This is a genomic window from Novosphingobium guangzhouense, from assembly GCF_002896965.1.
Taxonomy (GTDB): domain Bacteria; phylum Pseudomonadota; class Alphaproteobacteria; order Sphingomonadales; family Sphingomonadaceae; genus Novosphingobium; species Novosphingobium guangzhouense.
This window is the reverse complement of record NZ_LYMM01000003.1, coordinates 1-55,091: the sequence shown is the minus strand read 5'-3', so window position 1 is coordinate 55,091 and position 55,091 is coordinate 1. Positions and strand designations below refer to the sequence as shown.

The following is a 55,091-nucleotide window of genomic DNA, read 5'->3' as shown; positions in this document are numbered from 1 at the left end:
GCGCAAGGTCGCCTTGAGGTCGACGGCGGCGTGATCGGATGCGATCGCGATACGCATGGGAGCGTGCTTCCTTCCTGCGAGGGATTCGTTTGCGGCTCCCTTAGTCGCGAGTCTGCAATATTGCCAGTGCGGCGGACACGTGGAAGAGATAGAAGGTGAAAGAGCGCTTGCAGAGGTATCGCGTGCGGCGAACTATCTATGTGCAGAAGCGTGTTTTTTTTCGGAAGGGTGCCAACCATGAAGCGACCTCTGCTTTCGGTGTTGAGTATGGTCGGGGTGCTCGCGTTGGCGGGTTGCCTGGAAACGATGCCCGCTCCTGATCGGCCTTCGCCGCCACAGCCGCCGTCGAAAAAGCCGGCCATGTGTACCCGCGAATACGCGCCGGTTTGCGGAGAGAAGCGGGAGCGCCGTCAGACATTCAGCAATGCGTGCATGGCTCGGGCAGATGGCTACCGGGTGATCGGGCAGGGCGAATGTCGGCGGTAACGCGCTTGGCCAGACTGAAGTTACAAAAAAGCCCCGCCGAAGCGGGGCTTTTCTTTGTCGCTCTTCCAAACCTTACTGGTCGAGGAACGAACGCATCTTGCGGCTGCGGCTCGGGTGCTTGAGCTTGCGTAGCGCCTTGGCTTCGATCTGGCGAATACGTTCGCGGGTGACCGAGAACTGCTGGCCGACTTCTTCCAGCGTGTGATCGGTATTCATGCCGATGCCGAAGCGCATGCGCAGCACGCGCTCCTCACGCGGGGTGAGCGAGGCAAGGACACGGGTGACCGTTTCCTTGAGGTTGGCCTGGATCGCCGCATCGACCGGGATGATTGCGTTCTTGTCCTCGATGAAATCACCCAGGTGCGAATCTTCCTCGTCGCCAATCGGCGTTTCAAGGGAGATAGGCTCCTTGGCGATCTTCATCACCTTGCGCACTTTTTCGAGCGGCATGGAAAGGCGTTCGGCCATTTCTTCCGGAGTGGGCTCACGGCCCTGCTCGTGGAGGAACTGACGGCTGGTGCGCACCAGCTTGTTGATCGTCTCGATCATGTGGACCGGGATACGGATCGTGCGGGCCTGATCCGCGATCGAGCGCGTGATCGCCTGCCTGATCCACCAGGTCGCGTAAGTCGAGAACTTGTAGCCGCGGCGATACTCGAACTTGTCGACCGCCTTCATCAAGCCGATGTTGCCTTCCTGAATGAGATCCAGGAACTGCAGGCCTCGGTTGGTGTACTTCTTGGCGATCGAGATCACCAAGCGCAGGTTCGCCTCGACCATTTCCTTCTTGGCGATGCGCGCTTCACGCTCTGCCTTCTGGACCATGTTGACGATGCGGCGGAATTCGGGAAGCGCCATGCCGGTGGCAGCCGCGATGTCCGAGACTTCGAGGCGGATACGTTCGACCGAATCGGCTTCATTCTCGGCGAACGCAGCCCACTTCTTGTCCTTCTTCGCGACGTCCGTGATCCACGTATCGTCCAGTTCGCGCCCGACATAGCTTTCAAGGAAGTCGGTGCGCTTCACCTTGTGACGCTCTGCCAGACGCAGCATCTGCCCGCCCAGCGTCGTCAGGCGGCGGTTGAAGGCGTAGAGGTTGTCGACAAGGTATTCGATCTTGGTCGCGTGGAACTTGACCGATTCGACCTGCGCGGTGAGGTCTTCGCGCAGCTGCTGATACTGGTCTTCCTTCGCGGCCGGGAAATCGATGCCCAGCGCAAGCGCTTCAAGGCGTTCGGACTGCAGGCGCTCAAAAGTCTGGAACAGCTCGGTGATGAGCATGAACTTCTCAAGCGCTTCGGGCTTGAGAGCCGCTTCCATCTGGGCGAGCGAAAGAGTGTTGTCCTCTTCCTCTTCCTCGGCCTGGCGCTTGGGGATCGGGTTGCCGTCCTCGTCGACTTCCTCGGAGTTGTCCTCATCGGAGTCGTCGTCGTCTTTGAACGAAGGGCCGGCGGTCTTTTCGCTGATTTCGCCGTCGTCCTCGCTCTCACCGTCTTCGTTGAGGCTTTCGGGAGCAGGTTCCTTTGAAAGCATCGCGTCGAGATCGAGAATCTCGCGCAGCTGCATTTCGCCGTTGTTGAGCGCTTCAGACCACTGGATGATGGCGTGGAATGTGATCGGGCTTTCGCAAAGACCCAAGATCATCATGTCACGACCGGCTTCGATGCGCTTGGCGATGGCGATTTCGCCCTCGCGGCTGAGCAGTTCGACCGCGCCCATTTCGCGCAGATACATGCGCACCGGGTCGTCGGTACGCTCGACCGTTTCCTTTTTCTTGACCGGGTCAACGTTCACCCGCGGCGACAGGTCATCACCATCATTGTCATCGGAATCATCCGAATCGCGATCGTCGTTTTCCTGGTTATCGGCGTCTTCGTCGCTCTCGACGATGTTGACGCCCATTTCCGAGATCGCGGCCATGATGTCCTCGATCTGGTCGGTGGACATCTGGTCCTGAGGCAGCGCCTCGTTCAGTTCGTCGACCGTGATGACGCCGCGACGTTTGGCACGCGCGATCAGCTTTTTGATCGAGGCTTCGTTCAGGTCGATCAGCGGCGCGTCCATGCCCTCGTTGTCCGCGCCGTTGGTGTCGTTCTTGCTCATCAGTTCGCCGTTATCCCGTGCCATCGTGCAGTCGTTGGACCTGGTATAATTATACAATCACGACGCATGTCTGGTTGCCATTTGCCTGAGGCGGCTGTCGAATTCCAGCTTTCTCTTCAACAGTCGCTGCTGTTCCGCGAATGCCGAGTCGGAAAGCTCTGATTCGAACCGCGCCGTTGCTTTCGCCAGGGCCGCTTCGAGCACCGGGCGCTCGATCAGGAGATCGATCGCCTGCGCCAGTTCGGCCGCCGCCTGTTCCTCGCTGGTATCGGGAATCAGGAAGCCGAACCGCAGGCCCGCGTACTCGGCAGCCGTGGGTTGCTCCAGGCCGTTATCGCGCAATATGGTAGTGAGAACGGCGGTTTCAAGCGTGTCGGCTGCACCGCAGCAATCGACCAGCGTTTCAAAGCGCTGGTCGAGACCCGGTGAACGCGCCAGCGCTTCTGCGTGACGGGCAAGCAGAGAGGGCCAGCGAATCAGTCCGGCAATGACCGCTGCCGAGAGAGCATCCCGCGTTCCACCCTGCGCGAATCGGTTATTCAGGCGGTTGATCGATTCGGGCGCCGAGGGGGCAGGGCTGGGCTTGCCGTTCCACTTGCCGCCGCCGCGGGCGTTGCTGCGGGGCTGGAAGTTTCCGCTGCCCTGCTGCTGCCAGCGATTCTCCCGGCGAGGGAATGCGAACTCGGAATAGCGATCCTGCAATTCGCGACGATAGAGCCCGGCGATGTCAGGATGCTGGATGGTTTCCACATGCGCCATCAGGCGCGCTTTGAGGCCCGCCTTGTCCTCGGGTGTGTTGAGCGGGATGGCATCGCGCTCTGCCTCCCACAGCACATCGACCAGGGATTTCGCTTCGCCAAGAAGGTCTTCCATTGCGCGTGGGCCGCGTTGCTTGATGAGATCGTCAGGGTCGAGCCCTTCGGGCAGCCGGACGATTCGCAAGGAATGGGCAGGGCGCAGCAGCGGCAGAGCGCGGGTTATCGCGCGCATGGCGGCACGTTGCCCGGCCGCGTCGCCATCGAAGCACAGCGTCGGCATTTCCACGTGGCGCCAGAGCATTTCGATCTGCTGTTCGGTCAGGGCGGTGCCGAGCGGGGCCACGGCATCCGCGATTCCCGCAGCCGCAAGAGCGATCACGTCCATGTAGCCCTCCACCACGACCATCCGACCGGACTGGCGCGCGGCGGGCGCGGCACGGTGCAGGTTGTAGAGGGTGCGCCCCTTATCGAAGAGCGGAGTGTCAGGCGAGTTCAGGTACTTCGGGGCATCCGACTTGCCCTTGGCCAATATACGTCCACCGAACGCGATGACCCGGCCGCGAGCATCCTCGATAGGCAGCATCAGGCGGCCGCGGAAACGGTCGTAAGGGTCGCGCTCTTCGACCGCGATGCGCAGTCCGGCTTCGACGAGCATGCTTTCCGGGAAACGGGACAGGGCTTCCTTCAGCGCCTGGCGCCCTTCAGGCGCATAGCCGAAACCGAATCGCTGGACGGTATGCGAGTCGAAGCAGCGCGTGGCGAGGTAGGCGCGTGCCGCAGTCCCTTCGGTGCCGGAGAGACTTGCCTTGAACCACTCCTGAGCGGCCGCCATCACGTCGTAAAGGCTGTCGCGCTTTTCTGCAGCCTTTGCCATTTTCGGGTCAGGGGCGGGAACGTCCATCCCGGCTTCTGCGGCCAGTTCCTTCACCGCGTCCATGAAAGCCAGGCCCTGGTGGTCGGTCATCCAGCGGATTGCGTCGCCATGAGCGCCGCAGCCGAAACAGTGATAGAAGGCTTTCTCGTCGTTGACGTAGAAGCTGGGGGAATTCTCGTTGTGGAAGGGGCAGCAGGCCCGATGCTCACGCCCCGCCTTCTGCAGCCGCACAGAGCGGCCAATCAGCGCGGAGAGTGTGACGCGGGACCGAAGCTGGTCGAGCCATTGAGGAGTGAGCACGGGCCCTGCCGCCTGCCAGCAGCGTTAAACCAGCGCTTCCTTCACCCAACCGCTGGCCTTCGTCATGTCGAGCACGGTGCCGTGGCGGGCCTTCAGTTCGCCCATGACCTTGCCCATGTCCTTCATGCCCGCCGCGCCGGTTTCGGCCTTGATCGCCTCGATGGCGGCCTTGGTTTCTTCCTCGGTCAGCTGGGCGGGGAGGAAGGTTTCGATGACTTCCAGTTCGGCCTGTTCCTCGGCGGCTTTCTCCGGGCGGCCGCCCTGTTCGAACAGGGTGATCGATTCGCGGCGCTGCTTCACCATTTTCTGCAGCACGTCGATCACCAGCGCGTCGTCGTCCGGCGTGGTGTCGGCGGTGCGCAGTTCGATGTCGCGGTCCTTGATCTTTGCGAGGATGAGGCGGACAGTGGCGAGGCGCTGCTTTTCACCGGCCTTCATGGCGGTGATCTGTGCGGCCTTGATCGAATCACGAAGCATGGGTTTCCTGCAATGTCTTGAGTGAACGGGGTGTCGCGTGCGTACGAAGCTAGCAACCTGCGCGCCGATTTGCACGTGTGCGCCCAAATTGCACCCCCGCACCTTGACGCGATGCACAACCGTGTCTAGCGGCCGCGTCTTAGCACACAACGTTAGAAACGCCGTCAACGGAGCGACCCACCATGGCCGACGCCGCATCTTTGCTTGCGCCCAAACCCGAAGGGGCAACGGGCGTTCTGGTTCTCAGCGACGGACACGTCGTTTGGGGACGTGGTTTCGGTCATGTCGGCGAGGCCGTGGGTGAAGTCTGCTTCAACACGTCCATGACCGGCTACCAGGAGGTCATGACCGACCCGTCCTACGCAGGCCAGATCGTCACTTTCACTTTCCCGCACATCGGCAATGTCGGCGTGAACGAGGAGGACCTCGAATCGCTGGTCGACGGTGCCGTCGGCTGCGTCGTCCGCGAAGACGTGACATTGCCGTCGAACTTCCGGTCTGCCGGTGGCTACAGCGAATGGCTGGCGAATAAGGGTAAGGTCGGTCTTTCGGGTGTCGATACCCGCGCATTGACCCGCCGCATCCGCACCGCCGGTGCACCCAACGCGGTCATCGCCCACAATCCCGAAGGCGAGTTCGACATCCCCGCGCTGATCAAGCGCGCGCAGGAATGGCCGGGCCTCGAAGGCATGGACCTTGCCAAGCTGGTCAGCCGCGAAATCCAGCAGGGGTGGGAAGGTTCGACCTGGACGCTGGGCGAGGGCTACGGCGCCGCTGAAGGCGAAACCCGTCCGCACGTCGTCGCGATCGACTACGGCGCCAAGGACAACATCTTCCGCAATCTCGTGAAGGCAGGCGCGCGGGTCACCGTGGTTCCGGCCGAAACCTCGCTGGAAACCATCCTGTCGCTTGAACCGGCTGGCGTGTTTCTTTCGAACGGCCCCGGCGATCCGGCAGCTACCGGCGCTTATGCGGTTCCCGTCATTGCGGCGCTGCTGGAGCGTGACATGCCGGTGTTCGGCATTTGCCTTGGCCACCAGATGCTGGGTATCGCGGCGGGCGCGAAGACCAGCAAGATGTTCCAGGGGCATCGCGGCGCCAACCACCCGGTCAAGCGCCATGCCGACGGCGTGGTCGAGATCACCTCGATGAACCATGGCTTTGCCGTGGATAACACCTGCTTGCCGGACAACGTCGAGGAAACCCACGTCTCGCTGTTCGACGGCACCAACTGCGGTATCGCGATCAAGGGCAAGCGCGCCTTCGGCGTCCAGTACCACCCCGAGGCAAGCCCCGGCCCGCAGGACAGCTTCTACCTGTTCGAGAAGTTCGTGGGCATGCTCGGCTGATGGTCGCAGCGGGTCAGGCTCCCTCGGCGGCGTTCGCGTCGTTCCACGCATCGGCGATGATTGCCGGTGCGCTCAAGGGAGCTTTCGACCCGGCACGGCGGATTGCTTATGCATCCAGGCACCTGAAAAAAATGAAAGGTGTCTGAAATGTCCGCTCTGATCGACCACATGATCGCCTATTACGTCGCCGGGCCGGCGTCCGAACTATCGGTCGCGCCGCGCTTCTATCCTTACGGTGAGCTGCAGCTCATATTCGAGGACAAGGTCTCTGTCGCTGTTCGCAAGTTCGGCCCGAAGGTGCGCAAGCACTCCAAGGAAGCCGGCAAGTCCTTCATCGATCGCATGATCGAAGCGGGCGCCTGGTCCACCAGCCAGGGCGAGTACGGCGGCTCGATGCATCAGTTCCAGGCTGATCGTTTCCGCGAAGTCATTCGCGCGGAGCAGGACGCCAATCCCATCATCCAGCACGCGAAAGCCGATCCCGAATATTGGGACAAGGCTTTTGGCGATCTGGTGGCAGCGGCCACCTGATCGCATTACAAGACACACAGGACACCCAGGAAAGCCCATGCCAAAGCGCACCGACATCTCCTCGATCCTCGTCATCGGCGCAGGCCCGATCATCATTGGTCAGGCCTGCGAGTTCGACTATTCGGGCACCCAGGCGATCAAGGCGCTGAAGGAGGACGGTTACCGGGTGATCCTGGTCAACTCGAACCCCGCCACGATCATGACCGACCCGGACATGGCCGATGCGACTTACGTTGAGCCGATCACTCCCGAGGTCGTCGCGCGCATCATCGAGAAGGAGCGCCCCGACGCGGTGCTCCCGACGATGGGCGGCCAGACCGCGCTGAACTGCGCGCTGGCGCTGTTCAACGACGGTACGCTGGAGAAGTTCGGCGTCCAGATGATCGGCGCCGATGCCGATGCTATCGACAAGGCCGAGGATCGCCAGCGTTTCCGCGACGCAATGGACAAGATCGGCCTCAACTCGGCGCGTTCGGGCGTGGCGCATACACTGGACGAAGCGTTCAAGGTGCTGGAAACCACCGGCCTTCCTTCGATCATCCGCCCCAGCTTCACCATGGGCGGCACCGGCGGCGGCATCGCCTACAACAAGGCCGAGTTCGAGGCGATCGTGCGTTCGGGCCTTGATGCTTCGCCGACCACCGAAGTCCTCATCGAGGAATCGCTGCTCGGCTGGAAGGAATACGAGATGGAGGTCGTGCGCGACCGCCATGACAACTGCATCATCATCTGCTCGATCGAGAACGTCGATCCGATGGGCGTCCATACGGGCGATTCGATCACTGTCGCTCCGGCGCTTACGCTGACCGACAAGGAATATCAGATCATGCGCAATGCCTCGATCGAGGTGCTGCGTGAGATCGGCGTCGAGACCGGCGGTTCGAACGTCCAGTTCGCGGTGAATCCCAAGGACGGCCGCCTGATCGTCATCGAGATGAACCCGCGCGTTTCGCGTTCGTCGGCGCTGGCGTCGAAGGCCACCGGCTTCCCGATCGCGCGCGTCGCCGCCAAGTTGGCGGTGGGCTACACGCTCGACGAGATCATGAACGAGATCACCGGCGCGACGCCTGCCGCGTTCGAGCCGACCATCGACTATGTCGTCACCAAAATCCCGCGCTTCGCCTTCGAGAAGTTCAAGGGCGCCAAGAACGACCTCACCACCGCGATGAAGTCGGTTGGCGAAGTGATGGCGATCGGCCGCAACATCAAGGAATCGATGCAGAAGGCATTGCGCGGCCTCGAAACCGGCCTTGACGGCTTCAACCGCGTGCCCGCGCTGGAAGGCGCCGGCCGCGACGTCATCACCGCTGCGCTCTCGAAGGCCACGCCGGAGCGTCTGCTGCATGCCGCGCAGGCCTTCCGCGAAGGCTTTACCGTGGATGAGATCCACGCCATCGCCCACTACGACAAGTGGTTCCTGCGCCACATCGAGGAGATCATCGCCGAGGAAACCAAGATCCTCGCCGAAGGCCTGCCCAACGATGCGGCGGGCATGCGCAAGCTGAAGGCGATGGGCTTCTCCGACAAGCGCCTCGCCACGCTGGCGGTGCGTTCGGTCGGCGTCGCGGGCGGTCTGGGCGAGACCCAGGCCAAGCGCTCGGGCCTGCTGCATGACGCCCTGCGCGCCATGGCGGGGGCTACCAGCGAGAAGGAAGTGCGCCAGCTTCGCCGCAAGCTGGGCGTGGTCCCCGTCTTTAAGCGCATCGACAGTTGCGCCGCTGAGTTCGAAGCGGTTACGCCGTATATGTATTCGACCTATGAGGCCCCGATCTTCGGCGAACCGGAGGACGAGGCGATGCCGTCGGATCGCAAGAAGATCGTGATCCTGGGCGGCGGTCCGAACCGCATCGGGCAGGGTATCGAGTTCGACTATTGCTGCGTCCACGCCTGTTTCGCGCTGGCGGAGGCGGGCTATGAGACCATCATGGTCAACTGCAATCCCGAGACGGTTTCGACCGACTACGACACCTCGGACCGTCTCTACTTCGAGCCGTTGACCGCTGAAGACGTGCTGGAAATCCTGCGCGTCGAACAGCAGAAGGGCGAACTTGTCGGCGTGCTGGTGCAGTTCGGCGGCCAGACCCCGCTCAAGCTGGCACAGGCGCTGGAAGACGAAGGTATTCCAATCCTCGGCACTTCGCCCGACGCGATCGACCTTGCCGAAGATCGTGAACGTTTCTCGGCCCTGGTCGACAAGCTGGGCCTCAAGCAGCCTGCCAACGGCATCGCCCGCAGCCGTGACGAGGCGGTGAACGTCGCCAACCGCATTGGCTATCCGGTGCTGATGCGCCCCAGCTACGTGCTCGGAGGCCGCGCGATGGAGATCGTCGACAGCGAGCAGCAGCTTGACGATTATATCACTACCGCCGTGCAGGTTTCGGGAGACAGTCCGGTGCTGATCGACCAGTATTTGCGCGACGCGATCGAATGTGACGTCGATGCCCTGTGTGACGGCGAGCGTGTGGTCGTTGCCGGCGTCATGCAGCACATCGAGGAAGCGGGCATTCACTCTGGCGACAGCGCCTGCTCGATCCCGCCTTACAGCCTGCCGCCCGAAATTATCGTCGAGATGGAGCGTCAGGCTGAAGCGCTGGCTTTCGGTCTGAACGTCAAGGGCCTGATGAACATCCAGTTCGCGGTGAAGGATGGCGAGGTTTACCTCATCGAGGTCAACCCGCGTGCGTCGCGTACCGTGCCGTTCGTGGCCAAGGCGCTGGGCCAGCCCGTCGCCAAGATCGCCGCGCGGGTCATGGCAGGCGAGAAGCTGGACACGTTCCCGCCGTTCAAGCGCGATCTGCCGTACATGGCGGTCAAGGAAGCGGTGTTCCCGTTCAACCGCTTCCCCGGTGTAGATCCGGTTCTCAGCCCGGAGATGAAGTCTACCGGCGAAGTTATGGGAATCGATGCCGATTTCGCCCGCGCCTTCGGCAAAGCCCAGCTAGGCGCCGGCATGAAGCTGCCAGTGGAAGGTACGGTGTTCGTCTCGGTAAAGGACAGTGACAAGCCGGTGATCCTGCCTGCAGTGAAGACTCTGATCGAGCAGGGCTTCCGTATCGTCGCAACCAGCGGCACGCAGAAATACCTTGCCGAAGCAGGACTGCAGGTCGATCTGGTCAATAAGGTGGCAGAGGGTCGCCCGCACATCGTCGACAAGATCGTCGATGGAGAGATCGCACTGATCTTCAATACCACCGAAGGCTGGCAGAGCTTGGTGGATTCGCAGTCGATCCGTGCTTCGGCGCTCACCGGCAAGGTTTCAATCTTCACCACGGCGGCGGCGAGCGTTGCGGCTGCGGAAGCGATTGCGACAATTCGCGGGAGCAAACTTGAAGTGCGATCGTTGCAGGACTACTATAGCTGAAATCGATTTGCCTTCCCCCACATCGCAGCAGATCGGCCCCCGCCCGTAAGGGTGGGGACAGCCGACTAGTCGCTGAACCGGGGTAGGCGCAGAAGGAAGTAGATAAGAATGGCAAGTGTCGAAAAGCTGCCGATGCTCGCGGAAGGCTACGAGCGGATGACCGCCGACCTCAAGGCGCTGCGTGATGAGCGTCCGCTCATCGTCGACGCCATCGAGGAAGCGCGCGCTCACGGCGACCTTTCGGAAAACGCCGAATATCATGCCGCAAAGGAGCGACAGGGCCAGGTCGAGGCGACCATTGCTGATCTGGAAGACAAGATCACCCGTGCGCAGATCATCGATCCTGCGACGCTTTCCGGCGACAAGGTTATTTTCGGCGCTACCGTCACCCTGCTAGACGATGACGACAAGCCTGTGAAATACCAGATTGTGGGCCCGTATGAAGCTGACGCCAAGGTTGGCCGCATCAGCTACAATTCGCCGCTCGGCAAGGCACTGATCGGCCGAAAGGTTGAGGACGAAGTTGAAGTGACTGTGCCTTCTGGCGACAAGTTCTATCTTGTGCAGCAGATTCAATTCATCTGATCGCACCTCGCAGCACAGCAAAGAAAAAGGCCGGCGGAAACGTCGGCCTTTTTCTTTGCTACGCGGGTGGGCTGCCCCGGAGCGCCCCGCGGAAGGCGATCCAATAACGTAGCGCCGGTGGGCGAGCGGGATTTGTATAACGACTGTGCTCTCGAGGTGTGCGCGCCCTTATCTACCTTGATCCTGCAAAAAAAGGCGACGCTTGCGGTGATGCAAGCGTCGCCTTTTTGATAACCTGCGACCCGAAACTTAGCCCCGGATCCGTGCAGCGTTATGCCTGTGGCAGTTCCGGTTCCAGCAAGCGGTGCAGGTGGACGATCACGTACTTCATTTCTGCGTCGTCGACCGTGCGCTGCGCAGCGGACTTCCAAGCGTTCTGCGCTTCTGCGAAATCGGGGAACACACCCACGAGATCGAGTTCCTTGAGGTCGGTGAATTCGAGGCTGCGCGGATCCTTGACCCGGCCGCCCATTACGAGGTGAAGCTTTTGCATGGGAGAGTGCCGCTTTCCTGCTGGTTGGGAGATAAGCGGCCCTATAATTTTGGAGAGGTCAAGGGGCAAGTGCACAAGACGCACCTTGCTCGCACAATAAGCGAAAAGGTGCGTCGTTCGCGAAAACTTACGCTTCGGCTACGATCTGACACGCTTCTTCAGGTCTTCCGCCATGTGAATCACCTTGGTTGAGCGCGATGCTGCGGCATCACCAAGGCGATTGGCGGTATCAGCAGCTGCATCCCCAAGCCGGCTCGCTTTTCGTGCAGTGGCTCGACCCAGCGCGCTCGCAGTGGCAACAGCCGCTAACCCGTACTTTTCCAGGTTGAGCACAGCGAGGTCACTTGCCTTTTCCGCCCGAGTCGCGAATTTCGACGCCTGACGACGTGCGTCGATCCCGATATCATGGGCACGGTCGCCAGCCTTTCGGCCCAGAACCATTCCGGCAGCGCCGGCTGCTTCGGCGAGGTCGAGAGACCGTGAAACGATGCGACGGCTTACCCGACGCGGGAGGAGCGCGCTTACCGCGACGCCTACAGCGATTCCGCCAGCGACGGTCAATACCGGATGCTTCTTTACGAAAGCGATAACCTTGTCCGAAGGCTTCTGTTCTTCGGGTAGCTTGGCGGGCAGGGCAACGACATTTGCGTTCGTGAGCGGGGTGGATGGATCGATCTTGGTCAACGGACGTTCCTTCCTTGGTCAAGATACCTGATTTCGCACGCCTGCGTAGAGGCGCTGCGCCAGGTCGATAAGGGGATTACGCAGGAACCAAAGCATTAAAGCCGCCAAGGTTCCGCCGATTGCGGCAGGGTGCTCCTCCACCATGGTCGCGGCTTCGTCAAACATGAGCTTTGCCTGATCCAGCGCATCGTCGGCGATGCGTCCGGCCAGCCCGCGCTCGTCGATATCAGCCTTGAAAGCATGATAATGTTCGTCGAGCTTCGCTTTTGCATCATCACGCGCGGCTCGGTCCGCCATAACCTGCGCAGCCAGTTTGCCCATTCGAGACCCCCGTTATTTAATTCAATCGTCTTGTGAGCCACCGGCAATCCGCATCATCCGCCGCAGTCGCGCTCGGGCGTTCAGTGCCCCGAATACGGCGAGCATCAACAGGACCAGCGTAACAGCCGCCATCGCGCCCCAAAGGCCAAGAACTGGGCCAAGCGCGATGACTGTGCCGACAACGAAGGCCATCGCGGCGAAGAAAACCAGGGTTGCAGCTACGATGAGCAGCAACACGATTGAACGTGTCTCGGCGCCGACGAAAGCCGCCCGGGATTTCTGGAACGTGATTTCCGCTTGCGCGAAAGCCTTCGCTTCATCTGCAAGTCGACGCAAATCCTGCGCCAGTGACAGATTCTCATGATCCTCCGCCGCCGGGGCGAGGCTGGGTGAGTTGTCCTGCATTCTGTCAGGTAGTCAGTTCAGGCGCGACGGCGCCCTCACTTGCCCCTGAACAGGCGGGCGAGAACGAAACCAGTGGCGGCGGCAATGCCGAGCGCCTGCCACGGGCTGTTGCGCACGAAGGTCTTCGCATCTTCGCCGATGTCTTCCAAAGATTTTTCGTCGAGCTTTGCGCCGGCACCAGCCAGAGACTTGGAAGCATTGCGCGCGTAGTCGCCGTATTTGATACCGACTTTTTCATCGATCAGTGCCACGTTGTCATCGATCAGCTTGGAGACACCGACGATGGCCTGGCTGGCCTTGGCCTTGCCTTCTTCGGCATAGCCGGCGGCCTTCACCTTGGCGTCGGCTGCGAAAGCGTTTGCCTTGTCCTTGGCTTCACCGCTGCGCGTCTTGCATTCGCTAGACAGTTCACCGGCAAAAGCCTGTGCACCGGCCTTGGCTTCTTCGACAGCCTTGGAAAAATGATTCTTGGCGCTTTCGGTGCCGTTTCCGGCGGAGATGGTGGGGTCGACCATGCGATTATCCTTCCTTTTCTATCCTTGGCGCGATTCTGCCGCACGAGTCACTCTCGTGCCCATGTGCGACAGAGTAACACAACTTATCGTTCCTTGCTGCAACGCAACTTGTCACGCGAAGTTCCCCTGCTAAGACCGCCTCCGGACGCAGGGCGCGTGACGCGCCCGCTTGAGGAGAACCGCAGACATGACCGCGATCATCGACATTCACGGCCGGGAAATCCTGGACAGCCGCGGCAACCCCACTGTGGAGGTGGACGTTCTGCTGGAAGATGGCAGCTTCGGTCGCGCTGCTGTACCGTCAGGAGCCTCGACTGGCGCGCACGAAGCGGTAGAGCTGCGTGATGGTGACAAGAGCCGCTATCTGGGCAAGGGCGTGCTCAAGGCAGTGGATTCGGTCAATGGCGAGATAGCCGAGGCGCTCGTCGGCCTCGATGCCGAAGACCAGCGTGACCTTGACCTTGCCATGATCGAACTAGACGGCACCGCCAACAAGGCGCGCCTGGGGGCCAACGCGATTCTCGGTGTGAGCATGGCTGCGGCAAAAGCTGCCGCCAACGCCCGCGGTCTGCCGCTCTATTCCTACGTCGGTGGTGTTTCCGCGCACGTCCTGCCGGTGCCCATGATGAACATCATCAACGGCGGTGAGCACGCGGACAATCCGATCGACTTCCAGGAATTCATGGTCATGCCAGTGGGCGCTTCGTCGCTGGCAGAGGCTGCGCGCTGGGGTGCAGAAATCTTCCACACGCTCAAGAAGGGGCTGCATGAAAAGGGTCTTGCCACCGCAGTTGGCGACGAGGGCGGTTTCGCGCCGAACCTTGCAAGCACCCGTGATGCGCTGGACTTCATCATGGCCTCGATCGAAAAGGCCGGTTTCAAGCCTGGCACAGACATCAAGCTCGCACTCGATTGCGCCTCGACCGAATTCTTCAAGAATGGCAAATATGAAATCAGTGGTGAGGGCCTGAGCCTGACGCCGGTGGCTTTTGCTGATTATCTTGCCGACCTTACTGAAGCCTATCCGATCATCTCGATCGAAGATGGCATGAGCGAGGATGATTTCGAGGGCTGGAAGGCGCTGACCGACAAGATTGGGCACAAGGTGCAGCTGGTTGGTGACGACCTGTTCGTGACCAACCCTGCACGTTTGACCATGGGCATCGAAAAGGGTCTGGCGAACTCGCTTCTGGTGAAAGTCAACCAGATCGGCACCCTGACCGAGACTCTGGAAGCCGTCTCCATCGCAAACAGGAACGGTTATACGGCAGTGATGTCGCACCGCTCGGGTGAAACCGAGGATGCGACCATCGCCGACCTCGCCGTTGCCACCAACTGTGGCCAGATCAAGACGGGCTCGCTTGCGCGTTCGGACCGGCTTGCCAAGTACAACCAGCTCATCCGTATTGAGGAAGAGCTGGGCAAGGCTGCACGTTATGCCGGCCTGGGCGCGTTTGGACGCCTGAGCGCCTGATTGTTCACAGGTGATCGGATGCCTGTCGGCGCCGATTACCTGCTGACGCTAGACCTGAACTCAGAGCCCCTTCGATAAGACGAAGGGGCCTGAATTCAGGTGTCAGCGTGCTGCGGTGGCGCCGTTTCTGGCATTTTCGTCGAGCAGCACCACAGAACGCGATGAAGATGCGAAATATTCCAGCATCGCCGCATATCCGCGCGCGCTGAGTTTCACGTAAACGCGGCGGGCATCGCCTGGGTCTGCTTCACGCATGAGCAGACCTTGTTTTTCAAGAATCGCGATCCATCGCAGCGCCGTGGTGGACGGCACGGCAGAGCCGATGCACGCGCTGGTAACCGAGACCCTGCGGCGTTCCTTGGCTGCAATGAAGAGGTCGAGCAGGATGTCCCAAGCGGGCTCACCAAACAGGTCTTCTGAACGGAATATCTTGGTGCGGCGGCGCCGGTCATCGTAAGTTTGCCGAGCAAGTTCTACCCATATCGGGTGGTCCTGGCTGGCGGTGGCCTTGGGTTCCCGAGCCTCACCAGCCAGCGTCAGGCTTTCAAGGATGGCTGTGGGGCTTTCTCCAATTTCCAGTTCCCGCGCCATCGCCAGCAATTCGTTGGCGATTCCTATCAGCCGGATGGCCTTCGCTCTGTTGCGCATCAACTGGTCCGTGTTCTCCATCGAATAGGATCGCCCGATGCAGGCCGCATGACTTCGTCTATGAAAGTCATGCGGCAATTGTGCCAAATGTTGCGAGAAAAGCTGCGGCTGTCAGGGGGTTAAGCCCTGTTAATGCCATTCTGCCGCTTGATCCGCCACGGGCAAATCATAGGCAAACATCCGAGTGCGCGTCTTGTGAAGCTTAATCCGTATCGGACGCATTACGCGGAATGCCGAATTCCCGGCATAGCGCATCAATGGCAGCGTCCAGATGAGCTGCGGCCAAAAGTGCACCAATGGCTTCCAGCTGACCGAGGCGGGCCTCCAGGTCAGCCGCCAGCGACTTCGCGATTGCGTCCTTGTTCACTCAAGAATTCTCCAGCGGGAGGAAGCGGTGCTTCCAGCCGGGCCCGATGCCACGGACCATGGTTTGCGACCCGCCGGTTTTGCCCGGCGTCAGTTGTTATAGGTTTTATCTCCGTTTTCGATCAAAATCGGAGCTACCTGATTTTCAACTACACGATGGCGAGCAATTGAAAACCGTCATTTCGGGCATGTCCTACAAGTGAACATTTCGAAATAGGCCGTTAGTCGCGGGAGAATTGCGCTTTGATGAACGGAATGGCGCAGTTTTACGTAGTTTTACGTAATAAAATAATGCCCAATGCCTTTGCGCTGCCCAAAGGCATTGGGCTGAACTCTGATTACGCTCCGAATCGCGTCTTGAGGTCGTGCAGGGCGATCGCAGCCTTGGCCGCTTCTCCGCCCTTGTCCTTCTGCCCGGCGTCAGCACGGACGAGGGCCTGCTCTTCGTTTTCGACGGTAAGAATGCCGTTGCCGATGGCGATGCCATCCATGGTCAAGGCCATGATGCCGCGGGCAGATTCCCCGGCGACGATCTCGAAATGGTAGGTTTCTCCACGAATGACGACGCCGATAGCGATGTAGCCGTCGTAATCGCCCGTGGAGTCGGCCAGCGAGATGGCCGCGGGGATTTCAAGGGCGCCAGGCACGGTGATGACGTCTGCCTTGTGTCCGGCAGCCTTGATGGCGGCCTTGGCGCCTTCGATAAGCATATCGTTGAGGTGGTCGTAGAAGCGCGCTTCTACGATAAGGAAACGGGCCATGTCAGTTCGATCCTTCGCTGGTCGGGGCGCTGATCGGGCGCTCGCCGACAATGTTAAGTCCATAGCCCTCCAAGGCGACGAGCGAATGGTGCGTGTTCGTCAGCAGGATCATGTCGTGGATGCCAAGTTCGGCCAGGATCTGCGCGCCCACGCCATAATCTCTCAGTTCTTCGAGGTCGGGGCTGCCGCCATTGCGGAACTCTTGCTTGATGTCCATCACGCGCGACATCAGCTTGTTCATCGGCCGGTTGATCACCACGATGACGCCCGAGCCCTCTTCGGCGATCATGTTCATCGACCGATGCAGCAGTTCGCCGCGATCGCCAGTGTCTTCGCCGAAAATGTCGGCGAAGAAGGACAGGGTGTGCATGCGCACCATGGTCGGCTTCGACGGATCGATCCGTCCTTTTACCAAGGCCACCGTTTCATCGCCGGTCGCACGATTGAAGTATGAGCGGGCGACCCAGGCGCCACCATGGCGTGAATGGAAGCTGATTTCGTTCCGCTTTTCGATCATGCGATCGTGCTTGCGGCGATAGGCGATCAGATCGCGGATGGTGCCGATCTTGAGGTCGTGCAGCCGTGCAAAGCCGATCAGGTCGTCCATGCGCGCCATCGTGCCGTCTTCCTTCATGATCTCGCAGATCACGCCGGAAGGATTGAGGCCGGCAAGGCGCGAGATATCAACGGCGGCCTCGGTGTGGCCGGTGCGGACGAGGACACCGCCATCACGTGCGCGCAGCGGGAACACGTGGCCGGGTGTCACGATGTCATCGCGGGTTTTGGTTCCGTCGATCGCAACCGAGATGGTGCGGGCGCGGTCACCTGCCGAAATGCCGGTAGTAACGCCCTCGCGCGCTTCGATCGAAATGGTGAAGGCCGTCTCATGGCGCGTACCGTTATGGCGGCTCATCAGGTTGAGGCCGAGTTCGTCGACGCGCTGCGTGGTAAGTGCGAGGCAGATCAGGCCGCGACCGTGCGTTGCCATGAAGTTGATCGCGGCCGGCGTCGCCATCTGCGCCGGGATGATGAGGTCGCCTTCGTTCTCGCGGTCTTCGTCATCGACGAGGATGAACATGCGGCCGTTGCGCGCCTCGTCGATGATTTCCTCGATCGGAACGAGGACTTCGCGTTCATCGTTCGAAAACAGGACGCGCTCCAGTTTTCCGAGCGTTTCGGCTGTGGGGTTCCAGTCATCCTCTGTGCAGTCGCGCAGGGTGTTTGCGTGAAGGCCTGCGGCGCGGGCCAGGCTGGACTTGCTCATTCCGCCCTCGGTGACGAGTTTGCGGACCTTGTCGATCACATCGGTAGCCATTGTAGTGTTCGATCTCACATTGCAGTGTGATCTAAATAAGCGCGGTTCACATCGAGATCAAGAGCCGTTGAATTCCGGTGGTCGCTTCGCGAGAAACGCGGCAACGGCTTCTTCATGGTCAGCCGTGGCATGCGCCGCCGCCTGCATCGCCGAGGCCATTTCCAGCAATGTTGGCAGATCCGCGCGGCGACCCTCCCACAACAGGCGCTTGGTCATCCGAACTGCATGGGGCGGATTGGCGGCGATGCGGCGGGCCAGGGCGCGGGCAGCTTGCAGAAGTTCCGCGTCCGGAACAACCCTGGAGACCAGCCCGCAGGCCAGTGCCTCTGCTGCATCTATGGTATCGCCGGTAAGAGCCATCTCGGCTGCTTTCGACCAGCCGATCACGCGGGGGAGCAGCCAGGATCCGCCGTCGCCTGCGATCAGCCCGAGTTTGACGAAGCTTTCGGCGAATTTCGCGCTTTCGCCCGCGATCCGCAGATCGCACATGCAGGTGAGATCGCACCCCGCACCGATGGCGGCACCGTTGACAGCCGCGATCACCGGCACTTCGAGTGCCGCGAAAGCGAGCGGCAGACGTTGGATGCCGCGCTTGTATGCCAGGCGCGTCGCCGCGGGCGAACCGGCATTGAGGGTGCCGCCCGGCTTCATTTCGTTGATGTTGCCGCCGGACGAAAAGGCTTTGCCGGCCCCGGTCAGGATTGCGACGCGTGCCCTTGGGTCGGCTTCAAGGCGGGTGAGAGCGGCAAGCAGGGCTTCGATGACTTCGGCGTCGGAAATGGGGTTGCGCAGTTCCGGGCGGTTCAGCGTTAGAAGGACGATGCCTTCATCGTCGATTTCATACAGCACCGCATCGTTCATCACCTTGCGCCCTTGTTACGCCCTGTTGGCCACGGGCTTGATCTAAAGACCGGCAGCGGCCCCGGATCAAGCCCGTGTCGGATGCCATCATGCGTCCTGCTTTTTCGCCATCATCCTGGTGATGTCGACCTGTCCCGTCGCAAGTCCGCCCATGAAGCCGCCGTCTACCGGCAGAACGACGCCGTTGACCACGCCCGCGAGGTCGGAGTTGATCAGGACAAGCGGGCCGGCCTGTTCTTCCGGGGTGGTGTAGCGGCCGAGCGGTTCTGCCGCGGCATCCACGACGTCCTTGCCCGACACGGCATGGAAGGTTGCCATCATCGGGGTCTGGGTGGGGGAGGGTAGCGAGCAATTGATGCGGATGCCCTGCTTGATCAAACGGGCACCCATGAACTGCGTCCAGACGATGACCGCTTCCTTGGAGAAGGCATACCCTTCGCCGACCTGGTCCATGTTCGCGTCACACCATTCAAGTCCGGCCTGAAAGCCCTGAGTGGCAAGAAGCTGCATGTGAACGGGGATGCGGCGGCTCCAGCCAAGGCCGCCGGTCGAGGCGATCGATACGATCGCGCCCTTCCCGTCCATGAGTGGAATGACCTGTTCGGTAAGGTGGCGGGTGCCAAGGAAATTGACCTTCATGGTGTCCATGGCCGGAAAGCCCCCTCCGCCCGGCATGCCGGCGCAGTTGAACAGGGCATCGATCTTGCCGCCGACGCCGCTGACGGCCGCTTCGAGGCTGGCCGGATCACGCAGGTCGATTTGCGTGAAGGAGGCCATCTCCACAGGGCTTTGCTTGAAGTCGAAGCCGTGGACTTCTGCGCCCAGGGAAACCAGCAGGCGTGCTGCCGCTTCGCCCATGCCCGAGAAGCACCCGCTGACGATCACGCGCTTGCCTTTGTAGCCCAGAACATCACTCATTGGTCGGTCCTTTATCTCTCAGGCGCAAGCTGGCCGGGGCCGCTGCCGTTTCGTTGGGCGGTAGCTATGCGCTCTCGCTGGCAAGGTTCAACCGTTCCCGCCGGTCATCGCGGCGACGATGCGCATATGGGCTTCCCCATGCCCTCGCCATGATGGCCCGGCCTTGCTACCCGTCCGGAAAGGATAGCGATTGGAAAAGGTGACACGAGTGGCATCGAAAGCGGTCAGAGGACGCAGACCCAGCCAGCCGGATAGGCGGGAAGTGATCCTGGCGGCCGCCGCGCGCCGCTTTGCAGAATTCGGGTTCGAAGCCACCACGGTTCGGCAGATCGCCGACGATGTGAACATCCTCTCGGGCAGCCTGTACCATCACTTCGCGACCAAGGAGGAGATGCTGGACTGCATCGTGCGCGATGCGGTCCTTGATCAGAGGGCGCGCGCCTTGCGCATTGCCGCGATCGACGCGGATGCCGAGGCGCGTTTCGTGACGCTGATTTCCGAAGAACTGGCCGCGCTGGCGGATCGTATCGAAGCTTATGCGATCATCTTCAACGAACGCAAATTCTTCCGTCGCAGCCCCGATTTCCTTTACCTCATGACAGCGCGCAAGGATGCCTTCGAGGCCTGGCGCGGCGTGCTCGACGATGGGGTGGCTTCAGGGCTGTTCCATACCGGCATAGACAGCTACCTGACGATCTCCACCATCATGCGCATGCTCAATTCGGGAGCAGACTGGTATCGCCATGAAGATGGTTCGCCACTGGATTCGATGGCGGACTATTCGCTGGAGGCGCTGACGCACTTCTATTGCGGATTCGCGTTGCGTTCGGTGCGGGCGGCTGGCCGGGGCGATCAGCCGCTGCCTGCCAGGCTTAGTCTTCCGGACTGATCCCGTCGGCGCGTTGCCGTTCCGCTTCGGCGCGGCGATGCTTGCGCTTTTCCAACTGCCTGACGGATGGCACGCCATCCTCGACCAGATCGGCAAGGACGGCGCCTCTTTCCCCGGCGGGGCGCGGCGGCCCGGTCGTCGTGTCGCAGAAGGTCTGCCGCTCGATCTCCGCATTCAGCAGCGCGCCCAGCAGCACGCCGTAGGCCGAAAGGAACAGCCACATCAGAAAGACCACGATGGCGGACAGTGATCCGTAAGTGGCGTTGTAGTCGCTGATGTAAGCCACATAGAGCGAGAACCCGAAAGAGATCGCCAGCCACAACAGCGTCGCCAGGAGCGAGCCGGGGGCAAGCCAGCGCCACTTCGCGGGGCGCCGGTCGGGGCCATAGCGCATGATGAGCGCGAACCCTGAGCTTCCCAGGGCTACGGCCGCAACCCAGGTCAGGATCTTGAAGGTCAACTGGGTGGCATCCCCCAGGTACACGCTTGTCTGCGTCTGCAACCAGGCGAATGCGCCGCCCGAAAGAACGCCGGTCAGCGCCAGAAGGATGGCGGCAAGAGTAAGCCCGCCGGTGCGCAGCGTGCGAGCGATCATGCCTCGCGTTTCGCGCTCCTCGTTGATGATGTTGAGCGCACTGACCATGCCTCCTGCCGCACGCATGCCCCCGTAGACCGCAAAGAAAAGCGCGATGACAAGAGCCAGCCCCGTGACGCCGGAATTGGTCGAGATGATCCGCATGAGCTGCTCTTCCAGCAGAATGGCCACATCGGGAGGAACGACGCCGACGATGCTGTCCATCTGCTTGCGAACCATGCCCACATCGGCGACGAGCCCGTAGACCATGACGGTTGCGGCGATCAGCGGTGTCAGGGCAAGGAAGGTGTAGAAAGCCAGGCCGGCCGACAGCAACCCCAGTTCGTGGAAGCCGATCATCACGTAGACGCGCTTGATCACCCGCCACCATGCGGCACGAGGCAGCGCCAGCGGCGACTGGGCGTCTGCGCCGGGGACGGTTTCATTTGCGGCGTTGTCAGCCCCGGTAACAGCGTTATTCATTAGAGCCCTGTGTGAAAGAGGGAACTTTCGTTGTTGCAATGCGATAGGCATTGTCAGGAGGGGCCGGGCAGACCGGTTCGGAAAAGGGGTAATTCTTAGCGGTGTCCATGCTCAGGCTAATCGATCATCGACCGGATCGTTCCCTGACCTTGCGCTGTGGCTGTGCCAGCGGTGCGGTCGCTCTGGTGCTGGCTCTTGGCGTGGCGCTTCCTGCTGATGTTGCGCTGGCGCAGACCAGGCCCGCACAAGAGGCTGCCGCAACCGGGTCTTCTTCCGATGCGCCTGTCCCCCAGTCCGCAGGCCAAAGTGCCGATCTTGAGGCGGGACAAGTCAAGGTGCCGGTGCCCCCCGCCGATGCCGGATTGCCGCAGGTTGAACCGATCATTCCAGACGGCGAATTCAATTCCTCCGTACCCGCCCTCGATGCTTCTGAAGATCCCGAACTGGACAAGCCGCTCGAATCGATTGACGCATTCGAACGCCGCGTTGCGCAGGAGCAAAGTGGTGCGAAGCCGGCCGAAGGCGCAAGTCCCCCGGCAGGAGATCCGGCATTGGCAGATGGCGATGCTACGGAAGAGATCGGCGACGCGCCGGTTCGCGATGCAGAACTGACCGCGCCGCTTCCTCCCATCGATCAGTTCGAGGTCACCCCGGTCCAGATCGCCGATGACGGTGCAGACGACAAGGAAGTGGAGGTCCGCTACCGCCTTGACGTCAAGGGGCTCGATCTTGCGGACAAGGAAACCGATGCGGATCTTGAAGGCCAGTTCAATTCGTTTTCCGCACTGAAGAAGGGGGACGGCAAGGCGGCGAATGCAGCCATGGTCGCAGCGCGCCTTACCGAAGACAGTCAGCTCATGCAGACGGTCCTTGCTTCCGAAGGCTGGTACAGTCCACAGGTGCGCACGCGCATGGACCCCGGCTCCGGATCCGACGCCGGATCCAACAAGGCCGATCCCGGACTTACCGCTGTAATTCAGGTCAATCCCGGCAAGCGTTACGTCTTTTCCGATGTGGTGGTTAACGCTGACCCGACCGTGCCGGCCAACCTTATCGCCGACAATTTCCCGCTCAAGGTTGGCGAACCTATCGTCGCCGAGCGGGTGCAGGGCGCAGAGGCGCGGGTCGCAGTGGCTTTGCCCGAGAACGGCTACCCCTTCGCAGAGGTTGGTCAGCGGGATATCCTGCTTGATCAGGATGACGGCAGCGGCGTCTATACCTTGCCGGTTACGGTCGGGCCGCGTGGCCGTTTTGGCGGTTTCACCACGGACGGCGACCTCGCGTTCGATGCCGACCACATCCAGGTTCTTGCCCGGTTCAAGCGGGGCGAACTTTATGACAGCCGCAAGGTGGACGATCTGCGCAAGGCGCTTGTCGCTACCAGCCTGTTCTCGACCGTGACGGTAGAACCGCAGAAGAGCGGCGAACAAGTCGGCGATGGCACCGAATACGTGACGCTCCACGTCAAACAGGATGCCGGACCGCCGCGCACCATCGCGGGATCGCTGGGCTACGCGGCTGGCGAAGGGATCACGGCACAGGCTACCTGGACGCATCGCAACATGTTCCCGCCCGAAGGCGCGCTGATCGCTCACGCCATTGCCGGTACGCGCCAGCAGGGCGCGGGCGTCACTTTCAGGCGTTCGAATGCAGGCAAGCGCGACCGTACTTTCGAACTGGTCGCCGAGGCGTTCCACAACGATTACGATGCCTATAGCGCTTATACCGGCCGCATCGCCGCGCGTATCGCGCGCGATTCGACGCCGATCTGGCAAAAGCGCTACACCTATGCCTTCGGTATCGAGATGCTGGGGACGGCGGAAACCGATTATGACGCCGCCAGTGGAACGCGAAAGCGGCGGACATACTACGTGGTAGGTCTCAACGGACAGGTTGGGTTTGATACCTCCGACGATCTTCTGAACCCCACCAAGGGCTATCGTGCCACCGCCCTTGTGCAGCCCGAAGCTACGGTACGTGGCGGGTTTGACCCTTACGTGCGTGCGCGTCTGGATGCATCGACGTATTATCCTGTCAGCGACAGTTTCGTCCTGGCAGGCAGGGTACGTCTGGGCACTATCCAGGGCGCCGGACTCTTCGATATCGCTCCGTCACGCAGGCTCTATGCCGGCGGCGGCGGTTCCGTGCGCGGCTTTGCCTATCAGGCGCTTGGCGAGCAGGCTGCGGATGGTAACCCGGTCGGTGGTCGCAGTCTCAACGAGGCTTCGTTCGAAGCCCGCTATCGTTTCGGCAATTACGGGGTGGTTGCATTCGTGGATGCAGGCCAAGCCTATCGCGAGACGATGCCGCAATTCAATGACCTGCGTTATGGCGTCGGCATTGGCGGCCGTTTCTACACCAACTTTGGTCCGATGAGACTGGATGTGGCGACCCCGATCAACAGGCGCCCCGGTGAATCCCGTTTCAATATCTACGTATCGATCGGGCAGGCATTCTGATGGCCGGTTCAGAGGAGAACACCGAAGGCATGTCGCCGCAGTCGGAAATCGAGACCACTGAACCTGTGGCAGACACGCCTTCGCGCTGGCATCGCGTCCGCATAAGGGCGCTCAAGACAGTGGCGTTCCTGGTGCTTGGCGTAGTCGCGTTCGTCGTTGCGGTCGTGCTGGGCATCAATACCGGTCCCGGACGGCGTTTCGTGGCTGACCAGATCGCCGCGCTTGAATTTGAAAACGGCATGAAGATCTCGGTCGCCCGGATCGACGGGTCGTTATACGGCAAGATGATATTGCGCGGGCTTTCGGTCCGCGATCCGCGCGGAGAGTTCCTGTACTCCCCCGAAATCCGGGTCGACTGGCGGCCGTTCGCCTATCTCGAAAACCATGTCGACGTGCGCAGCGCCACGGCACAGCGGGTGGTTCTGCGTCGCACCCCGCATTTCCGTGAGACACCGCCCAGTGATGCGCCCCTGTTGCCCGATCTCGATATCGACGTGGGCGAACTGCGCATCGATCGCTTCATCGCCGAGCCGCCGGTGTCGGGCCAGCGCCGGATAATGACTGTCGATGGGCAGGCCCATATCGCCGATGGGCGCGCGCAATTGAGGGCGAAGGGCGGCACCATCGCGGTTGAGGGCAAGGGCGGCGGTGACCGTTTCAATGCGGTGCTTGACGCGGTGCCGGAACGCAATCGTCTGGACCTTGATGTCGATCTCGACGCTCCGAAGGGAGGGCTCATCGCCGGCCTTGCCGGGTTCACAGAGCCGGTAACACTCAAGCTTGCGGGCAAGGGTGACTGGGCGGCGTGGAACGGCAACCTCAATGCCAACTTCGGCAGCGGGGAACTGGCACGGCTGGCACTGACGGCGCGCGACGGCACTTTCGTCGTCAAGGGGCCGACCCACATCGCCCGGATGTTCACCGGCCCCACTGCCAGCCTGCTTGGGCCGATCACCAATGTCGATTTGACTGCGGCGTTCGAAAAACGCCGGGCGAAACTGTCCGGCATGATTTCCAGCGACGCTTTCAACCTTACGCCGAACGGCCTTGTCGATCTGGGCGAAAACCGTTTCGAGGATCTCAAGCTGGCGTTTGTCCTGCTCAAGCCCTCAGCCATGGCCGAAAACCTGAGTGGCGCGGGCCTTACGGCAGACCTTGCGCTGGATGGTGCATTCACCACGCCATCCGTAAATTATGAACTGGCTGCCCGGCGGCTGGTCATGAAAGACATGGGGCTTGAAAACCTGACCGCCAAAGGCGCGGCCAAGGTCGATGCCGGCCATATCATGATCCCGGTATCCGCACGCGTCGGGCGCATCACCGGGCTCGATACCGTAGCAGGCGGCACGCTGGCGAACGTCACGCTGAATGGCGATCTGGCGATCGAGGGCACGCGTATCCTGTCAGATAACATGCGCTTGCGCTCCAGCCGCATCGATGCCGGACTGATCCTCGTCGCCGACATGAGCAAGGGCCTCTATACCGGCGCCATCGACGGCAAGGTCGACAATTACCGGCTCGACAGCGTCGGCATCTTCAACATCCGCACCAACATGGATCTCAAGTCCGAGGGCCAGGGCTTCGCGCTTCAGGGCACCGTTCGCGCGCGCTCGACCAAGCTCCTGAATGACAGTCTGCAGACGTATCTTGGCGGCAATTTCTCCGCTTCCTCGAACGTGAAGTACGGCTCGGACGGGGTGGTGCGTTTCTCTGCGGTGCGCATGAATGCACCGTTGCTTACCGTAACCGGAGGGCAGGGGAGCTGGTCGCCGGACGGCCGCGTTTCGCTGGCAGCGAACGGCACGTCCCGCCAGTATGGCGCCCTTGGCGTTCGCGTTACCGGCACTATCCGGAATCCCGACGCACATGTCACCGCAGAGCATCCCGGCCTCGGGATCGGCCTTGCCAACCTCGATGCGCGGATAAAGGGCGCACCGGGCGGCTATCGCCTCGATGCCAAGGCCGACACCGACTACGGACCGTTGCGCGCCGACGTGACGCTGGGGCTGGGCAAGGCCACTTCGGTCGAGATCAACAGCGCCAACCTTTCCGGCGTCGATTTCGCAGGACGGATCGTGCAGACGTCCGCCGGCCCCTTCGCCGGGCAATTGACCGCGACGGGTAACGGCATCGGCGGCCTCGTGCGGCTGGATGCAGAGGGCAAGTACCAGGCCGCAGACTTCAATCTGCGTGCAAAGAACGCCATCTTCGACGGACCGGCGCAGCTTTCCATCGGGTCTGCCATCATCGACGGGCGCGCTGTCCTGTACGACCAGCCTTACATGGTCGCCGACGCGCAGATTGCCGGGATGAGCCTGGGTGCGCTGGATCTGGCTGCGGCGCGTTTCATCGTCGACTACCGCGACGGGCGGGGCAAGGCGAAGGCGCTGATCGAAGGCGTCAGCGGCGTGCCGTTCCGTCTTGGCCTGAACGCGGACATGCAGCCGGAATTGTGGCGGGTGGCCTTGCAGGGCCGTGTGCGCGGCCTCGACGTCAAGACGACGACTCCTGCACGGATTGTCCTCAAGGATGGTTCCTATGAACTTATGCCGACGAACATCGCGTTCGGCGGTGGCAGCCTCAAGCTGGCGGGAACTTACGGCGAAGGCATGAAGGTGCAGAGCCGGATGGAGGGTGTGGACCTTGCCGTGCTCAACGCCTTCGCACCCGGCTACGGCATCGGCGGCAAGGTGAGCGGCAGCCTCGATTTCGAGCAGGCCAATGCGTCTGCATTCCCGCGCGGCGATGCCCGTCTGACGCTGAGCAACTTCACGCGGACCAGTTCGGCCGCGGTCAGCCAGGGCGTCGACGTCAATTTCGTCGGCAAGCTGTTGGCCGATGGCGGAGAGGGGCGCGCTGTTATCCGTCGCCGCGGAACCGTGATCGGCCGCATGGTCGCGAGCCTAAGGCCACTGCCTCCCGGCGAAGGTCCGTGGATGACGCGCCTGATGGACGCCCCGCTTGGCGGCGGCATCCGGTACAATGGACCGGCTGACACGCTGTTTTCGTTCGCGGGCCTTTCCGGGCAGTCTCTGAGTGGTTCAGTCGGGCTGGCTGCGGACTTCACCTGCCGCGTCTCCAGCCCGTGCATCAACGGTGTCGTGCAGGGCAGGGACATGGTCTACGACAATGTCGCGTATGGTACGCGGCTCAGCCGCATGGCCCTGTCCGGCAAGTTTACCGGCGATACGCTTGAACTGACTTCACTGACGGCCAAGGCCGGCGACGGTAACGTCAGTGCCAGCGGCAGGGTCAGCCTTGCTGCCGACGCAGGGTATCCCATGGACCTCAGCGTCAAGCTGGATCGTGCACGGCTTGCCCGCAGCGATGCGATGTCGGCCACTGCCACCGGCGACTTGCGGCTGACGAAGGCAGCGGGTGAGCCGGCGCTTCTGTCGGGTGAAATCCGCCTGCCGGAAACGCGATACCAGATTGTTCGCGAAGGCGCCGCGCAGGTGCCGCGTCTGACGGGCGTTCGTTTCAAGCCTCCGGTCGGGCCGCAGCGTATTACCGGCGACGAGCCTGCGCCGACGGCCGCCAGCGCCTTTGCCCTCATACGCCTCGATCTGCGTCTGAGAGCACCTGAGAAGCTTTACGTGTCGGGCATGGGCCTCGAATCGGAATGGAGCGCCAAGCTCAGCGTCACCGGCACCAGCGCTGCGCCATCGCTTTCCGGCGAGGTGCAACTGGTGCGCGGTACACTGGGCTTCGCGGGCCGCTCGTTCGACCTCAGCGATGGTCTGATCTCGTTCAACGGCGGCACGCCTATCGACCCCACGGTACAGATCACCGCGACGGACGACATCGAGGACGTGACCGTGAACGTGAACGTGACTGGCCGCGCAATGAACCCCCAGATCGATTTCTCGTCCGACCCCAGCCTGCCTGACGACGAAGTGCTTTCGCGCATCCTGTTCGGCAGTTCGATCGCAAACCTGTCGGCATTGCAGGCTGTGCAGCTGGCATCCTCGCTCAACTCGCTGCGCGGGACGGGCGGCGGTCTGAACCCGCTGGGCACACTGCGGTCGGCGGCAGGCATCGATCGTCTGCGCATTCTTGGCCCCGACGAGCAGAGCGGGCGTGGAACCGCCGTGGCAGCCGGCCAGTATCTTACCGATGACATCTACGTCGAGCTGATCACCGACGCGCGCGGCTTCACCGCCACGCAGCTGGAAGTCAGCGTGACCAAGTGGCTCTCGGTACTCAGCCAGGCGGGTGGGTCGGGCGTGAACAGCGTGAACGTGCGCATCAAGAAGGACTATTGATGCGCATCGCTCTGTTAGCGGCATTGGGTGCCGTGGTCCTGCTGTCCGCCTGCAAGCGCGAGCCGACGTTTGACGAGCGCTACGATACCGCGAACAAGGCGATCGTGGATCGGGCAAAGCAGATCGATGCGCAGATCGCAGGTACGGGTACGCCCCCCGCAGAATCCGCAGAGCCGTCCTCGGCGCCCTGAAACCTCGGGTTTACTTCTCGGCGCTAAGTCCGCGCCCTGAACCACCGAGGAAGGCGCGATGACGGACTCCGAAAACGATCGATTGGCGAGCCGGCATCCTGTTCTTCTTCAGGCGCGTTGCCGCAAGACGCGCTGGCACGTCTTTCCCGTCGAACTGGGAGATATTTCGCAGGGCGGTTGCAGTATCCTTGGCAGCCGCGAATCTTTCATGCCTGGCGAAGAAGTTCAGCTGCGAATCGCCAACTTCAAACCCATCGTGGCGCATGTGCGCTGGGTGGATGGCAACGTGGCCGGGGTTGAGTTCCGATCTGCGCTTTCCAAAGCCCTGATCGAAGAACTGGGGCGCACTTACGCCATGCCGACAGGGCTTTGAAGCCCACGGCATTCACCAGTGCAGCCGGCATGGTCTGACGATGTGGAGAGTATAAGGTGGTGGACGCACTTGGGCTCGAACCAAGGACCCGCTGATTAAGAGTCAGCTGCTCTACCAACTGAGCTATGCGTCCCCACGGGTGTCCGCAGGTTTGGTATATGGTGGACGCACTTGGGCTCGAACCAAGGACCCGCTGATTAAGAGTCAGCTGCTCTACCAACTGAGCTATGCGTCCCCACATGGTCTTCATGGGAACAGGATGGTGGACGCACTTGGGCTCGAACCAAGGACCCGCTGATTAAGAGTCAGCTGCTCTACCAACTGAGCTATGCGTCCACGCTACCTGTCCAAGAAGGGCCTTGCGGCCCCGCCTCTCGGCGGCGGAGAGGCCCCTATAACGGCAGATTTTTACATTGGAAGAGAAAATTTGAAAAAGTTTCAGGAGAATGACCCCCGGCCCTGATTCCAGCGGTTTACCGCCATGATCGTGCCAAGGCAGATCATGTTCGTCAGCATCGAAGTGCCGCCGTGGCTCATGAAAGGCAGGGGAATTCCGACGACCGGGGCAAGCCCCATCACCATCATCAGGTTGATCATGACGTAGAAGAACATCGTCGCCGTCATGCCTGCTGCCAGAAGGCCCGAGAAGCGATCCGGCGCGCGCCGGGCCACGCCCATGCCCCATCCGATGACAACCGTGAACACGAAGAGCACGAACAGGCCGCCCATCAGCCCCCATTCCTCGGACATCGTTGCAAAGACGAAGTCGGTGTGCGGTTCGGGAAGGTACTGCAGGTGACTCTGCGTGCCATTGCCGAAGCCCTTGCCGAAAATCCCGCCCGAGCCGATCGCGATCTTCGATTGCGTGATGTGGTATCCGGTGCCCAGCGGGTCGCCCTCAGGGTCGAGGAACACCAGCACGCGGTTGCGCTGGTAATCGTGAAGCAGCGTGAAGAACGCGATGGGGGCGAAGATGAGCAGGGCGCTGCCCGCGCTGACGAACCACCACAAGGGCAGGCCCGCCAGGAACATCGTCACCACGCCGCCGAAGCAAACGGCCGTTGCCGTGCCAAGGTCGGGCTGGATCAGCACGAATAGCGCCGGTACTCCGATCAGCACGCCGGCCGGAACGAGGCCCCGCCAGCTTGCGGTCATGGCATGAGGAAGCGTTTCGTAGAACCGCGCAAGCACGAGGACGATGGCCGGCTTCATCAGTTCGGAAGGCTGCAGCGACATGAAGCCCAGATTCAGCCAACGCTGACTGCCGCCACCCACTGCGCCGATCAGTTCCACCAGCACCAGCAGCACAAGGATGCCGCCATAGACGGGATAGGCGGCCATTCTGAACAGGTTGCGGCTCATGCGCGATATGACGATGGCCATCACCAGGAACACGCAGAAGCGGACCACGTGGCTGAGCGCATAAGGCTGAAGGCTGCCGCCGGCCGCCGAATAGAGCACTGCCGCGCCCAGGCCCACCAGGCCGCACAGAGGGATCAGCATCTGCCAGGGTTGGCGGGAAATCGCCTCCGGAACTATGGAGCGGCTCATTGCGGCGTTCCTCCGGTCGTGGGCGTCGGCGTCGGGGCGGGTGAGGGCGGCGGCGCCGGCCGATCGGTATCGTCTGCCGGTTCGGGGGCAGGGGATTGTGCTTCGTTGATAGGCTGGCGCGGCTCGTCAGGCTGCTCGGCGCCTTGCAGTTTGCGTCGCTCCTCTTCGGGCGATACCTTGGGCGCGCCCACACCGTACTGCGCGGAATAGGCCCGGAAGCGGGCGTCCAATCGTTCTTTCGCGGTACCGCCCCACTTCTTCTCAAGCTCGGTCAGGGCTTCCATGCCCTTTTCCTTGTCGAACATGTAGGTCAGCACATCGCGTGCGATCGGGTACGCCGCACCGGAACCGCCGCCGTGCTCGACGACGACAGAGCAGGCGTAGCGGGGGTTATCGGCAGGCGCGAAGCAGATGAAGTGCCCGTGGTCACGATGCTTCCACAATCCGCCCTTGCCGTTGCCCACATTGAGGCCGACGACCTGCGCGGTGCCGGTCTTGCCCGCCAGTTTGATGTCGGGGAAGGGCAGGCGTGAATGGGGCGCGGAGCCGGGACCATTGGCGACGTCCGACATGGCTTGCCGGATATAGGCCAGATGTTCTTCCGGCACACCGAGCGATGCCTGCGGTTCGTGCTCGTGCCCGTGGATCAGCTTGGGCATGATGATGCGCCCGCTGGCGATGCGTGAAGCCTGGATCGCCTGCTGCAGCGGATTTACAAGGAAATAGCCCTGACCGATGGTGGCGTTGACCGTGTCGAAGGTCTGCCATGGCTTGTCGTACTTTTTGAGCTTCCACGCCGGGCTGGGCACGGTTCCGTAGGATTGCCCGGCGACCGGCAGAGGAAAATCCTGCCCCAGACCCAGACGCTTTGCCATCGCGGCGATCGGGTCCATGCCGATGCGCTGTGCGAAGTGGTAGAAGTAAACGTCGCAGCTCTGGTAAATACCCTTGGCCATATTGACCTGGCCATGGCCGCGCCGTTGCCAGCAGTGGAACACGCGGTTGCCCACACGCAGGCCACCACCGCAATAGACGCTCTCGTTCGGGTCGAGGCCCGCTTCCAGGAATGACAGGGCTACCAGCGGCTTGACCGTAGAACCAGGTGGATAAAGGCCGCGTAACACCTTGTTGCGCAAGGGAACATGATCGTCGTCCGACAGCATCTTCCATTCTAGGCGGCCGATGCCGTCGGAGAAGCTGTTCGGATCGAAGCTGGGCATCGATGCCATCGCAAGGATGTCGCCGGTCTGGCAATCCATCACCACCACGGCTGCCGATTCCGGGCCGATGCGGCGCGCTGCATAGTCCTGTATGGCCGCATCGATGGTGAGTTTCACGGTCTTGCCCGGAACATCCTCGCGCGTGTCAAGGTCGCGTACGATCCGGCCGGACGCGGTCACTTCAACGCGGCGCGCGCCGGGTGTGCCGCGCAAGTCCTTTTCGTAGAACTTCTCAAGCGCGTCCTTGCCCAGCTTGTAGCCGGGGGTCAGCAGGACGGGGTCATGGTCCTTTTCGTACTCTTCGGCGGAAGCCGCGCCGACATAGCCGATAAGGTGGCCGACCGAAGGTCCGGTAGGATAGAAGCGCGAATAGCCGCGCTGAGTTACCACCCCCGGAAGGTCCGGCAGTCGCACGCTCACAGACGCGAAACGCTCCCAGTCAAGGCGCGAGGCCACTTCGACGGGCGCGAAGCCGTGCGAGCGGTCCAGCTTGTCCTGCAGGTCCTGCATCGCGATCGGGCTTAGCGAAAGCAGCTTCCCAAGTTCCGCGATCGTTCGATCGGGATCGGTCATCCGTTCGGGGATGACGTCGACCCGAAAGTCCGCCCGGTTGGAGGCGAGCGGCTGCCCGTGCCGGTCAAGAATCCAGCCACGGCGGGGCGGGATCAATGACAGGTTGACGCGGTTGCTCTCGGCCTTGAGCTTGTATTTCTCGTTCTCGAAGACCGACAGGTAGGTCATGCGCGAAGCGAGCAGGCAGCCGATGCCGCCCTGTATGGCGCCGACAACGATAGTGCGCCGGTCGAAGCTGTTGCGCAGCGTGCCGGTGGTGACGTGCGGCGGACGGATCAGGCGCCGGAAGCTGAATTTCATCGCATGACTACGAAGGGGGTCAGGCGAATGTGGTCCATCAGGGCCACGAAGCGTCCGACAAGCGGATAGATAATCACGGAAATCACGACCTGGGGCACGATGACACGGATGGGGGCGGAAGCACCGGCGATGTTCGTCACGCCGAGGCAGAGCGCAATATACGCTACGATAAGGCCGATCGCCACCAGCCACTCAGTCAGGAAGTTTCTCCAGGGCAGCCGCGTCTCGACATGGTCCAGAACGATGGTTGACAGCGACCACAGGAGCACGGCGCTGCCGAACGGCGATCCGGAGAACAGGTCGTCGAACAGGCCAAGCGGCAAGCCGGCCCACATCGGCATCAGCCCGGGTCGCAACTGGCGCCAGGCGATGAACATCAGGAAGCCGAAAGGGGGCAGAACCGGGGCCGATGCGATGAGAAGCCAGCCCGGAGCCATCGATCCGAACATCACCGTTAGCCATGGCAGCACGCTCGCGATCGTGCGCGAGGGCTTGCGGTTGATCCTCTGCCTGACGACCGTGTCGTTGCCGGACAGCAGTGGCACGCCTACTCGCTCCCAGGCGCAGGTTCGGCCGGCGGCGGGGGCGGCGGCGGGGCCCAGGCGCGCTCGACGACGACGTAGTCGGTGTCAGACGGATTGCTCAGCACCCGCGCCACCGCCCCGTCGCGAAGCAGTTCGGTGATGACCGCAAGCGGCGTACCGGGACGATAAAGCCCACCCGATCCCGAAGTTACCATGACATCGCCCTTGCGCAGCGGGTTGAGGCCCAGATTGACCAGCCGGATGCGGATGGTGCCGTCGCCATGTCCTTGTGCGAATGCGGGTACGCCGTCCTTCGCCCTGCGCACGGGCACAACGCTTTCGGTGTCCGTGATGAGCAGCACGCGCGAACTGGACATGCCGACTTCGAGCACGCGTCCGACGAGGCCCATCTGAGAGCGCACCGGCATGCCTTTGGCCACGCCCTTGTCCGTCCCGGCGCCCAGTGTCGCAAAGCGGCGCGCGCTGGCTCCGGTCGAACTGACGAGCCTTGCGTATGCCACGGGCTGCGCATCGTCCTCACGCAGGTTTAACAGCTGTTTGAGGCGCAGGTTTTCGGTTTCGGTGGCCTGCGCCTTGGCGATGCGCACCTTGGCCTCGGCCAGTTCCCGCTCCAGACGAGCATGTTCCCGACCGGACTGCAGGAACCCGCCGATCTCTTCGATGAAGTTCTTGCTGGCGCGGCGCCCGCCGGCGGTTGCCTGCGCGGGCGATTCCGTCAGGTCGGCAGCGGCGCCCCGCAGCGTCGAGAATGCATTCGGATTGACGATCGACACGACGAGCAGCCCTAGTCCGACCACGGCGCCAAGCACGCCGGCGGTGTACTGGAAGAACGTCGAATACTGCGCCCTGCGCGAAAAGCCGGAGCGCCGATTGGCTGGCGGTGCCATGCGCCATGCACTCCTGTCATTCCCACGCGGCGGTCCGGTGCAGGAGGTCCGCCGCGGTTTTCAGGGAGCCTCGGGCCGTCGCGTGGCACGAGGGCTCCCGCACTCGATCAGGCGGACATCAGGACGCCGCGATAGACCGGATCTTCCATCGCGCGGCCGGTGCCGAGCGCGACGCAGGAGAGCGGGTCTTCGGCAACGCTGACGGGCAGGCCGGTTTCTTCGCGCAGGTAGTCGTCCAGACCCTGGATCAGCGCGCCGCCGCCGGTAAGGACGATGCCCTGATCGACGATGTCGGCTGCGAGTTCGGGCGCGGTGTTTTCCAGCGCGATGCGCACGCCTTCGATGATGGCGCCAATCGGTTCGGCCAGCGCTTCGGCGACGTTCGCCTGCGTGATGGTGATCTCCTTGGGCACGCCGTTCACAAGGTCGCGGCCCTTGATGTGGATCGTTTCGCCGATGCCGTCTGCCGGCATCACGGCGATGCCGTAATCCTTCTTGATGCGCTCTGCGGTGGCGTCGCCGATCAGGAGATTATGGTGGCGACGCACGTAGGAAACGATCGATTCGTCCATCTTGTCACCGCCCACGCGCACCGAAGTGGTGTAGGCAAGGCCACGCAGCGAAAGCACCGCGACTTCGGTGGTGCCGCCGCCGATATCGACGACCATCGATCCGACCGGCTCGGTCACGGGCATGTCGGCGCCGATTGCTGCGGCCATCGGTTCGAGGATCAGGTAAACCTGGCTGGCGCCGGCGTTGCTGGCCGCGTCGCGAATGGCGCGGCGTTCGACCGAGGTGGAGCCCGAAGGGACGCAGATCACGATTTCCGGGTAACGGAACAGGTTCTTCTTGCCATGCACCTTGCGGATGAAGTGCTTGATCATTTCTTCCGCGATTTCGATGTCGGCGATCACGCCGTCCCGCAGCGGGCGAATGGCCTCGATGTTGTCGGGCGTCTTGCCCATCATCATCTTGGCGTCATCGCCGACAGCCTTGACCTTCTTGACGCCGTTCATCGTCTCGATCGCGACAACCGACGGTTCGTTCAGCACGATTCCGCGATCCTGGACGTAGACCAGCGTATTCGCCGTCCCGAGGTCGATCGCCATGTTCTGTGAGCCGAGTTTGAAGAATCGCGAAAAGGGGCCGGCCATCTAAAATCCGTTTCTTACCAATCGTTTGCCGAATCACTCTCGACAACGACGACAGGGGGTTGCGGGTAGGAGGGCTCCCCTTAGCCCATCGATTCGGGAAAGGCCAAAATTTTGTTCCTGATTCCGGGGGGAAACGTGTGGCGCCCGTCTCGAATTAGGGCCGTTTCGTCGCTAGGTTTGCCTGCCGTCACCGCGATCCGTCCATGACGGTCAGGCGACCGTATTCTGTCGAGATGCCGATGCCCACGATCCGCCGCCTGCCCGAACATCTGGTAAACCGCATCGCCGCAGGCGAAGTGGTTGAACGGCCCGCGTCTGCGCTCAAGGAACTGGTAGAGAACGCGATCGACGCGGGCTCCACGCAGATTACCGTGCGGATCGCCTCCGGCGGGCTCGACATGATCGAGGTTACGGACGACGGCTGCGGCATGCGGCCCGACGAGATCGCCCTGGCGCTGGAGCGGCACGCTACCTCCAAGCTGCCTGACGAGGCGATCGAACTGGTCGCCACGCTGGGTTTTCGGGGAGAGGCGCTGCCGTCGATCGGATCGGTCGCGCGGCTGACGATCGAAAGCCGTCCGCATGATGCCGCCGAAGGCTGGAAGCGGGTGGTGGACCACGGCATCATTGCCGTGGACGCACCTGCGGCCCTGCCGCCGGGCACACGCATCAGGGTGGAGGACCTGTTTGGCAAAGTGCCCGCGCGCCGCAAGTTCCTGCGCTCACCCCGGTCCGAATACGCCGCGTGCCTTGACGTCGTTCGTCGTCTGGCGATGGCGCGGCCCGACGTGGGCTTCCTGCTGGAGCATGACGGGCGGCGCACCATCTCCGTGCAACCGCGCGAAGAGCTTGCGGCTCGGGTGGCCCGGCTTGTCGCGCGCGAACTGGCCGAGGACGGCGTCGTCATCGAGGCAGAGCGCGGATCGGCGCGGCTGACGGGGGTTGCAGGGCTGCCCACGTACAATCGCGGCGTTGCGGATCACCAGTACCTTTTCGTCAACGGCAGGCCGGTGCGTGACAAGCTGCTCGTCGGTGCGGTGCGCGGGGCCTATTCGGACATGCTCGCCCGCGATCGCCATGCCGTGCTGGCCCTGTTTCTTGAGATTCCACCTGAAGAAGTCGACGTAAACGTCCATCCGGCAAAGACTGAGGTGCGGTTCCGCGACCCCGCATTCGTTCGCGGGTTCCTGGTTGGCGCCTTGCGGCATGCTCTGGAAGGCGCAGGGCAAAAGAGCGCGCAGCCCCCGCAGGCGGCCGCGATGAACATGTGGCAGGTGGAGCCGGTAACGCCTGCTCCTGCCCCTTCGATCGGCTCGCTGTTCGCGCGCGAATATTCGGCGCCGCAGACGCATTATCAGCCCTCGCGCGTGTCCGAGACGGGCACGGCATGGCGCTCCTACGAAGCGGAAGTCATGGCCCAGCCTGCGGCCCGCGCCGAAGTGGCGGATGAGGTGAGCGAGGAAGCATTGCGTTACCCGCTGGGCGTCGCGCGCGGCCAGGTGGCCGGAACCTATATCGTTGCAGAGGCAGAGGACGGTCTGGTCATCGTCGACCAGCATGCCGCGCACGAACGGCTTGTGCTGGAAAAACTGAAGGCCGCCGGCGCGGAAGAGGCGATGAACCGATCTCAGGCGCTGCTGCTGCCCGAAGTCGTCGAACTGGAAGAAGTTGCGTGCGACGCGCTGGAGGACAAGCTGGCGGATCTGGCGCGCCACGGGCTGGTGCTTGAACGTTTCGGCCCCGCCGCGATGCTGGTGCGGGCGGTTCCTTCGGTGCTTTCGAAAAGCGATGTGGGCGCGCTTGTGCAGGACGTGGCAGACGACCTGGAGCGCAACGGCGATGCCTTGCTGCTGGGGGAGAAGCTTGATCTCGTGCTGGCAACGATGGCCTGCCACGGCTCGGTGCGCGCGGGCCGCTCGCTATCGGTAGCCGAAATGAACGCGCTGCTGCGTGAGATGGAGCGGACTCCGCGCTCCGGCCAATGCAACCATGGTCGCCCTACGTGGGTTAAACTGGCCCATAACGACATCGAGAAACTGTTCGGGCGAAAATGATGCTGAAATATGCGGTTGTGACGGCGGCATTCGCCATGCTGGCGGGATGTGGACAGGAGACACCCGCCGAGCAGGCTGCGGAGAACGCCCGTGATGTCGCCATGGTCGAACGCATGAGCCGGGAACCGCTCAAGCCGATCGTCCCGATACCGATCACCGCTGAAGACATCGATGGCTATGGCCTGGACAGGCCGGGCTGCTCGTTTGCCAAGCAGGCACCCGGCGCAGCGCCGATATTCATCGCGACCAGCACGGAAGGCTTCATGCGTGTCGGTCGCGATTTCAAGCGCTTTGCTGCGAAAGGGACAAGCGCCGATCTGCCGGGCGGCGCGCGCACGACATATGTGGGGCTGTCCAGCTGGGTCGATATCGTGCGCCTTCCCGATGAGGGAATGGCCAGTGATGCCAACACCTGGCCCGCCCGCCTGATCATCCACGATTCACAGGAGCGCGTGGCCTACCGCGCCGATGGCGTCATGCACTGCCGGGGGTCGGATGCGCCGCCACGGCGCTGATGAGGCGGGTCAATGGGCCAGCACCAGCGGCCGGACGAGCATCCACAGTGCCATGCCCACCATGAAGACGTTCTCCATCAAGGAGACGAACCCCAACGGAACGCTGCCCGATCCGCCGACGCAGGCACACTTGAGTTCGCGCTTCTGGACATAGACAGCGTAATAGACCGATGCTGTGCCCACACCGCCGATGAACAGCGCTACCGGGATCGAGAGCCAGTGCAGGATGCCCGCCGCCATGAAGGCCCCGGCGAACCACTCCAGAAACGGGTAGGCATAGGCATAGGGCACATAGCGCCGGGCAAGCAGGTCGTAGCTGAGGAACATCGATGAGAACGTCTCGATATCCTGCAGCTTGAGCATGGCCAGCAGCATCATCGAAATCGCCACGAACCATTCCGCCGCATGCAGCGTCAGCGCCGTGCCGAGCGCGGCCCAGCTTGCGCCCAACGCGATGGCTGCAGCGGTGGCAAAGACCCACAGAACCGGCGCATAGCTCATCCGCTTCGCCGCATCGTCCAGCCCGAAGAAGTGTCTGAGATCGGAATGGCCGCCGATCCGCTGCCCGTCGATGAAGGTCTGCGGGGTGGTCGATACATCGTGTCCGGCCTTGAAAGCATCGACTTCGCTGCGCGTGGTCAGCCAGTGATCCTCGACTTTGTAGCCACGGCTTTTCAGCAGGTGCAGCGACTTGAGGCCATAAGGACAGATGTGCTTTTCCATCACCATGCGGTAAAGGATGGCAGTCTTGGCGGGGGCTTGGTGTTCGTTCATGCCATGCTTATAACTTCCGTACCATGGTACGGAGTCAAGCATGACTTTGACGATTTCAGAACTGGCCCGCGCAGGCGGTGTTGGCGTAGAAACGGTGCGCTTCTATCAACGCAAGGGCCTTGTGCACGACCCGCGCCCGGCCAGCATCGGCGGAGCAAAAGGCCGGCGCCATTACGGCGACGAGGACGTGCGGCGGTTGCGCTTCGTGCGCGCGGCGAAAGATGCCGGGTTCATCCTTGACGAAATCACGGAACTGCTGGGCCTGGATGCCAGCGACGATCGGGTGAGGGCGCGTGCGATGGCGGAAGCGCGGATCACGCATCTGGATGAGGAAATCGCCCGGCTCGACCGTGCCCGCAATTCCCTGCGCAGGCTGGCAAGCGAATGCGCGGGAAGCGATACCGGACCATGCCCGATAATCGCGGCGTTCGAAGACAGTGAGTGCTGCCGGTAAGCCCCGTTTCGGACCACGTCCCGAGCCTGGCCCGGGACGTGGATATGATCAGACGTTGAAACGGAAGTGCATGACGTCGCCATCGGCGACGACGTATTCCTTGCCTTCCTGGCGGAACTTGCCGGCTTCCTTGGCGCCGGCTTCGCCCTTGCAGGAAACGAAGTCTTCGTAACCGATGGTCTCGGCCCGGATGAAGCCGCGCTGCATGTCTGAGTGGATGGTGCCGGCGGCCTCGGGGGCCTTGGCGCCCTTGTGGACGGTCCAGGCGCGCGCTTCCTTGGGGCCGACGGTGAAGAAGGTCAGCAGTTCGAGCAGGTCGTAACCGGCGCGGATGATGCGGGCGAGGCCGGCTTCGGCAAGGCCCATTTCCTCAAGGAAGACCATGCGGTCTTCCATTTCCATGCCGGTCAGTTCCGCTTCGATCGCGGCGGAAACGATGACGGCGCTGGCGCCTTCGGCCTTGGCCTTTTCGAAGACGCGTGCCGAGAATGCATTGCCTTCTGCGGCGGCTTCTTCTTCCACGTTGCAGACGTAGAGCACCGGCTTGGCGGTGATCAGCTGTGCCTGCGCGAAGACGCGTGCTTCGTCGTCATCCTTTGGCTGGGTCAGGCGAGCGGGCTTGCCGTCGCGCAGCAGGTCAAGCGCCTGGCCGAGCACGGACGCCACGATCTTGGCTTCCTTGTCGCCCTGCGTCGCCTTTTTCTGCGCGGCGGGGACACGCTTTTCAAGGCTTTCGAGGTCGGACAGCAGCAGTTCGGTCTCTACCGTATCGGCATCGGCGATCGGATCGACCTTGTTGTCGACGTGCTGGATATCGTCGTTCTCGAAGCAGCGCAGCACGTGGATGATCGCGTCGACTTCGCGGATGTTGCCAAGGAACTGGTTGCCCAGACCTTCACCCTTCGATGCGCCGCGCACAAGGCCGGCGATGTCCACGAACGACAGCTGCGTCGGGATGATCTTGGCCGAGCCCGCGATTTCCGCCAGCTTGTCGAGCCGCGGATCGGGGACGCCGACCTGGCCGACGTTGGGCTCGATCGTGCAGAAGGGATAGTTGGCCGCCTGCGCCGCCTGCGTCTCGGTCAGCGCATTGAACAAGGTCGACTTGCCAACATTGGGCAGACCCACGATTCCGCAACGGAAACCCATCGAAAACTCCGAAAACTGTTTAAGGCGCGCCCATAGCGGGACGAAGCCGACTTGACCAGTATCGCGGCGGTTGACGGAAATTTCAGGTCTTGCCCATAAGCCCCGCCATCATGAGGAGCATCGAGCGCATCGCCCTTCCATTCGTGGCCGCACTGGCCCTGACGGCCTGTGGCGACAGCCCGGAAACGCTGTTCGCCACGGCAAGGAACGATTTCGCGGCGGGAAATTACGAACAGGCGCGTCTGGAAGTGGCGGCAGCGCTGAAAAAGCAGCCCAGGGACATCGCGATGCTGACGTTTCTTGTCGAGACGCAGCTGCGGCTTGGCGATCCCGATGCCATCGAAGGCGCCATCCGGCGGCTTGAACGTGCGGGCGGCGCCGGGACGGGGCGGATGAAGGCGGAGCTGGCTCTGCTGCGGGGCAACGCCAGGGCAGCGCTGGATGCGCTGGGGGACGATGCTTCCGCTACAGGTTGGCGGGTGCGGGGCGAAGCGCATCTGGCGCTTGGCGACAAGCAGCAAGCGCAGGCGGCTTTCGAGGCGGGACTGAAGGCGGGCGACGATATCCGTCTGGCCCAGTCTTACGCGCGCTACCTGCTGCAGAACGGGAAGCTTGATCGGGCAGCGGCGCTGCTGCGCGACATGCAGCGGATTGCGCCGCATTCCTACGAGACGCTGACAATGGTGGGCGACCTGGCGTTGGCGCAGCAGCGCAGCGATGATGCCGCGCGTGCCTACCGCGCTGCCATCGATGCCTTCCCTGACCGCGCCGCGTCGATGCTGGCTCTCGCGGATATCTACGGGGAGAACGGGCAGTACGAACTGATCGCGCCATTGCTGGACAGGGCCAGTGCGATCGAGCCTGAAAATCCGGCGATCATGACGATGCGGTTGCGGCTTCTGGCGCAGCAGCGCCGCTGGCGGGATATCCGCGATATGCTGCAGACTCACGAATCCCAGCTTGAGCCGGGGTCGGAGGCGGTCCTGATCTATGCGCGTGCCTTGCTCGAACTGGGCCAGCCGGGGCAGGCGAGGCTGCTGGCGGGCAGGGCGTTGCTGATGCAGCCCGGCAACCGCGATGCCGCCGAAGTGCAGGCAAGAGCGCGACTGGCCGGCGGCGATCCGCAGGGCGCGTGGGACACATTGCGGCAGATGGCCTCATCAACGCTGGTTTCGTCCGATGTGCTTAAGGCGGCGGCAAGAGCAGCGCAGGAAGTGCATGCGCCTGAGGCGGCGGCTCTTGACCGCCGGGCAGAGCCTGCCAGGCTGGCGCGCACGCAGGCGCTGGCGAGCCGCGGGGAAGCCGCTCTGGCGAAACAGGACTGGGCGGCAGCGGCTGCGGCCTACCGTGGATTGCTGGAACAGGGGGAGGATGCCGAAATCCTCGCCCGACTTGCCTATGTCGCCAGCAGGATGGGGCATGGTCGTGAGGCGGTGGCCTACGCCGATCGGGCAATGGCGGCCGATGGCTCAGCGCAGTATGTCTATGTTGCGGGGCAGGCGAGGCTGGACAGTCGCATCGATCTGCAGCGAGCGATTGCGTTGCTGGAACGGGCCGTGGCGGCCGATCCGGATAATGCCACTTTCGCGCAGGCGCTTGAACAGGCAAATGCCGCCGCCGGGTAGAGCCGGCGACGGCATTTGAAATCCCCTTTCAGCGCGATCGATCGAGCACGCTGGATGCAACGTCAGCGCTGCTTGCGGCGACGTGCATAGGCAAGGCCGATCAGGCCCGCACCGAGCATGCCGAGCATGCCGGGTTCAGGCACGGCCGTACCGCCCGACGATCCGCCCGAGGTGGTTCCACCCGAAGTGGTGGTAGTGCCGCCCGACGTGGTGGTGCCGCCCGAGGTCGTCGTGGTGCCGCCCGAAGTGGTGGTGCCACCAGAGGTCGTGGTCGTGCCGCCCGAAGTGGTCGTGGTGCCGCCCGAGGAAGAGGACGACGAAGACGACGTGCTGCACTTCTTGGGGTTCCAGTAGCACTTGTCCTTGCCCCAGGTGGCGTGGGCAGGGGTGCTCATGGTCATGGCCGCCCCGATGGCCAGCGACAGGGTCAGGACGGTCTTGCGGTTAATCACGAAAGTTCCCCTTGGTAAGCTAACAGAGTTTGCATTCCTTTAAGCAAACACTGTGCCAAGTACGTAATTCAGGGGATTTTTCCGCAAACGCGCCGGTGTGGCGAAAGTTTTGTAAACTAACTCGACAGTTCGGGGTCAGCTTTGCTGGCGCAACGCGATGTCGTTCATGAAGCGGGCGTCGTCGCCGGCGGCAAGTCGGTCCGCTTCGGCCCCCACGGCTCCGAGCATGTCTGCCAGCGGGTCCATTTCCGCCTTCGCATAATTGCCCAGCACATAGCCATGGACGCGATCCTTGTGGCCGGGGTGGCCGATGCCGAGCCGGACACGGCGGAAATCGGGGCCGAGGTGCTGGTCGATGGAGCGAAGGCCGTTATGCCCGGCATGGCCGCCACCCTGCTTCACCTTCACCTTGAACGGCGGCAGGTCCAGTTCGTCGTGGAAGACGGTGAGGGCGGACGTGTCCAGCTTGTAGAACCGCATCGCTTCGCCAACCGAGCGGCCGCTTTCGTTCATGAAGGTTGCGGGCTTGAGCAGCAGGATCTTGTCGCTGCCGATCCGGCCTTCCTGCAGCCAGCCCTGGAACTTCTTCTGGACCGGGCCGAAATTATGCAGTTCGGCAATCGCGTCGCAGGCCATGAAGCCGACGTTGTGCCGGTTGAAGACGTACTGCGGACCGGGATTTCCCAGACCGACCCAGAGCTGCGTGGGCATTGTTATCCTTTCATGCCTTCCCGCAGGCGGGAAGGGGGCCTTTCATTCCTCCCCACAGGGCAGGTGGGAGGCAAAGAAAAGGCCCTCCCTGCGGGTGCAGGAAGGGCCAATTTCATTCCGGCAAGGGAAAGGCTTATTCGCCTTCGCCTTCCTGGGTGGTGTCGCCTTCTTCGCTGCGCAGAGCCGAAGGAGCGGCGATCGTCGCGATCGTGAAGTCACGGTCGGTGATTGCGCTCTCGACGCCCTTGGGCAGCTTGACGTGGCTGATGTGGATCGATTCGCCCACGTCAAAGCCGGTCACGTCGATGGTGATCTCGTGCGGGATCTTCTCGGCGTCGCAGACCAGTTCAAGGTCGTGGCGAACGATGTTGAGCACGCCGCCGCGCTTCAGGCCGGGCGACAGCTCTTCGTTCTCGAACACGACGGGCACGTTGACGTGCACGGTCGCGCCCTTGGCGACGCGCAGGAAGTCAGCGTGGAGCGGACGGTCGGTGACCGGGTGGAAGGCAACGTCCTTCGGCTGCGTGCGGAGCTTCTTGCCGCCAACTTCGACTTCGATGATCGAGTTGAAGAAGTGGCCGGTTCCGAGCTGGCGGGCCAGCTCCTTTTCCTCGACGTGGATCGCGAGGGGCTCTTCATTGCCGCCGTAGACAACGGCGGGCACGCGGCCGTCGCGACGCAGTGCACGGGAGGCTCCCTTGCCAGCCCGATCACGCGTCTCGGCCGGCAGGTTAAGCGTATCGCTCATGGGACTTGCCTTTCAAAACTGGATAAAAGTACGGCATACGAACCGCTCATCGATCCGCGCCGTCCCGCCACGCCTCCAGGGATGACCATGACAGGAAGGCGCGGCCCTTATCTGCAAGGGCGCGGAAAAGCAAGGCCCGGCGGCATTACTTCCTGCGCGCGCGCGCTCATTCGATGCGCGTCACCGTGAACCCTTGCGTGGCAAGCATCGCCGCAAGTCCCTGTTCCCCCGCCATATGGGCGGCCCCGACGGCAACGAAGGGACGCGCCCCGGACCGGATCGAGCGTGCGATCTTCGTGGTCCAGTCCCGGTTCCGGCCGGTAAACAAGGCTTCGCGCAGTTCGGGATCGGCCAGCATGCCGGTGCGCGTCTCACGCTCTATCGCGGCCATGTCGCCCTTGCGCCAGCTGGCTGACAGATCGTGATCGGGCTGCGCTGCTTCGACGACCACCGCTGCAAGAAGATCGCGCTGTTCCCGTTCCGGCAGCGCGTCGAAGATGCCAAGCTGGCGAGCAGCACCTTCCAGTTCAACCACCGGCCGATTCCCCGCCGCGGCGATCACCGCGCGGTCCACGCCGTTGCGGGTGTCGGCATCGTCCGCACCGGCCCGCGCGATCGTCAGCGCCGCTGCCCAGGTGTCCATCGCCGCGAAATCGCCGTCCTCATGCCCGCTTTTGGCAAGAAGTGCGGCAAGAGCCTTGTGGTTCTTCGCGGGGATGCGTTCGGAAAGCGGCGGCTCGTTCCGGCTGCGGGCAAGTTCGGCGAAAGTCGCCGCGACTTCGGCATCGTTGGCAAGATTGCCCACTTCCACCATGATCGTCCCGGCCTTGTCGAGCGCTGCGCCGACCTTGTCCGTGCGCCAGGCAAGCGGGTGTTCGGCGCTGTGGATCGTGCCGAACAGCCAGCCGACATTGCCCTTCGTATCCACCACTTGCCACAAGGCCGGGTTGGCCTCCTGCGGCGCGGTGGAGCAGGCCGCCAGAGCAAGGCCGGCAAGACCGGCAAGGGCGGCAACGATACGAGGGATCATTTACTGCACCCTGACCGAACGCACGCCCGCGGCGGCAAGCTGCTCCTGTACGCTGTCAGGCCCCGCCAGATGGCCTGCACCGACCGCGACGAACACCGTGCCGGGCTTGTCCAGTCGGCTTTTGAGCCACCGGGCCCAGTTGGCGTTACGATCCGTGATCAGCACCCTGCGGATTTCGGGATCGCTTTCGTCCTCGTTCATCAGTTCGGCAAGATGGTCGGCATCGCCGGTCTTCCAGGCCGCGACCATCTGGTCGACGTCCGTTCTGACCTTGGGCAATGCGTCGACGACTTCGGCCAGATAGGTGCGCTGCGTCGTGTCGGAGAGATTGTCGAACAGCCCGATCTGATAATCGACCGTCTCGAAAGCATGGTTGGTCAGCTTGCGCTCCCGAGCCTTTGCCGCAACCTGCTGATCGATGCCGGTATCGGTGCTGTATCCTGCCGTCTTGAGCGGGATAAGCGTGAGCATGAGTGCGGCGAACCATGCGTCGTTGGCGTCGAAAGCCTGCGCCGGTATGCCGATCGAGGCCAGCGCGCCCTCATAGGCGACGCGCTCGTTCTCCGGCAGCGTATCGCGCAGCGACTTGCCGTCCTTGCGTGCGGCCATGTGCAGGATCGTCGATTGCGCCTGTTCGGTCGCGCCGATCGGTATTTCGGTCACCAGTTCCTGCGCGGAATCGAGAGCTTTGGCGACGGGGCCTGCGTACCAGTCTACCTGTTCGGGCAGGACGTGGATCGTGCCGAACAGCCAGATCGTGGTGTCCTTGTCCGCGACCTTCCAGAGCGCGGGGCGCACGGCGGATGCCTTCACAGGTTCCTGAGCGATGGCCATCGAAGAGGGAAGGGCGCTGAAGGCAAGCAAGGCAGAGCCAAGCCAGGTACGAAGTCGGGTGGGGGCGCGGGTCATGGCAATCCTGTTGTTGCAGGCCCTATGGGGCAAAAGACTGTAAGGGCGGATGAACGGATCAGCGCCAGCGGCGCCAGCCCCAGCCGATGCACCAGATGATGCAGACGGCAACGAAGACGATCGCCTGATTGGGTTCGGGCAGAATGCCGCCGCGCCAGGCGACCCACCACACCGGCGTGATCGTGATGTAGCCGTAAAGCGCCAGCACTGCTCCGAATTCGTATTCGGCGCGCTCGATCTCGTCGAGGGTCATGTGCCAGTAGATCGAGACGGCCATGACGACCACCCAGCCGATCAGCAGCGCCACGGCGAAGACCCTGCCGATGGGCGAGGCGTCGGTAATCGGCGCCAGATAGGCATGGCTGTCAGGCATGCCATCGGACACCTGCCCCCCGATCCCCGCAAGGAGCCCCAAGGCCACCGATACGATCATCGAGACGTAGAACACGATGCGCGAGCGCCGCACGCGCGGGCTTCGCGGCATTGCTATCCGGCCGCGTACCGACAGCATCAGCCATGCGCCGGTTGCAAGCGCCAGTGCCGCCAGCGCCAATCCGATCAGGACGCCGCTGCGCCATTCCCCGTGTTCTTGCCATGCAGAGAATACGCCTGCCGCGATCCCTGCGCCGAATATCGCCAGGAAGAACCCTCCGCCCAGTCGCAGGGCAACGCCGAGCGCCTTGGCCCGGCCTGCGGTTTCAGCCGTTTCCGTCATCGAAAATCTCCTCGATCGGCAGGGCGAACAAGCGAGCGATACGAAACGCAAGCGGCAGCGAGGGGTCGTGCTTGCCGGTTTCGATCGCGTTGACGGCCTGCCGGGATACGTCGAGCCGTTCGGCGAGTTCCGCCTGGCTCCAGTTGCGCTCCGCGCGGAGCACTTTCAGCCGGTTGTTCACGCTCAGGCCAGGGGCGCGATGACCACGATGCGCGATACAGGTTCGGCATTGCGGACATCCGAAGGCGAGGACGATTGGCCCGGCAACAGCGGCGCGGCATCCGCATCGAAGGCGATCAGCGCTATCGCAAATGCGGTCAGTGCCATCGCCAGCAGCAGGATTACCTTGTGTTCGGCGCGCGGATGAGGATGGCCCCAGAACAGGTAATTCCGGCGCTCTTCGTCGGTGGCGCCGGGCTTTCCGAAGAAGACGGTTTCCAGAACGCTGCGAATGGTGACGCCCTTGAGCAAGTGAGTCATGATGCACCTCGTCATGAAGTCCTGACTTAGTGTCAGGTATGACTGACTTTGTGTCGTGATTCGCTGACAATGTCAAGAAGACCTGACATTGCTGCACCGCAAAGCTTTGTCCTGTTGATTTGGCCGCCCCGATCCGCCAAAGGCCGCCCATTCGCATAAACGACGGAAAATCGATGACCGCCGCCAAACAGCCGCTCAGCTTCCAGGACATGATCCTGACGCTTCACAAGTTCTGGAGCGCGCAAGGCTGCCTTATCCTGCAGCCTTACGACATGCGCATGGGCGCAGGTACGTTCCACCCGGCCACCACGCTGCGCGCGCTGGGGCCGGAGCCGTGGAAGGCCGCCTATGTCCAGCCTTCGCGCCGCCCGACCGACGGTCGTTATGGCGAGAACCCGAACCGGCTGCAGCACTACTACCAGTATCAGGTGATCCTGAAGCCGAACCCGGAGAACCTTCAGGAACTGTATCTGCAGTCTCTGGCAGAGATCGGCGTGGACCCGCTGGCGCATGACATCCGCTTCGTCGAGGACGACTGGGAAAGCCCCACGCTGGGCGCCTGGGGCCTGGGCTGGGAAGTCTGGTGCGACGGCATGGAAGTGACGCAGTTCACGTATTTCCAGCAGGTCGGCGGCTTTGACTGCAAGCCCGTTGCGGGCGAACTTACCTATGGTCTTGAACGCCTTGCGATGTACATTCAGGGCGTGGACTGGGTCTATGACCTCAAGTTCAACAACGAGGGTGTGACTTACGGCGACGTCTTCCTTGCGAACGAACAGCAGCAGTCGAAGTACAACTTCGAGATCGCCGACACCGACGCTCTGTTCGCCGGGTTCAAGGCGGCCGAAGCGGAATGCATGCGCTGCATCGACGCGAAGATTCCGCTGGCCGCTTACGATCAGGCGATCGAAGCGTCGCACTTGTTCAATCTGCTACAGGCGCGCGGCGTGATTTCGGTGCAGGAACGCGCCAGCTACATGGCCCGTGTGCGCGATCTCGCCAAGGGATCGTGCCAGGCGTGGATCGATGTGAACAAGGACAAGTGGGAAGCCAAGTTCCCGGGGTGGACCGTATGACCGACTTCCTTCTTGAACTGCGCAGCGAGGAAATCCCCGCCCGCATGCAGGCTGGCGCGCGCGCCGATCTGGAAAAGCTGTTCCGCAAGGAAATGGAAACCGCAGGCGTCGCGCTTGGCCAGATCACCGTATGGTCCACGCCGCGCCGGCTTGCGCTGATCGCCAATGGCCTGCCGGAAACGACCGAGGCCGTCAGCGAAGAAACGAAGGGCCCTGCAACCAGCGCCCCAGAACAGGCGCTCGAAGGCTTCCTGCGCAAGACCGGTCTGACGAAGGACCAGCTCGAAATCCGCGACCTCAAGGGCAAGGACACGTACTTCGCCGTTGTCGAAAAGCCCGGCCGCGCCGTGAAGGATGTGCTGGCCGAGGCGATCCCCGCCATCGTGCGCGCCTTCCCGTGGCCCAAGTCACAGCGCTGGGGCGCCGCGTCGATCACCACGGAATCGCTGCGCTGGGTGCGCCCGCTTTCCGGCATCGTCGCCATTCTGGGCGAGGATCTGGTCGAGTGCGAAGTGGGCGGCATCGCGTCCGGCTACGTCACGAAGGGCCACCGCTTCCACGCGCCCGGAGAGATCACCATCGGCGGCGCGCATGACTATGCGCGCAAGCTGTCGGCCTGCCACGTCATCGTCGACCATGTCGAACGGCAGGACCTGATTCGTGACGAGGCGCGCAATGCCGCCGCTGCCGCCGGCCTCACGCTGGTCGAGGACGAAGGGCTGGTGATCGAGAACGCGGGGCTGACCGAATGGCCGGTGCCGCTGCTCGGCCGCTTCGACGAGGCATTCCTCGAAGTCCCGCCCGAGACGATCCAGCTGACCGCGCGCGTCAACCAGAAGTATTTCGTCTGCGAGGACGCCGAGGGCAACCTTGCCGACGCCTTCGTCTGCACCGCCAACATCGACGCTACTGACGGCGGCGTGGGCATCGTTGCGGGCAACCGCAAGGTGCTGGCGGCGCGCCTGTCCGACGCGCGCTTCTTCTGGCAGCAGGACCGCAAGGTTTCGCTGGCGGATCAGGCGAAGAAGCTGGCCCGCATCACCTTCCACGAAAAGCTGGGCACCGTTGCCGACAAGGTCGAGCGCGTGGCGAAGCTGGCCGAATGGCTGGCCGCCGAGGGCATCGTTCCGAACTGCGATCCTGCGCTCGCGCGTCAGGCGGCGGAACTGTGCAAGGCCGATCTCGTCACCGAGATGGTGGGCGAGTTCCCCGAACTGCAGGGCCTCATGGGCGGCTACTACGCCCGCGCCGAGGGCCTGCCCGACGCCGTGGCCGACGCCATTCGCGACCACTACAAGCCGGTGGGGCAGGGCGATGAAGTGCCCACCGCGCCGGTGACGGTGGCTGTGGCGCTGGCGGACAAGCTGGATACGCTGCGCAGCTTCTTCGCAATCGATGAGAAGCCGACGGGATCGAAAGATCCGTTCGCGCTTCGTCGCGCCGCTCTGGGCATTTTGCGCCTGATCGCCGACAACAATCTTCGTTTCGGAGTTGCGGAAGGTGAACTACTCGATTTCTTCGCTGATCGCCTCAAGGTCCAGCAGAAGGAAGCGGGCGTCCGCCACGACCTGATCGATGCGGTGTTCGCGCTTGGCGGGGAGGACGATCTCGTCCGCCTGCTCGCCCGCGTCCATGCGCTGCAGGTTTTCGTCGGCAGCGAGGATGGTGCGAACCTTCTTGCCGGTTACAAGCGCGCGGCCAACATACTCAAGAAGGAGGGCTGGAGCGCCTCTGCATCTGGCCCCGATGCTGCAGTCGCACACCCGCATACCGGCGACGAGGATCCGCTCGAAAACGTGGACGATCCCGACATGCAGGAAATCTATGCTGCGGCGGGTTCGGCACTCGGTTATGCGCCCGAACCGGCAGAGCAGGCATTGATCGATGCGCTTGATATTGCGGAACCTCAGGCGGCTACGGCAGTTGCTGCAGAAGATTTCGCAAGTGCAATGAGCGCACTCGCATCGTTGCGCGCGCCTATTGACGGGTTCTTCGAAAAGGTAACAGTCAACGATACTGATTCCAAAAAAAGAACATCTCGTCTCGCACTACTTGATCGTTTCCGTGCTGCGGTGCACAACGTAGCGGATTTCTCGCGGATCGAGGGGTAGGAGGGTTTCCCCACGATCTGCATTCTTGCGCAAAAATCCCGGAGATTTGGGAAGAATGACTAAGCAGGTCTACACGTTCGGCGGCGGCGTAAAGCACGACGATCCGCGCGCGAAGGACAAGGTGATCACCGGGGGCAAGGGTGCGAACCTTGCCGAAATGGCCGGGATCGGCCTGCCGGTGCCGCCGGGCTTCACCATCACCACCGAAGAGTGCGTGAAGTATCTCGCGGAGGGCGCGAACTTCTCGGACGAACTGCGGGCGGACGTGGCCGAAGCGCTGGCTCACATCGAAAAGTCGGTCGGCAAGTCGTTCGGCGATTCTTCCGACCCGCTGCTGGTCTCGGTCCGCTCGGGCGCTCGCGTGTCGATGCCGGGCATGATGGACACCGTGCTGAACCTTGGCCTGAATGACGTGACCGTGGAGGGTCTCAGCGTCACTTCGGGCGATGATCGCTTTGCATGGGACAGCTACCGCCGCTTCATCCAGATGTATTCGGACGTCGTGCTGGGCGTCGAACATCACCTGTTCGAAGAAGCGCTCGAAATCGCCAAGGAAGACAACGGCTACGACAACGACGTCGAACTGAGCGCGGATGACTGGCGCAAGCTTGTCACCCAGTACAAGGCGATCGTCGAAAAGGAACTGGGCAAGCCGTTCCCGCAGGACCCGCAGGAACAGCTGTGGGGGGCCATTCAGGCCGTGTTCGACAGCTGGGATGCCGACCGCGCCAAGGTCTACCGCCGCCTTAACGACATCCCCGGTGACTGGGGCACGGCCGTCAACGTGCAGGCGATGGTTTTCGGCAACATGGGCGATACCTCGGCCACCGGCGTCGCCTTCACGCGCGACCCGGCTACCGGCGAGCGTGCCTACTTTGGCGAATGGCTGGTCAATGCGCAGGGCGAGGACGTCGTCGCCGGCATCCGCACTCCGCAGTATCTGACCAAGGCCGCGCGCGAACGTGCAGGCGCCAAGCCGCTGTCGATGGAAGAGGCGATGCCCGAGGCTTACTCGGAACTGGCCGCCGTGTTCGACCTGCTGGAAAAGCACTACCGCGACATGCAGGACATCGAGTTCACGGTTCAGCAGAACAAGCTTTGGATGCTGCAGACCCGCTCGGGCAAGCGCACCGCCAAGGCTGCGCTCAAGATGGCCGTCGACATGGTCGAAGAGGGCCTGATCGACGAGGCTACCGCGATCAAGCGCGTCGATCCCATGGCGCTCGATCAGCTGCTGCACCCCACGCTTGACCCCAAGGCCAAGCGCGACGTGCTGGGCAAGGGCCTTCCCGCATCGCCGGGCGCGGCTTCGGGCGCGATCGTGCTTGACGCCGACACCGCCGAAAAGCGCGCCGAAATGGGCGAGGCGGTCGTCCTCGTCCGTGTGGAAACCTCGCCTGAGGATATCCACGGCATGCATGCGGCCAAGGGCATCCTCACTGCGCGCGGCGGCATGACCAGCCACGCAGCGGTCGTGGCGCGCGGCATGGGCCGCCCTTGCGTCTCGGGCGCTTCGGGTCTGTCGATCGACATGAAGACCCGCACGCTGCGCATCGGCAACCGCGAGCTGAAGGAAGGTGATCTCATCACCCTCGACGGCGCCAACGGTGAAATCATGGCCGGCGAAGTGGCCACCATCGAACCGGAACTGGCAGGCGATTTCGGCACGCTGATGGAGTGGGCCGACAAGCATCGCCGCATGAAGGTGCGCACGAACGCCGAAACGCCGGCCGACTGCAAGATGGCCCGCCAGTTCGGCGCCGAAGGCATCGGCCTGTGCCGCACCGAGCACATGTTCTTCGACGCCACGCGCATCTCGGCCGTGCGCCAGATGATCCTGGCCGAAGACGAGAAGGGCCGCCGCGACGCGCTGGCCAAGCTGCTGCCGGAACAGCGCGCCGACTTCCAGGCGATCTTCGAGGTGATGGCCGGACTGCCGGTTACCATCCGCCTGCTCGACCCGCCGCTCCACGAATTCCTGCCGCACAGCGACGCGGAATTTGCGGAACTGTCGGATGCGATCGGCATTGGCGTCGACACGCTCAAGCGCCGTGCTGACGAACTGCACGAATTCAACCCGATGCTGGGCCATCGCGGTTGCCGTCTGGGCATCACCTTCCCCGAAATCTACGAAATGCAGGCCCGCGCCATCTTCGAGGCGGCTTGCGACGTTGCGATCGCCTCGGGTGAAGCGATCGTGCCGGAAGTGATGATCCCGCTCGTCGCCACCAAGCGCGAACTGGCGATCCTCAAGAAGGTCGTCGATCAGGCAGCGGCCAAGGTCTTCGAGGAGAAGGGCAAGACGCTCGATTACCTCGTCGGCACGATGATCGAACTGCCGCGTGCGGCACTGATGGCCGGTGAGATCGCCGAAGAAGCCAAGTTCTTCTCGTTCGGTACCAACGACCTCACGCAGACCACACTGGGCGTGTCGCGCGATGACGCGGCGCGGTTCCTCAGCCCCTATGTCGAGAAGGGCATCTACCCGCGCGATCCGTTCGTCAGCCTCGACGTCGAGGGCGTGGGCCAGCTGGTCCAGCTTGGTGCGGAGCGTGGCCGTGCAACCTACAGCGCCCTGAAGCTGGGCATCTGCGGCGAGCACGGCGGCGATCCGGCATCGATCGCGTTCTGCGAAAAGGTGGGGCTGGACTACGTATCGGCATCGCCCTTCCGCGTGCCGATCGCGCGTCTGGCAGCAGCGCAGGCTGCGCTGGCATAAGTATCCCGAAGCCGGGGCGGGGAATGATATCCTCGCCCCGGCGACTGGCTTCAGTTCATGCCGGTCGAGGGCTTCCAGCCTGACAGCGTGATGATCTCGAACCGCTCTACCGTGCGGCCGCCCTCACCGGCGGCCGCAAACGCTTCGTGCGCCCGCGTCAGAGCCGCCTTGCCGAGCGGGGGGCCGGGGTCGGCCAGCACGTTGGCTAGCCCCTGCGCGCGCAAGTCGCCCACAAGGCGCTCCAGACTGCGGAAGCCCACGTCGACGTGGCGATGATCCGCCACCGGATCGGCGTAGAGGGTACGCTGCAGCAATTGCGCCCCGGCACGCACGTCCACCGAGGGGTGAAGCCGCGGGGCAGGGCGATCCCCATCCGCGGCCAGCATGACTTCACGCATTGTCGGCAGACTGCCCGAACCAAGGAAGCTGGCGATCAGCACACCGCCCGGTGCCAGCGCCTTGCGCGCATGGACGAAGGCGCCGGGCAGGTCGTTGACGGTGTCCAGCGTGCCGAGACTGGCGATAAGGCCGAACCCCTCGAAGGGCCCTTGGCCGTTCAGCGGCTGTTCCTCGGCGAAACCCGTCGCCGGATCTGCTTCGGTCACTGTTGTCCCCTGCGCGCGCAGGGCCATGCCCAGCGATCCGGAGTAATCCCCCACGACCAGTGCCGTTTTCGGCTGCATCCGCAGGAAGGACAGACGTTCGAGCACGTCTTCGACCATGTCGTCGATCAGGTAACGGGGCGCATCGGGTTGCTGCTGGAGGCGCAGCATCCGGCGGCGCTGGGCCACGCGGCGGGTGGGAGAGAAGATGCGGGGGGGAGCCTTGCTTGCCATCACGCTCCCCTGCCGTGTCGATGAAAACCTTGCAATGCCCTCGTGACATGCTTGTCGAGCAACAGGGGATGCATAGGATCGCACCATGTCGCTGGGACAGGCCTTTGCACCGCTGATCGATCTGATCTTTCCGCCTCGCTGTCCGTTGTGCGGGGCTGCGATCGGTTCCGCATCGGGCCTGTGTTCGGATTGCTGGAGCACGCTGGCGATTCCCGGCGATCCGGCATGCAACAGCTGCCAGCGCCCTTTCGGAAACATGATGCCCGAAGGCGGGACCTGCGCGCCGTGCCTTGCCGACCCACCGCGCCATTCGGGCATCGCGGCGGGCACACTCTATAACGAGCCATCGCGCAAGCTGGTGCTGACGTTCAAGCACGGCAACCGCATTGCGCTGGCGCCGATGATGGTCGGGTTCATGATGCCCAAGCTTCACTTCGTCGATGAAGGCTGGCTGCTGGTGCCTGTGCCGCTGCATCGCTGGCGCTTGTGGAAGCGGGGATACAATCAGGCGGCTGAACTGGCGCGGCAGATCGGACGGCGGAGCGGAGCGCGCCTTTGCGTGGATACGCTGGTGCGGCGCAAGGCTACCCGATCGCTGGGTGGAATGGGCAAGCTGGCCCGTCAGAGGGCCTTGTCAGGCGCGATCGCCGTACATCCCGCACGCAAGGCGGCGCTGAAGGGCGCCAGGGTTGTGCTTGTGGACGATGTGCTGACAAGCGGCGCCACAAGCGATGCATGTGTTTCGGCGCTGCGGCGTGCGGGCGCAGAGCGGGTGGTGATTGCCTGCTTCGCGCGCGTGCTGGATGAAGCGCTGGATATCTGAGGGTGTTCCTGAACATACGAAAACGCCCGGAACCTTGCGATTCCGGGCGTCCTCGTGACGAAACTGTTGAACCCTGCTTGCGCAGTTCAGCGGTGCCCCTGATACCGCCTGGTCCGATCCCTCATCGTAGCATTCCCTGAACCGTGGCCCGCTTTCCGTTTCAGGCCGGTGTTCCTTGCCGAACACTTGCCTGCGAGCGACCTGTGGGTCAGAAGCAGCCCCCCAGCTGCAAAGGCAGATTTCATCGAATCGTCTTTTTTTGAAAGAGGCTTCGCTGATCGGGGCGGATTTTGATCCGTCGCTGTGGCTGTGGTGCAACAATAGTGGCGCTGTTAGCGGAAACAGGGAAATATCTTGAGATGACGGACGTGACGCCAGCGGAACGGGAATTGGGAACGGCGTTCCTGCCGCGCTTCGACGCACAAGGATTGCTCATCGCGATCGCCGTCGATTCGCACAGTCGCGAGATCCTGATGGTGGCCTACATGGACGCCGAGGCGCTGCAGAAGACGCGCGAAACCGGGCTGGCGCACTTCCATTCGCGTTCGCGCGGGAAGCTGTGGCTGAAGGGCGAGACTTCGGGGCATTTCCTGCGGGTGGAAGAAATCCGGGTCGATTGCGATCAGGATGCACTGGAACTGCGGGTTCGCCCCGAGGGACCGGCATGTCACACCGGTGCCCGCAGTTGCTTCTATCGCCGGCTCGATGGCGAAGTGCTGGCCCGCACGGCGGATCATCCGCCGCATTCTTGACATTTATAACCAAATAGGCTATATGGCCCAGCATCCGGGGTGACGAGGTACACGTCGCCTGCGGTGTATCGGGTCGGCGTCGTGGGCCGGGATGCGGTTTAAAAGCCGT

General features: G+C 62.8%; 53 protein-coding genes and 3 tRNA genes (1 of these 56 running past the window's edge). 21 read left to right on the top strand and 35 right to left on the bottom strand.

Going from position 1 to position 55,091, the window contains the following annotated elements; translation table 11 throughout:
• Positions 1-57: the beginning of a ribose 5-phosphate isomerase B gene (gene rpiB, locus A8V01_RS03650; protein ID WP_103094606.1), read on the bottom strand. Its footprint begins 381 nt before the window's first position; 57 of the gene's 438 nt are visible here — the first part of the coding sequence; the start codon lies at positions 55-57; its stop codon lies beyond the left edge, outside the window.
• Between the two features lie 141 nt (positions 58-198).
• Here rpiB and A8V01_RS29675 point away from each other — a divergent pair, with 141 nt between their 5' ends.
• Positions 199-486 carry a hypothetical protein gene (locus tag A8V01_RS29675; RefSeq protein ID WP_425437256.1) on the top strand — a complete coding sequence of 96 codons (288 nt, stop codon included), beginning with the start codon at positions 199-201 and terminating at the stop codon, positions 484-486.
• Positions 487-558: 72 nt separating this feature from the next.
• Here the strand turns inward: A8V01_RS29675 and rpoD are convergent, their stop codons facing one another.
• From rpoD to A8V01_RS03635, 3 genes are read right to left on the bottom strand one after another with little or no spacing between them, the layout of a single operon-like run.
• Positions 559-2,589: an RNA polymerase sigma factor RpoD gene (gene rpoD / locus A8V01_RS03645; protein ID WP_103094690.1), complete on the bottom strand. Its 2,031-nt coding sequence runs from the start codon at positions 2,587-2,589 to the stop codon at positions 559-561.
• A 57-nt stretch (positions 2,590-2,646) separates the two neighbouring features.
• A complete protein-coding gene (gene dnaG / locus A8V01_RS03640) occupies positions 2,647-4,521 on the bottom strand; it encodes a DNA primase (protein WP_103094605.1) in 1,875 nt (624 codons plus the stop codon).
• Positions 4,522-4,545: 24 nt separating this feature from the next.
• The gene (locus A8V01_RS03635; RefSeq protein ID WP_103094604.1) at positions 4,546-4,998 is read right to left on the bottom strand and encodes a GatB/YqeY domain-containing protein; all 453 of its coding nucleotides are present in this window, start codon (positions 4,996-4,998) and stop codon (positions 4,546-4,548) included.
• A gap of 182 nt (positions 4,999-5,180) precedes the next feature.
• Here A8V01_RS03635 and carA point away from each other — a divergent pair, with 182 nt between their 5' ends.
• The 5 genes from carA to greA all read left to right on the top strand — a co-directional run bounded on the left by carA (position 5,181) and on the right by greA (position 10,824).
• Positions 5,181-6,347: a glutamine-hydrolyzing carbamoyl-phosphate synthase small subunit gene (carA, locus tag A8V01_RS03630; protein WP_103094603.1), complete on the top strand. Its 1,167-nt coding sequence runs from the start codon at positions 5,181-5,183 to the stop codon at positions 6,345-6,347.
• Positions 6,347-6,493, top strand: a complete 147-nt coding sequence (locus A8V01_RS28450) for a hypothetical protein (RefSeq protein WP_170065823.1) — start codon at positions 6,347-6,349, stop codon at positions 6,491-6,493. The genes carA and A8V01_RS28450 overlap by 1 nt, the downstream gene beginning before the upstream one ends.
• 1 nt (position 6,494) lies before the next feature.
• Entirely contained in the window at positions 6,495-6,878 is a 384-nt protein-coding gene (locus A8V01_RS03625; protein WP_103094602.1) for a hypothetical protein, read from the top strand.
• Positions 6,879-6,915: 37 nt separating this feature from the next.
• Entirely contained in the window at positions 6,916-10,239 is a 3,324-nt protein-coding gene (gene carB, locus A8V01_RS03620) for a carbamoyl-phosphate synthase large subunit (protein ID WP_103094601.1), read from the top strand.
• A gap of 108 nt (positions 10,240-10,347) precedes the next feature.
• Positions 10,348-10,824, top strand: a complete 477-nt coding sequence (gene greA / locus A8V01_RS03615; RefSeq protein WP_103094600.1) for a transcription elongation factor GreA — start codon at positions 10,348-10,350, stop codon at positions 10,822-10,824.
• Positions 10,825-11,095: 271 nt separating this feature from the next.
• Here greA and A8V01_RS03610 read toward each other — a convergent pair whose 3' ends face one another.
• The 5 genes from A8V01_RS03610 to A8V01_RS03590 all read right to left on the bottom strand — a co-directional run bounded on the left by A8V01_RS03610 (position 11,096) and on the right by A8V01_RS03590 (position 13,242).
• Entirely contained in the window at positions 11,096-11,317 is a 222-nt protein-coding gene (locus tag A8V01_RS03610; RefSeq protein ID WP_103094599.1) for a DUF4170 domain-containing protein, read from the bottom strand.
• Positions 11,318-11,455: 138 nt separating this feature from the next.
• Entirely contained in the window at positions 11,456-12,001 is a 546-nt protein-coding gene (locus A8V01_RS03605; protein ID WP_103094598.1) for a hypothetical protein, read from the bottom strand.
• An 18-nt stretch (positions 12,002-12,019) separates the two neighbouring features.
• Positions 12,020-12,322 (bottom strand): hypothetical protein, encoded by a 303-nt coding sequence (locus tag A8V01_RS03600; protein ID WP_103094597.1) that lies wholly within the window; start codon positions 12,320-12,322, stop codon positions 12,020-12,022.
• 21 nt (positions 12,323-12,343) lie between these two features.
• A complete protein-coding gene (locus A8V01_RS03595) occupies positions 12,344-12,727 on the bottom strand; it encodes a hypothetical protein (RefSeq protein WP_103094596.1) in 384 nt (127 codons plus the stop codon).
• A 35-nt stretch (positions 12,728-12,762) separates the two neighbouring features.
• A complete protein-coding gene (locus A8V01_RS03590) occupies positions 12,763-13,242 on the bottom strand; it encodes a DUF883 C-terminal domain-containing protein (RefSeq protein ID WP_103094595.1) in 480 nt (159 codons plus the stop codon).
• 187 nt (positions 13,243-13,429) lie between these two features.
• Between A8V01_RS03590 and eno the strand changes: the two genes are divergently transcribed.
• A complete protein-coding gene (eno, locus tag A8V01_RS03585; protein WP_103094594.1) occupies positions 13,430-14,716 on the top strand; it encodes a phosphopyruvate hydratase in 1,287 nt (428 codons plus the stop codon).
• A gap of 102 nt (positions 14,717-14,818) precedes the next feature.
• Here the strand turns inward: eno and A8V01_RS03580 are convergent, their stop codons facing one another.
• From A8V01_RS03580 to A8V01_RS03560, 6 genes are all read right to left on the bottom strand, one after another.
• Positions 14,819-15,385, bottom strand: coding sequence for a helix-turn-helix domain-containing protein (locus A8V01_RS03580; RefSeq protein ID WP_103094593.1), 567 nt, complete (start codon positions 15,383-15,385; stop codon positions 14,819-14,821).
• Between the two features lie 181 nt (positions 15,386-15,566).
• Complete coding sequence (locus A8V01_RS28445; protein ID WP_170065822.1) at positions 15,567-15,731, bottom strand: hypothetical protein; 165 nt, start codon at positions 15,729-15,731, stop codon at positions 15,567-15,569.
• A 337-nt stretch (positions 15,732-16,068) separates the two neighbouring features.
• Positions 16,069-16,491, bottom strand: coding sequence for a 6,7-dimethyl-8-ribityllumazine synthase (gene ribH / locus A8V01_RS03575; protein ID WP_103094592.1), 423 nt, complete (start codon positions 16,489-16,491; stop codon positions 16,069-16,071).
• Between the two features lies 1 nt (position 16,492).
• The gene (gene ribB, locus A8V01_RS03570; RefSeq protein ID WP_103094591.1) at positions 16,493-17,806 is read right to left on the bottom strand and encodes a 3,4-dihydroxy-2-butanone-4-phosphate synthase; all 1,314 of its coding nucleotides are present in this window, start codon (positions 17,804-17,806) and stop codon (positions 16,493-16,495) included.
• A 57-nt stretch (positions 17,807-17,863) separates the two neighbouring features.
• Entirely contained in the window at positions 17,864-18,667 is an 804-nt protein-coding gene (locus A8V01_RS03565) for a crotonase/enoyl-CoA hydratase family protein (RefSeq protein ID WP_103094689.1), read from the bottom strand.
• A gap of 87 nt (positions 18,668-18,754) precedes the next feature.
• Positions 18,755-19,585, bottom strand: a complete 831-nt coding sequence (locus tag A8V01_RS03560) for a coniferyl-alcohol dehydrogenase (protein ID WP_103094590.1) — start codon at positions 19,583-19,585, stop codon at positions 18,755-18,757.
• A 262-nt stretch (positions 19,586-19,847) separates the two neighbouring features.
• On the opposite strand from A8V01_RS03560, the gene A8V01_RS03555 reads away from it, so the two are divergent.
• A complete protein-coding gene (locus A8V01_RS03555; RefSeq protein WP_281256471.1) occupies positions 19,848-20,474 on the top strand; it encodes a TetR/AcrR family transcriptional regulator in 627 nt (208 codons plus the stop codon).
• On the opposite strand, the gene A8V01_RS03550 is transcribed toward A8V01_RS03555, so the two are convergent.
• Entirely contained in the window at positions 20,458-21,531 is a 1,074-nt protein-coding gene (locus A8V01_RS03550; RefSeq protein ID WP_103094588.1) for a YihY/virulence factor BrkB family protein, read from the bottom strand. The two genes, A8V01_RS03555 and A8V01_RS03550, sit on opposite strands and share 17 nt — an antisense overlap.
• Before the next feature lie 107 nt (positions 21,532-21,638).
• Between A8V01_RS03550 and A8V01_RS03545 the strand changes: the two genes are divergently transcribed.
• From A8V01_RS03545 to A8V01_RS03530, 4 genes are read left to right on the top strand one after another with little or no spacing between them, the layout of a single operon-like run.
• Positions 21,639-23,990, top strand: a complete 2,352-nt coding sequence (locus A8V01_RS03545; RefSeq protein WP_103094587.1) for a BamA/TamA family outer membrane protein — start codon at positions 21,639-21,641, stop codon at positions 23,988-23,990.
• Positions 23,990-28,255: a translocation/assembly module TamB domain-containing protein gene (locus A8V01_RS03540; RefSeq protein WP_103094586.1), complete on the top strand. Its 4,266-nt coding sequence runs from the start codon at positions 23,990-23,992 to the stop codon at positions 28,253-28,255. Before A8V01_RS03545 ends, A8V01_RS03540 begins: the two co-directional genes overlap by 1 nt.
• Positions 28,255-28,446, top strand: coding sequence for a hypothetical protein (locus A8V01_RS03535; protein ID WP_103094585.1), 192 nt, complete (start codon positions 28,255-28,257; stop codon positions 28,444-28,446). The genes A8V01_RS03540 and A8V01_RS03535 overlap by 1 nt, the downstream gene beginning before the upstream one ends.
• Positions 28,447-28,504: 58 nt before the next feature.
• On the top strand, positions 28,505-28,819 hold the full coding sequence (locus A8V01_RS03530) for a PilZ domain-containing protein (protein WP_103094584.1): 315 nt from the start codon (positions 28,505-28,507) through the stop codon (positions 28,817-28,819).
• Positions 28,820-28,876: 57 nt separating this feature from the next.
• On the opposite strand, the gene A8V01_RS03525 is transcribed toward A8V01_RS03530, so the two are convergent.
• The 8 genes from A8V01_RS03525 to A8V01_RS03490 form a co-directional block, all read right to left on the bottom strand.
• Positions 28,877-28,952: transfer RNA gene (locus A8V01_RS03525), tRNA-Lys, on the bottom strand.
• A 26-nt stretch (positions 28,953-28,978) separates the two neighbouring features.
• A tRNA-Lys gene (locus A8V01_RS03520) sits at positions 28,979-29,054 on the bottom strand.
• Between the two features lie 25 nt (positions 29,055-29,079).
• Positions 29,080-29,155, bottom strand: a tRNA-Lys gene (locus A8V01_RS03515).
• 102 nt (positions 29,156-29,257) lie between these two features.
• Entirely contained in the window at positions 29,258-30,370 is a 1,113-nt protein-coding gene (rodA, locus tag A8V01_RS03510) for a rod shape-determining protein RodA (protein WP_103094583.1), read from the bottom strand.
• Positions 30,367-32,463 carry a penicillin-binding protein 2 gene (gene mrdA / locus A8V01_RS03505; protein ID WP_103094582.1) on the bottom strand — a complete coding sequence of 699 codons (2,097 nt, stop codon included), beginning with the start codon at positions 32,461-32,463 and terminating at the stop codon, positions 30,367-30,369. Before mrdA ends, rodA begins: the two co-directional genes overlap by 4 nt.
• Entirely contained in the window at positions 32,460-33,008 is a 549-nt protein-coding gene (gene mreD / locus A8V01_RS03500) for a rod shape-determining protein MreD (protein WP_245892311.1), read from the bottom strand. Before mreD ends, mrdA begins: the two co-directional genes overlap by 4 nt.
• Positions 33,009-33,010: 2 nt before the next feature.
• The gene (locus tag A8V01_RS03495; protein WP_103094581.1) at positions 33,011-33,895 is read right to left on the bottom strand and encodes a rod shape-determining protein MreC; all 885 of its coding nucleotides are present in this window, start codon (positions 33,893-33,895) and stop codon (positions 33,011-33,013) included.
• A gap of 107 nt (positions 33,896-34,002) precedes the next feature.
• A complete protein-coding gene (locus tag A8V01_RS03490) occupies positions 34,003-35,049 on the bottom strand; it encodes a rod shape-determining protein (protein WP_103094580.1) in 1,047 nt (348 codons plus the stop codon).
• 239 nt (positions 35,050-35,288) lie between these two features.
• Between A8V01_RS03490 and mutL the strand changes: the two genes are divergently transcribed.
• Together mutL and A8V01_RS03480 are read left to right on the top strand one after the other, a co-directional pair.
• On the top strand, positions 35,289-37,103 hold the full coding sequence (gene mutL, locus A8V01_RS03485) for a DNA mismatch repair endonuclease MutL (RefSeq protein ID WP_103094687.1): 1,815 nt from the start codon (positions 35,289-35,291) through the stop codon (positions 37,101-37,103).
• Positions 37,100-37,618, top strand: a complete 519-nt coding sequence (locus A8V01_RS03480; RefSeq protein WP_103094579.1) for an acetyl-CoA carboxylase biotin carboxylase subunit family protein — start codon at positions 37,100-37,102, stop codon at positions 37,616-37,618. The genes mutL and A8V01_RS03480 overlap by 4 nt, the downstream gene beginning before the upstream one ends.
• 9 nt (positions 37,619-37,627) lie before the next feature.
• On the opposite strand, the gene A8V01_RS03475 is transcribed toward A8V01_RS03480, so the two are convergent.
• The gene (locus A8V01_RS03475; protein WP_103094578.1) at positions 37,628-38,392 is read right to left on the bottom strand and encodes a MauE/DoxX family redox-associated membrane protein; all 765 of its coding nucleotides are present in this window, start codon (positions 38,390-38,392) and stop codon (positions 37,628-37,630) included.
• A gap of 40 nt (positions 38,393-38,432) precedes the next feature.
• On the opposite strand from A8V01_RS03475, the gene A8V01_RS03470 reads away from it, so the two are divergent.
• On the top strand, positions 38,433-38,846 hold the full coding sequence (locus A8V01_RS03470; RefSeq protein ID WP_103094577.1) for a MerR family transcriptional regulator: 414 nt from the start codon (positions 38,433-38,435) through the stop codon (positions 38,844-38,846).
• A 48-nt stretch (positions 38,847-38,894) separates the two neighbouring features.
• On the opposite strand, the gene ychF is transcribed toward A8V01_RS03470, so the two are convergent.
• On the bottom strand, positions 38,895-39,995 hold the full coding sequence (gene ychF, locus A8V01_RS03465; RefSeq protein WP_103094576.1) for a redox-regulated ATPase YchF: 1,101 nt from the start codon (positions 39,993-39,995) through the stop codon (positions 38,895-38,897).
• A gap of 110 nt (positions 39,996-40,105) precedes the next feature.
• Here ychF and A8V01_RS03460 point away from each other — a divergent pair, with 110 nt between their 5' ends.
• Positions 40,106-41,620: a tetratricopeptide repeat protein gene (locus A8V01_RS03460; RefSeq protein WP_103094575.1), complete on the top strand. Its 1,515-nt coding sequence runs from the start codon at positions 40,106-40,108 to the stop codon at positions 41,618-41,620.
• A gap of 62 nt (positions 41,621-41,682) precedes the next feature.
• Here A8V01_RS03460 and A8V01_RS03455 read toward each other — a convergent pair whose 3' ends face one another.
• From A8V01_RS03455 to A8V01_RS03420, 8 genes are all read right to left on the bottom strand, one after another.
• Positions 41,683-42,072 carry a PEP-CTERM sorting domain-containing protein gene (locus A8V01_RS03455; protein WP_245892310.1) on the bottom strand — a complete coding sequence of 130 codons (390 nt, stop codon included), beginning with the start codon at positions 42,070-42,072 and terminating at the stop codon, positions 41,683-41,685.
• A gap of 135 nt (positions 42,073-42,207) precedes the next feature.
• A complete protein-coding gene (pth, locus tag A8V01_RS03450; protein ID WP_103094574.1) occupies positions 42,208-42,783 on the bottom strand; it encodes an aminoacyl-tRNA hydrolase in 576 nt (191 codons plus the stop codon).
• 133 nt (positions 42,784-42,916) lie between these two features.
• A complete protein-coding gene (locus A8V01_RS03445; RefSeq protein ID WP_103094573.1) occupies positions 42,917-43,531 on the bottom strand; it encodes a 50S ribosomal protein L25/general stress protein Ctc in 615 nt (204 codons plus the stop codon).
• A 166-nt stretch (positions 43,532-43,697) separates the two neighbouring features.
• Positions 43,698-44,561 (bottom strand): TraB/GumN family protein, encoded by an 864-nt coding sequence (locus A8V01_RS03440; RefSeq protein ID WP_211294950.1) that lies wholly within the window; start codon positions 44,559-44,561, stop codon positions 43,698-43,700.
• Entirely contained in the window at positions 44,562-45,470 is a 909-nt protein-coding gene (locus tag A8V01_RS03435; RefSeq protein ID WP_103094572.1) for a TraB/GumN family protein, read from the bottom strand.
• Between the two features lie 58 nt (positions 45,471-45,528).
• On the bottom strand, positions 45,529-46,185 hold the full coding sequence (locus tag A8V01_RS03430) for a hypothetical protein (protein ID WP_103094571.1): 657 nt from the start codon (positions 46,183-46,185) through the stop codon (positions 45,529-45,531).
• A complete protein-coding gene (locus A8V01_RS03425) occupies positions 46,169-46,366 on the bottom strand; it encodes a helix-turn-helix transcriptional regulator (protein WP_103094570.1) in 198 nt (65 codons plus the stop codon). Before A8V01_RS03425 ends, A8V01_RS03430 begins: the two co-directional genes overlap by 17 nt.
• 2 nt (positions 46,367-46,368) lie before the next feature.
• Positions 46,369-46,665 carry a hypothetical protein gene (locus A8V01_RS03420; RefSeq protein WP_146037168.1) on the bottom strand — a complete coding sequence of 99 codons (297 nt, stop codon included), beginning with the start codon at positions 46,663-46,665 and terminating at the stop codon, positions 46,369-46,371.
• Positions 46,666-46,838: 173 nt separating this feature from the next.
• On the opposite strand from A8V01_RS03420, the gene A8V01_RS03415 reads away from it, so the two are divergent.
• The 3 genes from A8V01_RS03415 to ppdK are packed head-to-tail and all read left to right on the top strand — an operon-like array spanning position 46,839 to position 52,571.
• Complete coding sequence (locus A8V01_RS03415; RefSeq protein ID WP_103094568.1) at positions 46,839-47,741, top strand: glycine--tRNA ligase subunit alpha; 903 nt, start codon at positions 46,839-46,841, stop codon at positions 47,739-47,741.
• Entirely contained in the window at positions 47,738-49,852 is a 2,115-nt protein-coding gene (gene glyS, locus A8V01_RS03410) for a glycine--tRNA ligase subunit beta (protein ID WP_103094567.1), read from the top strand. Before A8V01_RS03415 ends, glyS begins: the two co-directional genes overlap by 4 nt.
• A gap of 55 nt (positions 49,853-49,907) precedes the next feature.
• Entirely contained in the window at positions 49,908-52,571 is a 2,664-nt protein-coding gene (gene ppdK, locus A8V01_RS03405; protein ID WP_103094566.1) for a pyruvate, phosphate dikinase, read from the top strand.
• 50 nt (positions 52,572-52,621) lie between these two features.
• Here the strand turns inward: ppdK and A8V01_RS03400 are convergent, their stop codons facing one another.
• Complete coding sequence (locus tag A8V01_RS03400) at positions 52,622-53,407, bottom strand: class I SAM-dependent methyltransferase (protein ID WP_103094565.1); 786 nt, start codon at positions 53,405-53,407, stop codon at positions 52,622-52,624.
• An 85-nt stretch (positions 53,408-53,492) separates the two neighbouring features.
• Between A8V01_RS03400 and A8V01_RS03395 the strand changes: the two genes are divergently transcribed.
• Positions 53,493-54,230 carry a ComF family protein gene (locus A8V01_RS03395; RefSeq protein WP_103094564.1) on the top strand — a complete coding sequence of 246 codons (738 nt, stop codon included), beginning with the start codon at positions 53,493-53,495 and terminating at the stop codon, positions 54,228-54,230.
• Between the two features lie 359 nt (positions 54,231-54,589).
• Positions 54,590-54,982, top strand: a complete 393-nt coding sequence (gene hisI / locus A8V01_RS03390) for a phosphoribosyl-AMP cyclohydrolase (RefSeq protein ID WP_103094684.1) — start codon at positions 54,590-54,592, stop codon at positions 54,980-54,982.
• Positions 54,983-55,091: the final 109 nt, after the last annotated feature.

What these genes read in the sequence shown, in the direction of transcription:
- carA (WP_103094603.1), top strand. Translation starts at nt 5,181, where the DNA reads ATGGCCGACGCCGCATCTTTGCTTGCGCCCAAACCCGAAGGGGCAACG.
- A8V01_RS03495 (WP_103094581.1), bottom strand. Translation starts at nt 33,895, where the DNA reads ATGGCACCGCCAGCCAATCGGCGCTCCGGCTTTTCGCGCAGGGCGCAG.
- A8V01_RS03535 (WP_103094585.1), top strand. Translation starts at nt 28,255, where the DNA reads ATGCGCATCGCTCTGTTAGCGGCATTGGGTGCCGTGGTCCTGCTGTCC.
- A8V01_RS03610 (WP_103094599.1), bottom strand. Translation starts at nt 11,317, where the DNA reads ATGCAAAAGCTTCACCTCGTAATGGGCGGCCGGGTCAAGGATCCGCGC.
- hisI (WP_103094684.1), top strand. Translation starts at nt 54,590, where the DNA reads ATGACGGACGTGACGCCAGCGGAACGGGAATTGGGAACGGCGTTCCTG.
- pth (WP_103094574.1), bottom strand. Translation starts at nt 42,783, where the DNA reads ATGCCCACGCAGCTCTGGGTCGGTCTGGGAAATCCCGGTCCGCAGTAC.
- A8V01_RS03395 (WP_103094564.1), top strand. Translation starts at nt 53,493, where the DNA reads ATGTCGCTGGGACAGGCCTTTGCACCGCTGATCGATCTGATCTTTCCG.
- A8V01_RS03470 (WP_103094577.1), top strand. Translation starts at nt 38,433, where the DNA reads ATGACTTTGACGATTTCAGAACTGGCCCGCGCAGGCGGTGTTGGCGTA.
- eno (WP_103094594.1), top strand. Translation starts at nt 13,430, where the DNA reads ATGACCGCGATCATCGACATTCACGGCCGGGAAATCCTGGACAGCCGC.
- mrdA (WP_103094582.1), bottom strand. Translation starts at nt 32,463, where the DNA reads ATGAAATTCAGCTTCCGGCGCCTGATCCGTCCGCCGCACGTCACCACC.
- A8V01_RS03565 (WP_103094689.1), bottom strand. Translation starts at nt 18,667, where the DNA reads ATGAACGATGCGGTGCTGTATGAAATCGACGATGAAGGCATCGTCCTT.
- A8V01_RS03400 (WP_103094565.1), bottom strand. Translation starts at nt 53,407, where the DNA reads ATGGCAAGCAAGGCTCCCCCCCGCATCTTCTCTCCCACCCGCCGCGTG.
- mutL (WP_103094687.1), top strand. Translation starts at nt 35,289, where the DNA reads ATGCCCACGATCCGCCGCCTGCCCGAACATCTGGTAAACCGCATCGCC.
- A8V01_RS03545 (WP_103094587.1), top strand. Translation starts at nt 21,639, where the DNA reads ATGCTCAGGCTAATCGATCATCGACCGGATCGTTCCCTGACCTTGCGC.
- A8V01_RS03540 (WP_103094586.1), top strand. Translation starts at nt 23,990, where the DNA reads ATGGCCGGTTCAGAGGAGAACACCGAAGGCATGTCGCCGCAGTCGGAA.
- ribH (WP_103094592.1), bottom strand. Translation starts at nt 16,491, where the DNA reads ATGGCCCGTTTCCTTATCGTAGAAGCGCGCTTCTACGACCACCTCAAC.
- A8V01_RS03590 (WP_103094595.1), bottom strand. Translation starts at nt 13,242, where the DNA reads ATGGTCGACCCCACCATCTCCGCCGGAAACGGCACCGAAAGCGCCAAG.
- A8V01_RS03440 (WP_211294950.1), bottom strand. Translation starts at nt 44,561, where the DNA reads ATGATCCCTCGTATCGTTGCCGCCCTTGCCGGTCTTGCCGGCCTTGCT.
- A8V01_RS29675 (WP_425437256.1), top strand. Translation starts at nt 199, where the DNA reads ATGTGCAGAAGCGTGTTTTTTTTCGGAAGGGTGCCAACCATGAAGCGA.
- A8V01_RS28450 (WP_170065823.1), top strand. Translation starts at nt 6,347, where the DNA reads ATGGTCGCAGCGGGTCAGGCTCCCTCGGCGGCGTTCGCGTCGTTCCAC.
- rodA (WP_103094583.1), bottom strand. Translation starts at nt 30,370, where the DNA reads ATGAGCCGCTCCATAGTTCCGGAGGCGATTTCCCGCCAACCCTGGCAG.
- A8V01_RS03415 (WP_103094568.1), top strand. Translation starts at nt 46,839, where the DNA reads ATGACCGCCGCCAAACAGCCGCTCAGCTTCCAGGACATGATCCTGACG.
- A8V01_RS03480 (WP_103094579.1), top strand. Translation starts at nt 37,100, where the DNA reads ATGATGCTGAAATATGCGGTTGTGACGGCGGCATTCGCCATGCTGGCG.
- A8V01_RS03600 (WP_103094597.1), bottom strand. Translation starts at nt 12,322, where the DNA reads ATGGGCAAACTGGCTGCGCAGGTTATGGCGGACCGAGCCGCGCGTGAT.
- A8V01_RS03430 (WP_103094571.1), bottom strand. Translation starts at nt 46,185, where the DNA reads ATGACGGAAACGGCTGAAACCGCAGGCCGGGCCAAGGCGCTCGGCGTT.
- rpoD (WP_103094690.1), bottom strand. Translation starts at nt 2,589, where the DNA reads ATGAGCAAGAACGACACCAACGGCGCGGACAACGAGGGCATGGACGCG.
- A8V01_RS03530 (WP_103094584.1), top strand. Translation starts at nt 28,505, where the DNA reads ATGACGGACTCCGAAAACGATCGATTGGCGAGCCGGCATCCTGTTCTT.
- greA (WP_103094600.1), top strand. Translation starts at nt 10,348, where the DNA reads ATGGCAAGTGTCGAAAAGCTGCCGATGCTCGCGGAAGGCTACGAGCGG.
- A8V01_RS03420 (WP_146037168.1), bottom strand. Translation starts at nt 46,665, where the DNA reads ATGACTCACTTGCTCAAGGGCGTCACCATTCGCAGCGTTCTGGAAACC.
- A8V01_RS03595 (WP_103094596.1), bottom strand. Translation starts at nt 12,727, where the DNA reads ATGCAGGACAACTCACCCAGCCTCGCCCCGGCGGCGGAGGATCATGAG.
- A8V01_RS03550 (WP_103094588.1), bottom strand. Translation starts at nt 21,531, where the DNA reads ATGAATAACGCTGTTACCGGGGCTGACAACGCCGCAAATGAAACCGTC.
- ychF (WP_103094576.1), bottom strand. Translation starts at nt 39,995, where the DNA reads ATGGGTTTCCGTTGCGGAATCGTGGGTCTGCCCAATGTTGGCAAGTCG.
- A8V01_RS03635 (WP_103094604.1), bottom strand. Translation starts at nt 4,998, where the DNA reads ATGCTTCGTGATTCGATCAAGGCCGCACAGATCACCGCCATGAAGGCC.
- A8V01_RS03560 (WP_103094590.1), bottom strand. Translation starts at nt 19,585, where the DNA reads ATGAGTGATGTTCTGGGCTACAAAGGCAAGCGCGTGATCGTCAGCGGG.
- A8V01_RS03580 (WP_103094593.1), bottom strand. Translation starts at nt 15,385, where the DNA reads ATGGAGAACACGGACCAGTTGATGCGCAACAGAGCGAAGGCCATCCGG.
- A8V01_RS03625 (WP_103094602.1), top strand. Translation starts at nt 6,495, where the DNA reads ATGTCCGCTCTGATCGACCACATGATCGCCTATTACGTCGCCGGGCCG.
- ribB (WP_103094591.1), bottom strand. Translation starts at nt 17,806, where the DNA reads ATGGCTACCGATGTGATCGACAAGGTCCGCAAACTCGTCACCGAGGGC.
- A8V01_RS03475 (WP_103094578.1), bottom strand. Translation starts at nt 38,392, where the DNA reads ATGAACGAACACCAAGCCCCCGCCAAGACTGCCATCCTTTACCGCATG.
- ppdK (WP_103094566.1), top strand. Translation starts at nt 49,908, where the DNA reads ATGACTAAGCAGGTCTACACGTTCGGCGGCGGCGTAAAGCACGACGAT.
- carB (WP_103094601.1), top strand. Translation starts at nt 6,916, where the DNA reads ATGCCAAAGCGCACCGACATCTCCTCGATCCTCGTCATCGGCGCAGGC.
- glyS (WP_103094567.1), top strand. Translation starts at nt 47,738, where the DNA reads ATGACCGACTTCCTTCTTGAACTGCGCAGCGAGGAAATCCCCGCCCGC.
- A8V01_RS03435 (WP_103094572.1), bottom strand. Translation starts at nt 45,470, where the DNA reads ATGACCCGCGCCCCCACCCGACTTCGTACCTGGCTTGGCTCTGCCTTG.
- A8V01_RS03445 (WP_103094573.1), bottom strand. Translation starts at nt 43,531, where the DNA reads ATGAGCGATACGCTTAACCTGCCGGCCGAGACGCGTGATCGGGCTGGC.
- A8V01_RS03490 (WP_103094580.1), bottom strand. Translation starts at nt 35,049, where the DNA reads ATGGCCGGCCCCTTTTCGCGATTCTTCAAACTCGGCTCACAGAACATG.
- A8V01_RS03460 (WP_103094575.1), top strand. Translation starts at nt 40,106, where the DNA reads ATGAGGAGCATCGAGCGCATCGCCCTTCCATTCGTGGCCGCACTGGCC.